This is a genomic window from Oceanimonas pelagia, from assembly GCF_030849025.1.
GTDB lineage: Bacteria > Pseudomonadota > Gammaproteobacteria > Enterobacterales > Aeromonadaceae > Oceanimonas > Oceanimonas pelagia.
Genome location: NZ_CP118224.1, coordinates 3,162,219 through 3,217,109, shown reverse-complemented (window position 1 = coordinate 3,217,109; position 54,891 = coordinate 3,162,219). Strand labels below are relative to the sequence as shown.

Annotated in this window: 56 protein-coding genes and 1 riboswitch (1 of these 57 cut by a window edge); of the genes, 30 read left to right on the top strand and 26 right to left on the bottom strand. The window is 62.8% G+C overall.

The genetic code is table 11. The features are described 5' to 3' along the window. From cysP to PU634_RS15390, 10 genes are all read right to left on the bottom strand, one after another. On the bottom strand, positions 1 to 257 hold the 5' portion of the coding sequence (gene cysP / locus PU634_RS15435; RefSeq protein ID WP_094202196.1) for a thiosulfate ABC transporter substrate-binding protein CysP. Its footprint begins 748 nt before the window's first position; 257 of the gene's 1,005 nt are visible here — the first part of the coding sequence; its start codon is at positions 255 to 257; the stop codon falls past the left edge of the window. 151 nt (positions 258 to 408) lie between these two features. Further along, the gene (locus PU634_RS15430) at positions 409 to 1,626 is read right to left on the bottom strand and encodes a benzoate/H(+) symporter BenE family transporter (protein WP_306761659.1); all 1,218 of its coding nucleotides are present in this window, start codon (positions 1,624 to 1,626) and stop codon (positions 409 to 411) included. A gap of 94 nt (positions 1,627 to 1,720) precedes the next feature. Beyond that, positions 1,721 to 3,055, bottom strand: coding sequence for an MFS transporter (locus tag PU634_RS15425; RefSeq protein WP_306761658.1), 1,335 nt, complete (start codon positions 3,053 to 3,055; stop codon positions 1,721 to 1,723). 101 nt (positions 3,056 to 3,156) lie between these two features. Next, complete coding sequence (benD, locus tag PU634_RS15420) at positions 3,157 to 3,936, bottom strand: benzoate diol dehydrogenase BenD (protein WP_306761657.1); 780 nt, start codon at positions 3,934 to 3,936, stop codon at positions 3,157 to 3,159. Further along, entirely contained in the window at positions 3,933 to 4,961 is a 1,029-nt protein-coding gene (gene benC, locus PU634_RS15415; protein ID WP_306761656.1) for a benzoate 1,2-dioxygenase electron transfer component BenC, read from the bottom strand. The genes benD and benC overlap by 4 nt, the downstream gene beginning before the upstream one ends. Positions 4,962 to 4,978: 17 nt before the next feature. After that, positions 4,979 to 5,470 carry a benzoate 1,2-dioxygenase small subunit gene (benB, locus tag PU634_RS15410; protein WP_306761654.1) on the bottom strand — a complete coding sequence of 164 codons (492 nt, stop codon included), beginning with the start codon at positions 5,468 to 5,470 and terminating at the stop codon, positions 4,979 to 4,981. Then, positions 5,467 to 6,843, bottom strand: coding sequence for a Rieske 2Fe-2S domain-containing protein (locus tag PU634_RS15405; RefSeq protein ID WP_306761652.1), 1,377 nt, complete (start codon positions 6,841 to 6,843; stop codon positions 5,467 to 5,469). The genes benB and PU634_RS15405 overlap by 4 nt, the downstream gene beginning before the upstream one ends. A gap of 75 nt (positions 6,844 to 6,918) precedes the next feature. After that, positions 6,919 to 7,857: a catechol 1,2-dioxygenase gene (catA, locus tag PU634_RS15400; protein WP_306761650.1), complete on the bottom strand. Its 939-nt coding sequence runs from the start codon at positions 7,855 to 7,857 to the stop codon at positions 6,919 to 6,921. Between the two features lie 56 nt (positions 7,858 to 7,913). Then, the gene (gene catC, locus PU634_RS15395; RefSeq protein WP_306761649.1) at positions 7,914 to 8,204 is read right to left on the bottom strand and encodes a muconolactone Delta-isomerase; all 291 of its coding nucleotides are present in this window, start codon (positions 8,202 to 8,204) and stop codon (positions 7,914 to 7,916) included. 13 nt (positions 8,205 to 8,217) lie between these two features. Beyond that, on the bottom strand, positions 8,218 to 9,357 hold the full coding sequence (locus tag PU634_RS15390) for a muconate/chloromuconate family cycloisomerase (protein ID WP_306761648.1): 1,140 nt from the start codon (positions 9,355 to 9,357) through the stop codon (positions 8,218 to 8,220). Positions 9,358 to 9,465: 108 nt separating this feature from the next. Between PU634_RS15390 and PU634_RS15385 the strand changes: the two genes are divergently transcribed. Further along, positions 9,466 to 10,368 carry a LysR family transcriptional regulator gene (locus PU634_RS15385; RefSeq protein WP_306761647.1) on the top strand — a complete coding sequence of 301 codons (903 nt, stop codon included), beginning with the start codon at positions 9,466 to 9,468 and terminating at the stop codon, positions 10,366 to 10,368. Between the two features lies 1 nt (position 10,369). Here the strand turns inward: PU634_RS15385 and PU634_RS15380 are convergent, their stop codons facing one another. After that, positions 10,370 to 11,155, bottom strand: a complete 786-nt coding sequence (locus PU634_RS15380) for an IclR family transcriptional regulator domain-containing protein (protein ID WP_306761645.1) — start codon at positions 11,153 to 11,155, stop codon at positions 10,370 to 10,372. A gap of 253 nt (positions 11,156 to 11,408) precedes the next feature. On the opposite strand from PU634_RS15380, the gene PU634_RS15375 reads away from it, so the two are divergent. The 4 genes from PU634_RS15375 to PU634_RS15360 are packed head-to-tail and all read left to right on the top strand — an operon-like array spanning position 11,409 to position 15,059. Next, positions 11,409 to 12,227, top strand: a complete 819-nt coding sequence (locus PU634_RS15375; RefSeq protein WP_306761643.1) for a CoA transferase subunit A — start codon at positions 11,409 to 11,411, stop codon at positions 12,225 to 12,227. After that, positions 12,227 to 13,021, top strand: a complete 795-nt coding sequence (locus PU634_RS15370; protein ID WP_306761641.1) for a CoA-transferase subunit beta — start codon at positions 12,227 to 12,229, stop codon at positions 13,019 to 13,021. The genes PU634_RS15375 and PU634_RS15370 overlap by 1 nt, the downstream gene beginning before the upstream one ends. Continuing rightward, on the top strand, positions 13,018 to 14,223 hold the full coding sequence (pcaF, locus tag PU634_RS15365; protein ID WP_306761640.1) for a 3-oxoadipyl-CoA thiolase: 1,206 nt from the start codon (positions 13,018 to 13,020) through the stop codon (positions 14,221 to 14,223). The genes PU634_RS15370 and pcaF overlap by 4 nt, the downstream gene beginning before the upstream one ends. 53 nt (positions 14,224 to 14,276) lie before the next feature. Next, the gene (locus PU634_RS15360; RefSeq protein ID WP_306761639.1) at positions 14,277 to 15,059 is read left to right on the top strand and encodes an alpha/beta fold hydrolase; all 783 of its coding nucleotides are present in this window, start codon (positions 14,277 to 14,279) and stop codon (positions 15,057 to 15,059) included. A gap of 66 nt (positions 15,060 to 15,125) precedes the next feature. Here the strand turns inward: PU634_RS15360 and PU634_RS15355 are convergent, their stop codons facing one another. Both PU634_RS15355 and PU634_RS15350 read right to left on the bottom strand, forming a co-directional pair. Further along, positions 15,126 to 17,102, bottom strand: a complete 1,977-nt coding sequence (locus PU634_RS15355) for an exoribonuclease II (RefSeq protein ID WP_306761638.1) — start codon at positions 17,100 to 17,102, stop codon at positions 15,126 to 15,128. A gap of 106 nt (positions 17,103 to 17,208) precedes the next feature. Further along, on the bottom strand, positions 17,209 to 18,120 hold the full coding sequence (locus tag PU634_RS15350) for an o-succinylbenzoic acid (OSB) synthetase (RefSeq protein ID WP_306761637.1): 912 nt from the start codon (positions 18,118 to 18,120) through the stop codon (positions 17,209 to 17,211). A 129-nt stretch (positions 18,121 to 18,249) separates the two neighbouring features. Between PU634_RS15350 and menA the strand changes: the two genes are divergently transcribed. From menA to PU634_RS15310, 8 genes are all read left to right on the top strand, one after another. Further along, positions 18,250 to 19,122 carry a 1,4-dihydroxy-2-naphthoate octaprenyltransferase gene (menA, locus tag PU634_RS15345; protein ID WP_306761636.1) on the top strand — a complete coding sequence of 291 codons (873 nt, stop codon included), beginning with the start codon at positions 18,250 to 18,252 and terminating at the stop codon, positions 19,120 to 19,122. A 463-nt stretch (positions 19,123 to 19,585) separates the two neighbouring features. Then, a riboswitch (TPP riboswitch) is annotated at positions 19,586 to 19,687 on the top strand. A gap of 74 nt (positions 19,688 to 19,761) precedes the next feature. Continuing rightward, positions 19,762 to 21,717, top strand: a complete 1,956-nt coding sequence (thiC, locus tag PU634_RS15340) for a phosphomethylpyrimidine synthase ThiC (protein ID WP_306761635.1) — start codon at positions 19,762 to 19,764, stop codon at positions 21,715 to 21,717. Next, positions 21,714 to 23,222 (top strand): thiamine phosphate synthase, encoded by a 1,509-nt coding sequence (gene thiE, locus PU634_RS15335; protein WP_306761634.1) that lies wholly within the window; start codon positions 21,714 to 21,716, stop codon positions 23,220 to 23,222. Before thiC ends, thiE (PU634_RS15335) begins: the two co-directional genes overlap by 4 nt. 2 nt (positions 23,223 to 23,224) lie before the next feature. After that, positions 23,225 to 23,977, top strand: a complete 753-nt coding sequence (locus PU634_RS15330) for a HesA/MoeB/ThiF family protein (protein WP_306761633.1) — start codon at positions 23,225 to 23,227, stop codon at positions 23,975 to 23,977. Positions 23,978 to 23,981: 4 nt separating this feature from the next. Next, positions 23,982 to 24,182, top strand: a complete 201-nt coding sequence (gene thiS / locus PU634_RS15325; RefSeq protein WP_306761632.1) for a sulfur carrier protein ThiS — start codon at positions 23,982 to 23,984, stop codon at positions 24,180 to 24,182. A 1-nt stretch (position 24,183) separates the two neighbouring features. Further along, complete coding sequence (locus PU634_RS15320; RefSeq protein ID WP_306761631.1) at positions 24,184 to 24,954, top strand: thiazole synthase; 771 nt, start codon at positions 24,184 to 24,186, stop codon at positions 24,952 to 24,954. Further along, positions 24,951 to 26,072 (top strand): 2-iminoacetate synthase ThiH, encoded by a 1,122-nt coding sequence (thiH, locus tag PU634_RS15315; protein WP_306761630.1) that lies wholly within the window; start codon positions 24,951 to 24,953, stop codon positions 26,070 to 26,072. Before PU634_RS15320 ends, thiH begins: the two co-directional genes overlap by 4 nt. A gap of 196 nt (positions 26,073 to 26,268) precedes the next feature. Further along, a complete protein-coding gene (locus PU634_RS15310) occupies positions 26,269 to 26,670 on the top strand; it encodes a TM2 domain-containing protein (protein WP_306761629.1) in 402 nt (133 codons plus the stop codon). A gap of 6 nt (positions 26,671 to 26,676) precedes the next feature. Here the strand turns inward: PU634_RS15310 and PU634_RS15305 are convergent, their stop codons facing one another. Continuing rightward, the gene (locus tag PU634_RS15305; RefSeq protein ID WP_306761628.1) at positions 26,677 to 27,243 is read right to left on the bottom strand and encodes a TetR/AcrR family transcriptional regulator; all 567 of its coding nucleotides are present in this window, start codon (positions 27,241 to 27,243) and stop codon (positions 26,677 to 26,679) included. Between the two features lie 105 nt (positions 27,244 to 27,348). On the opposite strand from PU634_RS15305, the gene PU634_RS15300 reads away from it, so the two are divergent. The 4 genes from PU634_RS15300 (at position 27,349) to PU634_RS15285 (ending at position 30,854) form a co-directional block, all read left to right on the top strand. Further along, a complete protein-coding gene (locus PU634_RS15300; protein WP_306761627.1) occupies positions 27,349 to 27,837 on the top strand; it encodes an HPP family protein in 489 nt (162 codons plus the stop codon). A gap of 77 nt (positions 27,838 to 27,914) precedes the next feature. Continuing rightward, entirely contained in the window at positions 27,915 to 28,724 is an 810-nt protein-coding gene (gene thiM, locus PU634_RS15295) for a hydroxyethylthiazole kinase (protein ID WP_306761626.1), read from the top strand. Beyond that, the gene (gene thiE, locus PU634_RS15290) at positions 28,721 to 29,335 is read left to right on the top strand and encodes a thiamine phosphate synthase (RefSeq protein ID WP_306761625.1); all 615 of its coding nucleotides are present in this window, start codon (positions 28,721 to 28,723) and stop codon (positions 29,333 to 29,335) included. Before thiM ends, thiE (PU634_RS15290) begins: the two co-directional genes overlap by 4 nt. Before the next feature lie 136 nt (positions 29,336 to 29,471). Beyond that, positions 29,472 to 30,854, top strand: a complete 1,383-nt coding sequence (locus PU634_RS15285; RefSeq protein WP_306761624.1) for a trimethylamine monooxygenase — start codon at positions 29,472 to 29,474, stop codon at positions 30,852 to 30,854. A 160-nt stretch (positions 30,855 to 31,014) separates the two neighbouring features. Here the strand turns inward: PU634_RS15285 and PU634_RS15280 are convergent, their stop codons facing one another. Genes PU634_RS15280 through PU634_RS15270 form a run of 3 tightly spaced genes read right to left on the bottom strand, consistent with a single transcriptional unit; the run spans position 31,015 to position 33,379 of the window. Further along, positions 31,015 to 31,935 carry a 5-oxoprolinase subunit C family protein gene (locus PU634_RS15280; protein WP_306761623.1) on the bottom strand — a complete coding sequence of 307 codons (921 nt, stop codon included), beginning with the start codon at positions 31,933 to 31,935 and terminating at the stop codon, positions 31,015 to 31,017. After that, complete coding sequence (pxpB, locus tag PU634_RS15275) at positions 31,932 to 32,636, bottom strand: 5-oxoprolinase subunit PxpB (protein WP_306761622.1); 705 nt, start codon at positions 32,634 to 32,636, stop codon at positions 31,932 to 31,934. The genes PU634_RS15280 and pxpB overlap by 4 nt, the downstream gene beginning before the upstream one ends. Further along, positions 32,633 to 33,379, bottom strand: coding sequence for a 5-oxoprolinase subunit PxpA (locus PU634_RS15270; RefSeq protein WP_306761621.1), 747 nt, complete (start codon positions 33,377 to 33,379; stop codon positions 32,633 to 32,635). Before PU634_RS15270 ends, pxpB begins: the two co-directional genes overlap by 4 nt. A gap of 330 nt (positions 33,380 to 33,709) precedes the next feature. Between PU634_RS15270 and PU634_RS15265 the strand changes: the two genes are divergently transcribed. Then, on the top strand, positions 33,710 to 35,242 hold the full coding sequence (locus tag PU634_RS15265; protein ID WP_306761620.1) for a TerC family protein: 1,533 nt from the start codon (positions 33,710 to 33,712) through the stop codon (positions 35,240 to 35,242). A gap of 350 nt (positions 35,243 to 35,592) precedes the next feature. Here PU634_RS15265 and PU634_RS15260 read toward each other — a convergent pair whose 3' ends face one another. Next, a complete protein-coding gene (locus tag PU634_RS15260) occupies positions 35,593 to 36,132 on the bottom strand; it encodes a glutathione peroxidase (RefSeq protein WP_306761619.1) in 540 nt (179 codons plus the stop codon). A gap of 167 nt (positions 36,133 to 36,299) precedes the next feature. Between PU634_RS15260 and PU634_RS15255 the strand changes: the two genes are divergently transcribed. Genes PU634_RS15255 through PU634_RS15240 form a run of 4 tightly spaced genes read left to right on the top strand, consistent with a single transcriptional unit; the run spans position 36,300 to position 40,961 of the window. Then, the gene (locus tag PU634_RS15255; protein WP_306761618.1) at positions 36,300 to 37,820 is read left to right on the top strand and encodes an ABC transporter substrate-binding protein; all 1,521 of its coding nucleotides are present in this window, start codon (positions 36,300 to 36,302) and stop codon (positions 37,818 to 37,820) included. Continuing rightward, positions 37,817 to 38,752, top strand: a complete 936-nt coding sequence (locus PU634_RS15250; protein ID WP_306761617.1) for an ABC transporter permease — start codon at positions 37,817 to 37,819, stop codon at positions 38,750 to 38,752. The genes PU634_RS15255 and PU634_RS15250 overlap by 4 nt, the downstream gene beginning before the upstream one ends. Continuing rightward, positions 38,749 to 39,585, top strand: coding sequence for an ABC transporter permease (locus PU634_RS15245; RefSeq protein WP_306761616.1), 837 nt, complete (start codon positions 38,749 to 38,751; stop codon positions 39,583 to 39,585). The genes PU634_RS15250 and PU634_RS15245 overlap by 4 nt, the downstream gene beginning before the upstream one ends. Beyond that, the gene (locus PU634_RS15240) at positions 39,582 to 40,961 is read left to right on the top strand and encodes an ABC transporter ATP-binding protein (protein WP_306761615.1); all 1,380 of its coding nucleotides are present in this window, start codon (positions 39,582 to 39,584) and stop codon (positions 40,959 to 40,961) included. The genes PU634_RS15245 and PU634_RS15240 overlap by 4 nt, the downstream gene beginning before the upstream one ends. A 1-nt stretch (position 40,962) precedes the next feature. On the opposite strand, the gene zntB is transcribed toward PU634_RS15240, so the two are convergent. After that, complete coding sequence (gene zntB / locus PU634_RS15235; protein WP_306761614.1) at positions 40,963 to 41,922, bottom strand: zinc transporter ZntB; 960 nt, start codon at positions 41,920 to 41,922, stop codon at positions 40,963 to 40,965. Between the two features lie 166 nt (positions 41,923 to 42,088). Between zntB and PU634_RS15230 the strand changes: the two genes are divergently transcribed. From PU634_RS15230 to PU634_RS15220, 3 genes are all read left to right on the top strand, one after another. Next, positions 42,089 to 42,619, top strand: a complete 531-nt coding sequence (locus PU634_RS15230; RefSeq protein WP_306761613.1) for a GNAT family N-acetyltransferase — start codon at positions 42,089 to 42,091, stop codon at positions 42,617 to 42,619. An 89-nt stretch (positions 42,620 to 42,708) separates the two neighbouring features. Then, a complete protein-coding gene (locus PU634_RS15225) occupies positions 42,709 to 43,362 on the top strand; it encodes a DUF2459 domain-containing protein (RefSeq protein WP_306761612.1) in 654 nt (217 codons plus the stop codon). 7 nt (positions 43,363 to 43,369) lie between these two features. Beyond that, positions 43,370 to 45,166 carry an ABCB family ABC transporter ATP-binding protein/permease gene (locus PU634_RS15220; protein ID WP_306761611.1) on the top strand — a complete coding sequence of 599 codons (1,797 nt, stop codon included), beginning with the start codon at positions 43,370 to 43,372 and terminating at the stop codon, positions 45,164 to 45,166. 1 nt (position 45,167) lies between these two features. Here the strand turns inward: PU634_RS15220 and acuI are convergent, their stop codons facing one another. Together acuI and acuR are read right to left on the bottom strand one after the other, a co-directional pair. Further along, positions 45,168 to 46,154, bottom strand: a complete 987-nt coding sequence (acuI, locus tag PU634_RS15215; protein WP_306761610.1) for an acrylyl-CoA reductase (NADPH) — start codon at positions 46,152 to 46,154, stop codon at positions 45,168 to 45,170. A 53-nt stretch (positions 46,155 to 46,207) separates the two neighbouring features. After that, a complete protein-coding gene (acuR, locus tag PU634_RS15210) occupies positions 46,208 to 46,837 on the bottom strand; it encodes an acrylate utilization transcriptional regulator AcuR (protein ID WP_306761609.1) in 630 nt (209 codons plus the stop codon). Between the two features lie 54 nt (positions 46,838 to 46,891). Between acuR and PU634_RS15205 the strand changes: the two genes are divergently transcribed. Together PU634_RS15205 and PU634_RS15200 are read left to right on the top strand one after the other, a co-directional pair. Further along, positions 46,892 to 47,176 (top strand): DUF1294 domain-containing protein, encoded by a 285-nt coding sequence (locus tag PU634_RS15205; protein ID WP_306761608.1) that lies wholly within the window; start codon positions 46,892 to 46,894, stop codon positions 47,174 to 47,176. A 39-nt stretch (positions 47,177 to 47,215) separates the two neighbouring features. Further along, positions 47,216 to 47,845 (top strand): DUF3047 domain-containing protein, encoded by a 630-nt coding sequence (locus tag PU634_RS15200; protein WP_306761607.1) that lies wholly within the window; start codon positions 47,216 to 47,218, stop codon positions 47,843 to 47,845. 6 nt (positions 47,846 to 47,851) lie between these two features. Here PU634_RS15200 and PU634_RS15195 read toward each other — a convergent pair whose 3' ends face one another. Both PU634_RS15195 and PU634_RS15190 read right to left on the bottom strand, forming a co-directional pair. Further along, positions 47,852 to 49,069 carry a BCCT family transporter gene (locus tag PU634_RS15195; RefSeq protein ID WP_306761606.1) on the bottom strand — a complete coding sequence of 406 codons (1,218 nt, stop codon included), beginning with the start codon at positions 49,067 to 49,069 and terminating at the stop codon, positions 47,852 to 47,854. A 464-nt stretch (positions 49,070 to 49,533) separates the two neighbouring features. Continuing rightward, on the bottom strand, positions 49,534 to 49,950 hold the full coding sequence (locus tag PU634_RS15190) for a universal stress protein (protein ID WP_306761605.1): 417 nt from the start codon (positions 49,948 to 49,950) through the stop codon (positions 49,534 to 49,536). 217 nt (positions 49,951 to 50,167) lie between these two features. On the opposite strand from PU634_RS15190, the gene PU634_RS15185 reads away from it, so the two are divergent. After that, positions 50,168 to 50,626: a c-type cytochrome gene (locus PU634_RS15185; protein ID WP_306761604.1), complete on the top strand. Its 459-nt coding sequence runs from the start codon at positions 50,168 to 50,170 to the stop codon at positions 50,624 to 50,626. Positions 50,627 to 50,682: 56 nt separating this feature from the next. On the opposite strand, the gene PU634_RS15180 is transcribed toward PU634_RS15185, so the two are convergent. The 3 genes from PU634_RS15180 to PU634_RS15170 form a co-directional block, all read right to left on the bottom strand. Continuing rightward, positions 50,683 to 51,357, bottom strand: coding sequence for a cytochrome b/b6 domain-containing protein (locus tag PU634_RS15180; RefSeq protein WP_306761603.1), 675 nt, complete (start codon positions 51,355 to 51,357; stop codon positions 50,683 to 50,685). Between the two features lie 128 nt (positions 51,358 to 51,485). After that, a complete protein-coding gene (locus tag PU634_RS15175) occupies positions 51,486 to 52,175 on the bottom strand; it encodes a hypothetical protein (protein WP_306761602.1) in 690 nt (229 codons plus the stop codon). Positions 52,176 to 52,243: 68 nt separating this feature from the next. Continuing rightward, positions 52,244 to 52,564: a DUF3634 family protein gene (locus PU634_RS15170; RefSeq protein ID WP_306761601.1), complete on the bottom strand. Its 321-nt coding sequence runs from the start codon at positions 52,562 to 52,564 to the stop codon at positions 52,244 to 52,246. 67 nt (positions 52,565 to 52,631) lie between these two features. Here PU634_RS15170 and PU634_RS15165 point away from each other — a divergent pair, with 67 nt between their 5' ends. After that, positions 52,632 to 53,747, top strand: a complete 1,116-nt coding sequence (locus PU634_RS15165; protein WP_306761600.1) for an endonuclease/exonuclease/phosphatase family protein — start codon at positions 52,632 to 52,634, stop codon at positions 53,745 to 53,747. 420 nt (positions 53,748 to 54,167) lie between these two features. Next, entirely contained in the window at positions 54,168 to 54,890 is a 723-nt protein-coding gene (locus PU634_RS15160; RefSeq protein ID WP_306761599.1) for an IclR family transcriptional regulator, read from the top strand. Position 54,891 lies beyond the last annotated feature (1 nt).

Genomic DNA, 54,891 nt, shown 5'->3' with positions numbered 1-54,891 from the left:
TGGTTGTAGGTCACCACGTCGGCGCGCAGGCCCTGCAGAATGGCCTGAGCCTGGCGGGACGAGCCGGCGTGGGACTGCTTGATCTCCAGGGTCTCGCCGGTTTGTTCCTGCCAGTGCTTCACGAACACCGGGTTGATGTCGGCAAACAGCTCGCGGGCGATGTCATAGCTGCTGTTCAGCAGTTCCTTGGCCTGCAGCGGCAGGGTGGCACTCAGGCCGGCGGCAAACAACACGGAGGCCAGAAGGGATTTGCGCATGATTCAACTCCGAACGAAGAATAAGGTCTGCGTCGAGTCTAATATGCTCAATGAATATTTAAACCATCTTTAATAGTTACTTTTGGAATATATAAGCAAGGGCGGATATAAGTCATCACCAGGCCTGCTCGGCAGGCCGGTGACCCCAAGGTTACTCTTGCTTCGGCGAGGGGGGCGCCTCAGGGTGCAGCCGGCCGGCAGACAGGGACGGCGACGCCAGCACCAGCTGTGCCACACAGCCGGCCACCACTCCCCACAGCGCCGACGACAAGCCGAACAATGACAGCCCGGAGGCGGTGACCACAAAGCTCAACAGGGCCGCTTCCCGCTCTCCGGGGGTGTCCAGTGCGATGACCAGGTTGCCGCCAATGGCACCGAGCAGGGCCAGTCCCGCCAGCACCGCCACAAAGGCCGCCGGCAGCGAGGTAAACAGGCTAACGATGGTGCCGGCAAACAGGCCGCCTACCAGATAGAAGAGCCCGTTGAATACCCCGGCCACATAGCGCCGGTGCGGGTTTTCATGGGCGTCTTCGCCGGTGCAGATGGCGGCGGTAATGGCCGCCACCACAATGCTGACGCCGCCAAACAGCGCCATGGGCAGGGACGCCAGTCCGGTGACGGCCAGTATTGGCCGGGCACTGACCCTGAAACCGGTGGCATGCAGTATGGCCATGCCCGGCAAATACTGACCGGACAGGCTGACCAGCACCAGCGGCAGGGCCAGGCTCAGGGTAGTGGTCAGTGACCATTCCGGGGTAATGAATTGCGGCGTGGTCAGTGACCACCGAAGGCCGGCCAGACTGGCGCCTTCCAGTACCACCGCCAGCCCCATGCCCACCAGCAGCAACAGGATCAGGGTATAGCGGGGGCAGCAGCGGCGGCCCAGCAGGTAGGTGAGCACCATGCCGGTGGCCAGGGCCGGCGCCGTTTCCACGGCCACAAAGGCATTGGTGCCGAACTGAAACAAAATGCCGGCCATCATGCCGGCGGCCACCCCCCGGGGAATGGCCCGCATCAGGCGATCAAAGCTGCCCGACAGGCCAATGATCAGGGTAATGGCGGCGGCGGTCAGGTAGGCGCCCACCGCCTCACCCAGGGTCAGCCCGGGAAACATCGGCACCAGCAGTGCGATGCCAGGCACTGACCAGGCGGTGACCACGGGCACCTTGAGCCAGAAGGACAGCACCATGCCCGATACCGCGGCGCCGATGGAAATGGCCCATACCCAGGAGGTCATCATCTCCTGAGAGATGCCGGCGCTGGCGCCGGCCTGAAACACGATGGCCAGCGGGCCGGCGTAAGAAACCATCACCGCCAGAAAGCCGGCGGCCACCGCCGGCAGTGAAAGATCGCGCAGAAAAGCCTTCATGCCCGGCTCCTTGGAAAAATAAAACAGGATAGCCCCGGCATTCAGCCGGGGCTATCCATCATCGCGGCAATATTATGCATAATCGCGACAATGTTCAGCCGTTGGTAGCGGCTTCGGCGGCGGGTTGCCCGGCCGGCTGGCTTCGGCCTACCAGGGCGATGGCCAGGGTGGCGATGGCGCCGGGAATGGCCAGCGCCAGAAAGTTCATCTGGTGCGGCAGCGCCAGGGCCAGCAGGGTGCCGCCCAGCATGGGGCCGACGATGGCGCCATTGCGGCCCACGCCCGAGGCCCAGCCCAGGGCGGTGGAACGAATGTCGGCCGGGTAAAACTGGGCCACATAGGCATACAGCAAAATCTGCGAGCCGATGGTGGTGGCGCCGGCCACGGCCATCAGGCTGTACAGCAACCACATGGGGTGGGGATAACCGAGCAGCACCAGAGAGGCGGACGCCAGCATAAAGAAGCTGACCAGCACCGAGCGCAGCGAGAAGCGGTCTGCCAGCCAGCCGCCGCCCACGGCACCGACAATGGCGCCGATGTTGAGCACCATCAGGAACATCAGGCTGGAGCCCAGCTCGTAGCCGGCGGCCGACATCAGCTTGGGTAACCAGGAGCCGAGGGCATAGACCATCAGCAGGCAGCAGAAGAAGGCGGTCCAGAACATCAGGGTGCTGAGAGCACGGCCGCCGCGCAGCAGTTCCAGCACCGGTGCCTTCTGCACATTGGCCGGCGGCACCACCAGAGTGTCATGACGCTCAATACGCTGGTCGGGGGCTACCTTACGCAACAACTCCCGGGCTTCCCGCTGGCGGTTTTGTGCCATCAGATAGGCCACCGACTCGGGCAGGTATTTGATCATCAGCGGCAGCAGCAGCAGGGGCACTATGGCCAGGTAGAACATGATCTCCCAGCCGAAGTTGGGCACTATCCAGATGCCGAGACCGGCCGACATCATGCCGCCCACGGCATAGCCGCTGAACATCAGCGCCACCAGGGTGCTGCGGCTGCGTTTGGGGGAATATTCACTCATCAGCGAGACCACATTGGGCATGACGCCGCCGATGCCGAGGCCGGCGATAAAGCGCAGCAGGCCGAACTGCCAGGGGCTGGTGGCCAGACCGTTGATGACGGTGGTGAGGCTGAACAGCACCACGCAGATAAGAATGGTTTTCTTGCGTCCGAGCCGGTCCGACAGCATGCCAAAACCCATGGCGCCAAACATCATGCCAAACAGCGCGCTGCTGCCCAGCAAACCGGCCACATAAGGGTTGAGTTGCCACTGATCCATCAGCAGTGGCAGCACCACGCCGTAGATCACCAGGTCGTAACCGTCGAAAATAATAATGAGGGAACACCAGAACAGGACTTTCCAGTGAAAGGGGGTAAAGCTGGCGTTGTCTATGGTCTGGTTTACATCTATCTGTCTCATCGCATATTACTCCGTAAGCTGTCCATAAGTCAGGAGTTGGAGAAAACGTCTCCGGTCGAGTAAAAAAGGCCGCCCCTCCTTCGGGCGGCCCTTATTGCCTGTCAGCCCAGATCGCCCCCCGCCACGGGAAGCACGGTGCCGGTGATGTAGCTGGCCTCGTCGGACGCCAGGAACAGAATGGCCGCCGCCTGTTCGTCCAGGGTGCCGTAACGGTGCATCAGGCTGGTGTTCCTGGTCTGATCCACCAGGGTCTGGTACCACTGCTGTTCCCGTTCCCCCTGGGCCTCGCTGTTGCGCGGGGTCAGCCGGGGCGGGGCCTCGGTGCCGCCCGGCGCGGTGGCATTAACGCGAATTCCATGGCCGGCATATTCAAAGGCCAGGTTGGCGGTCATGGCGTTCACTCCGCCCTTGGCGGCGCCGTAGGGCACCCGCATCAGGCCGCGGGTGGCCACCGACGACACGTTGACGATGACGCCGCCGCGCTGCTCCACCATGCCGGGCAGCACGGCCCGGCAACACCACAGGGTGGGGAACAGCGAGCGCTGAATTTCCTTCTGGATCTGCTCCGGGGTGTAGTGCTCGTAGGGCTGGGCCCAGATGGTGCCGCCCACGTTGTTCACCAGAATATCGATGCGGCCAAAGCGCGCCCGGGCCTGAGCCATCAGGGTTTCCGCCCCTTCCCAGGTTTCCAGATCTGCCTGCACCGCCAGGGCCTGGGTGCCTCGCTGCTGCAGCTCGGCCGCCAGCTCGTGCACATAATCCGCCAGATCCGCCAGCACCAGGCGAGCGCCTTCCGCCGCCGCGCGCTCGGCCACCCGCCGGCCAATGCCCTGGGCGGCGCCGGTGATCACCATCACCTTGTCGGTAAAGCGGGCACTCATGCGACCGGCTCCCCAACCCCGGTCACGCTGGGGCTGAACTTCTCGTAATGGAATGAATGCGGTTCAATGCCCTGGTCGCGGAAGTAACCCAGCACCGCATCCACCATGGGGGGCGGGCCGCACAGATACACGTCCACTTCGCCGTGGCCGATGGGGGCGTCTTCCATGTGGTTGGTTACATAGCCTTTGTGCGGGTGCGCGCTGTCGGGATTGGCCACCACGGTTTTGAAGGTGAAGTTGTCGATGTCGGCGGCAAACTGCTGCAAGGCCTCGACCCCGACCAGGTCATCGTCGTTGGTCACGCCGTAAAGCAGGTGCACCGGCTGATCGCAGCCCTTCACCCGAAGCTCTTCCAGCATGGCCAGGAAGGGGGCCAGGCCGGTGCCACCGGCCAGCATCAGTACCGGCAGTGCCAGCGGGCGCAGATAGAACACGCCCAGGGGGCCGTTCAGGCTGAGGCGGTCACCGGTCTTGGCCTGACCCACCAGCCAGGAGCTCATCAGGCCGCCCGGTACGTTGCGGATCAAAAAGCTCAGCTCCCGGCTGCCCGGCAGTGAGCTGAAGGAGTAGGCGCGTACTTCCTCGGTGCCCGGTACGCCGATGTTGACGTACTGGCCGGGCAAAAAGGCGATGTCCTGATCTGCGGTCACCTTCAGCTCGATGGCGGTGGGCGAGATCAGGTTGACCTCGGCCAGGGTGCCGCCGATCTCGGCGGTGCCGGTTTTGCACAGGGTGGACGCGGCCGGAATCTCCACCACGCAGTCGCTGACGGGAATCATCTGGCAGGTCAGAATTTTGCCGTCGGCCACTTCCTCGTCGGTCAGAGCCTCGTCGATGTATTCGTCGCCGAGCTCAAAGTCGCCCTGATGGCAGCTGCCCTTGCAGGTGCCGCACACGCCGTCGGAGCAGTCCATGGGCAGGTTGATCTGGTTGCGATAGGCCGCATCCAGCACGGTTTCGCCGTCGTTGCAGGTGATGAAACGGGTAACGCCGTCTTCAAAGTTGAGGGCAATGTTGTAACTCATAATGCTTTCCCCACCTGTTACAGGTGATAGATATCAATCACCTGATTGATGTAGTCGTTGTTCAGAATCACCTTTTTCTCGGTGATCACCGGCTGCTCGCCGCTGGTGTCCAGGGTGTAGAAGGAGGTGCCGAAATAGGTCTCCGTCTTGTGGTAGCGGTGGCTGTGAGTCTGCCAGTTAAAGCGCAGCTTCACGGTGTGGCCCTGCTGCTCCAGGATTTCCAGGTTGCTGGTCAGGTGCGTGGTGCGCGGCTCGGGCAGGGAGCTGGCGCCGGAACGCTCGGTCTTGATGCGGTACACGCGATCTTCCAGGCCTTCCCGGTTGGGGTAGTAGATCAGCGAGATCTCGGTCTGGGGATCCTCGGTCAGCTTGTCCTCATCGTCCCAGGCGGGCATCCAGTACACCGCCTCGGGGTGGTAGCAGGCCAGCCACTCGTCCCACTGGCGATCGTCAAGCAGGCGGGCTTCGCGAAACACAAAGGCCTGGATCTGTTCAAAGCTCATGCTCATGCGCAAGTCTCCTGTTCCTGAATGGAAATCAGCCGGGCGCGTTCGGTCTGAACCGCCTGCAGCATTTCTTTGACCCAGTGCTGGTGGTGGGTGACATACAGGCCCTCGTCTTCCGGCCTGGCGCCGCTCAGAATGGGCTGAAGGCCAATGCGCTCGGCGCCCGCATCCGGGCCCTCGATCCAGTGGGCGGCGCCCCGGCTCATGTCGTTCCATTTCAGGCCGCTGGCCTGGTAGCCGTTCTGGCAGGCGCGGAATTCTTCCAGATCGTCCGGGGTGCCCATGCCGCTGACGTTGAAGAAGTCTTCATACTGGCGCAGGCGCTTGGCGCGATCCGCCGCCGGCTCGTTCTTCGGCGCCCAGCAGTAGATGGTGATTTCGGTCTTGTTAACGGAAATCGGGCGCAGTACCCGGATCTGGGTGGAGAACTGATCCATCAGATACACGTTGGGGTACAGGCACAGGTTCTTGGTGGTGTTGACGATGGCGTCGGCCCGGGCTTCGCCCAGCTCGTTCTGCAGCCGCTCCAGGTGGTTGAACACCGGACGCACCTGAGGATTGGTGAGCCGGGTCCACAGCATCATGTGGCCGTTGTCAAAGGAGTAGAAGCCGCCTTCGTTGGACCAGCTCTTGGCGTCCACCGCCTCGGTGCCGCCCTTGTCGTAGTTGCGCTGGCCCATGGTGGACAGGTAGTTCCAGTGCACCGTGCCCACGTGGTAGCCGTCGGCGCCGTTTTCGGCGGTCAGCTTCCAGTTGCCTTCATAGGTGTAGGTGGAGCTGCCGCGCAGAATTTCGATGCCGTCCTGCGCCTGATCGACCATGTTGTCGATGATCTTGGTGGTTTCCCCCAGATACTCCTGCAGCGGCTGCACGTCGGCGCTCAGGCTGCCAAACAGAAAGCCGCGATAGGACTCGAACTTCGGCAGTTGCTTCAGATCGTGAGAGCCGTCGGTGCTGAAGCTCTCGGGGTAGCCGCCTTTTTTCTGATCCCGGGCCTTGAGCAGTTTGCCGTCGTTCTTGAAGGTCCAGCCGTGAAAGGGGCAGGTGAACGAGGCCTTGTTGCCGCGCTTCTTGCGGCACAGGGTGGCGCCCCGGTGGGAGCAGGTGTTCAGCAGCGCGCGCAGCTCGCCGTCCTTGGTGCGGGTGATCACCACCGGCTGGCGGCCCACCGTGGTGGTGTAGTAATCACCGGGGTTTTCCACCTGGCTTTCGTGGGCCAGGTAGACCCAGTTGCCTTCAAAGATGTGCTTCATTTCCAGGTCAAACAGTTCCTGGTCGGTGAAGATGCCCCGGTCGCAGCGGTAGTGGCCGGTTTGCGGATCGGCTTCCACCGCGCCACGGATTTTTTGTTCGAGTCGGTCGAGTTGGCGAGTCATGTTTCTCACTCCATGTGATGTTACTGCCCGGCCCGCCTGAAGCGGGCCGGCCGGCTGCAGGCAGCCGTGTCAGGTTCAGGCGATGTCGTCTTCCAGGGCGCGCTTGCGCTCGTGGCGCTGCTGGTGCTCGGGTTTGTCGGATGCCACCAGCTGAATATTGAACTCCACCTTGGTGAACGGCCGGTTCAGGCCGTACTGCTCGGCGGCGGCGCTGTCTTCGATGCGCACGGCGTCGCACACCAGCTCTTCGCGGGTGGCGAAGGCGAAGTCGTCGTAGGTGTATTCGTCACCGGCCAGGTTGATCTGGGTGGTCAGGTGCTTGTAGCCCGGCTGCGACACAAAGAAGTGAATGTGGGCCGGGCGGCGGCCGTGGCGGCCCAGCTGGTTCAGCAGCGCCTGGGTTGAACCCTCGGGCGGGCAGCCGTAACCGGACGGAATGATGCTTTGCGCGGTGTAGCGGCCGTTGGCATCGGTGCGAATGCTGCGGCGCAGGTTGTATTCGCTCTGGGACTTGTCGAAGTAGGAGTAGCCGCCCTTGAGGTCGGCGTGCCAGATCTCCACCAGGGTGTCGGGCAGGGGCTGGCCGTCCTGGTCGGTGACCACGCCGGTCAGGATCATGGTCTCGCCGTCCTGAGTGCCGTCGTCCATGCGGGCGAAGCCCTCGGACTCCGGGGCACCGGCCACGTACAGCGGGCCTTCAATGGTGCGCGGGGTGCCGCCGGCCAGGCCGGCCTGCTCGTCGGCGGCATCCATGCGAATGTCCAGGTACTTGTCCATGCCCAGGCCGGGGGCGAGCAGGGCGGCTTCGCCGTTCTTGCCCAGGTCGTTGATGTAGTACACGGCGTTCCAGAACTCTTCCGGGGTGATGTCCAGATCCTCAATGATCTGAAACACATCGTGCATCACGCGGTGCACTATGGTCTTGACCCGCTCGTTGCCACCGGCCTGGTTCAGGCCGGCGACTTTTTCCAGCAGCTCTTTTACCTCGGGGGTATGCATGGTTTTGACTGACATTGCCTTGGCTCCTTGCATCTTTTTTATGATTTGGTCGTAGGGGTGACGAACGTCGGTTAACGGTCATCCGAATGAATGGAGGACGGGTGCCGGCACAGGGGCGCCACCTGAATGTCCATGTAGGGAAACAGCGGCAGGTTGCTGATCAGCTCCTGCAGCTCGGCGTTGTCGGCCACATCAAAAATGCTGACGTTGGCGTAGCTGCCGGCCACCCGCCACAGGTGGCGCCATTTGCCCCGGGTCTGCAGCTCCTGGGCATAGGCCTTCTCCCGGGCCTTTATCTCGGCGGCCACCTCGGCCGGCATGTCGTGGGGCAGATTGACCTTCATTTCGACTTTAAACAGCATGGTTTTCTTCCTGTTACGCGTGGGGGGCGAGTGATGACTTGCGGCGGTATTCCGCCAGCTTGTCTTCGTTGAGGGTGACGCCCAGGCCTGGCCCGGCGGGCAGGGTCACGCCGTTGTTATGGAAGTTCAGCGGCGTTTCCACGATGTCGTCCTTCAGCAGCAACGGGCCAAACATTTCGGTGCCCCAGTGCAGGGTGTCCAGGGTGGACCAGGCGTGCAGGGCGGCGACGGTGCCGATGGTGCCTTCCAGCAGGGTGCCGCCATAGAGGCCGATGCCGGCGGCGCTGGCCACATTGGCCACCTTCAGCGCCTGCAGCGGGCCGCCGGCCTTGGCGATCTTGAGCGCCACCGCGCCGGCAAAGCCGGCCGAGGCCAGGGTGAACATGTCGGTGGCGTCGGCCACGGCTTCATCCGCCAGAATGGGCAGGTGAAACTGCTGCGACAGCCGCACCAGGGCGGCGTGCTCCTTCATGGGGGTGGGCTGCTCGACCAGATCGATGCCGGCGGCCTGCAGCTCGGCCATGCCCCGGGCGGCGGTGCTTTCATCCCAGGCCTGATTCACATCCACCCGCACGCTGGCGCTGTCGCCCACGGCGGCCTTGATGGCGGCCACATGGCGCACGTCGTCCATCAGCGCGCGGCTGCCGATTTTGAGTTTGAAGTCGCAGTGGCGCTGGTCGGCGAGCAGGCGCCTGGCCTCGTCGATATCGGTTTGAGTGTCGCCGCTGGCCAGGGTCCAGAGCACCGGAATGTGCTGGTGCACGGCGCCGCCCAGCAGCTGGTGCAGGGGCTGGTTGAGGCGCTTGCCCATGAGATCGAGCAGGGCGGTCTCGATGGCGGACTTGGCCAGGTTGTTGCCGCGGGTGGCCCGGTTGAGCCTTACCCTGAGGGTATTGATGGCCTCGGCGGGCTGGTTCAGCAGCAGGGGCGAGAAGTAGGTGTCGATGGTCAGCTTGACGCTTTCGGGGCTTTCCGGGCCGTAGGCCAGGCCGCCGATGGTGGTGGCTTCGCCCAGGCCTTCCAGGCCATCGCTGTCCTTGATGCGCACGATCACCATGGTCTGAACGCCCATGGTGGCCATGGAAAGCTTGTGCGGCCGTATGGTCGGAATGTCGACCAGGATTGCCTCGATGGACTGAATGATTGCTGCCATGTAACCTCTTTCGCCTCAAGTGATAACACTGTGTTGCGACGAGGTTACAATTCTGCAGCAATACCCACCAATATTGATTAAGTCACAACCAATACCCTGGAGGTATGGATGGAGCTGAGGCACCTGCGTTATTTTATTGCCGTGGCCGAAGAGCTGAACCTGACCCGGGCGGCGGAGCGGCTGTTTATCGCCCAGCCGCCCCTGACCCGGCAGATCAAGCAGCTGGAAGAGGAGCTGGGGGTGCAGCTGTTTATTCGCAAGCCCCGGGGGCTGGAGCTGACCCAGGGAGGACTGTATTTTCTGCAGCAGGCCCGCACCATCATGGAGCGGCTGGAGGCCAGCATTGAAGGCACCCGGCAAATTGCCCAGCTGCGCAAAACCGTGTTTGCCATCGGCTTTGTGCCGTCGGTGTTTTACGGCCAGCTGCCGCTGATGGTGCGCCGGCTGAGGCGCAACAAGAATCTGGAAATTGTGCTGCACGAGCTCAAGACCCAGGATCAGATCGAGGCGCTCAAGAGCGGCAAAATCGACATCGGTTTTGGCCGGGTACGCATTGACGATGCCGACGTGGAGCAGGAGGTACTGTTCAACGAGCCGCTGATCGCCGCCCTGCCGTCTTCCCACCCTCTGACCCGCGAGTCGCCCACCATGGCGGAGCTGGCGGAGGTGCCCATGGTCACCTTTCCCGCCGGCTCCGGCCCCAGTTTTGCCGACGTGGCCCTGGGGCTGTTTCACCGCCGCGGCCTGAAACTCAATGTGATTCAGCAGGTTAACGATCTGCAGACGGCACTGTCGCTGGTGGCCTCGGAGATGGGCTTTGCCCTGGTGCCGGAGCAGGTGCACAAGCTCAAGCGGGAAGGGGTGGAGTTTGTGCCGGTGCGGGACGAACAGCTCAGCATTCCGGTGATCGCCTCACGCCGCCGGGGCGAGAACCCCAATGCGGCGATGCGGCTGGTCAACACCATACTGGCGGAGCTGGTGGAAAACCGGCTGAGCGGACGTTACCCCTGAGTCAGCCCGCCAGGGCGTCCTGGATCAGCCGGGCCTTTTCCAGCAGCAACGGCAGAAAGCGCCCGGTGAGGGTATCCATGTCGACCCGGGCGGCGTTGGTGCTGATGTTGATGGCGCCAAGCAGCCGGCCCTGTTGATCAAACGCCGGCACCGCCAGCGAGCGCAGGCCCGAGTCCAGCTCCTGATCCACAATGGCGTAGCCCTGCCGGCGCACTCGCTCCAGGGCCCGGCGCAGGGCCTGTTTGTCGGTAATGCTGTGGGTCGTGTGCGCACGCAGCTGCACGGTTTCCAGGTAATGGCTCAGCTGCTCTTCAGGCAACTGGGCCAGCAACACCCGCCCCATGGAGGTGTAGGCCGCGGGCAACCGGGTGCCCACCGACAGCCGTATGGCCATCAGCCGGTGTTCGGCGGCGGAGCGGGCAATGTAGACGACCTCGTCGCCGTCGAGCACCGCGAGTGAGGTGGACTCACCAATTTCCCGTGTGATCTCTTCCAGATAATGCTGAATCACCACCCGGTGCGGGTTGGCGGCCAGAAAGGCGTTGCCCAGTTGCAGCACCCTGGGGGTCAGTGCAAAGTGGCGCTGCTGTTTGTCGAGATAACCCAGAGCGTGCAGGGTCAGCAAAAAACGCCGGGCCTTGGCCCTGTCCATGCCGGTACGGGCCGCCACTTCACTCAGGGTCATGCGCCCATGGTGCTGGTCAAAGGCCTGCAGTACCTCCAGGCCGCTGGCCAGGGCGGCGACGAAATCCCGGTCTTGCGGGCTGAGCCGGTCTTCGGTGGTCATGATGTCCTTCCTGTAACGAGATGAAACGGCATTTATGGTAGCAAAAAGTTCGCATAACGAACCTGTGTTTTGTAAATGCTCTCTTTGAGATCTCGATCACAAAAAATAAATTCTTATTTTTCAGTTGTTTAATTCGATCGCCCAACTTTTTCCTGCAAACGGGGTTTGCCACTCCCATAAAACCGGAGTAAACATGTTCGCAATGCAAACCAAGGTTCGTATTGCGAACATATCCACCAGGGAGGCGATACTCATGGCCCAATTCATGAGCCTGCACGACGCGGTTGCCCGTTATCTCCAGGACGGCGCTACCGTCGCCATGGAGGGTTTTACCCACCTGATCCCCTTTGCCGCGGGACACGAAATCATTCGTCAGGAAAAGCGTGGTCTGACGCTGATCCGCATGACCCCCGATATTCTCTACGATCAGCTGATCGGCGCCGGTTGCGCCGAAAAACTGATCTTCTCCTGGGGCGGTAACCCCGGCGTGGGCTCGCTGCACCGTCTGCGCGACGCCGTGGAGCGGGGCTTCCCCCGCAAGCTGGAAATCTTCGAGCACAGCCATGCGGCCATGGCCTGTGCCTATGAAGCGGGCGCGGCCGGTCTGCCCCTGGCGGTGCTGCGCGGTTACATCGGCAGCGACTTGCCCAAGGTGAACTCCCAGATCCGCTTTATCGAATGTCCCTTTACCGGCGAACGGCTGGCGGCGGTGCCGGCGGTACGTCCGGATGTGAGCATCGTTCACGCCCAGCGCGCCGACCGCAAAGGCAACGTGCTGGTATCCGGCATCGTGGGTGTGCAGAAGGAAGCGGTGCTGGCGGCCAGGCACAGCATCGTCACCGTGGAAGAGATCGTCGACGATCTGCAGGCCGATGCCAACGCCTGCGTGATCCCGGGCTGGGCCATTACCGCCATTGCCGAGGTAAAAGGTGGTGCCGCGCCGTCCTACGCCCACGGCTATTACCCGAGAAACAACAGCTTCTACAAGGAGTGGGACGCGATCTCCCGTGATCGTGACACCTTCAACGACTGGCTGCAGCAGAACGTTTACAACGCAGGAGGGCAGGCATAATGACGCTCCAATACACCTCTTCAGAAATGATGACGGTCACCGCCGCTCGCGCCCTGAGCAACGGCATGACCTGTTTTGTGGGCATCGGCCTGCCCAGCGAGGCCGCCAACCTGGCCCGCCTGACCCACGCCCCCGACGTGACCCTGATCTACGAATCCGGCACCCTGCAGACCAAACCCGACATTCTGCCGCTGTCCATCGGTGACGGTGAGCTGTGCGAGCAGGCGCTGACGACGGTGGCCGTGCCCGAGATGTTCCGCTACTGGTTGCAGGGCGGCCACATCGACGTGGGCTTTCTTGGTACCGCTCAGATCGACAAGTACGCCAACCTGAATACCACCCTGATTGGTGATTACCAGTCGCCCAAGGTTCGCCTGCCCGGCGGCGGCGGCGCCCCCGAGATCGCCTCCAACGCCAGGGAAGTATTCATCACCCTGAAGCATTCTCCTCGCGCCTTTGTGGAAGCGGTCGACTTCATCACCACCCTGGGCTACGGTCGCGACGGCAAGGGCCGGGACGGTGTGCCCAATATTGGCCGTGGCCCGACCAAGGTCATCACCGATCTGTGCGTGATGGCTCCCGATGCCGAGACCAGGGAACTGACCGTGGTTTCCCTGCACCCGGGCGTGACTCAAGAGCAGGTACGTGAGGCCACCGGCTGGCCGGTACGCTTTGCCGACGAGCTGGCGCTGACTCCCGAGCCGAGCGCCGAGGAGCTGGCCATTCTGCGTGACCTCAAGGCCCGCACTGCCGAGCACCACGCCAAGCCGATCTCCCAGGAGGCCGCCCAATGAAGCCGGTTTATCTGTGTCATCCCCGCCGTACCGCCATTGGCCGCTTTGGCGGCACCCTGGCGGCGGTGCGTCCCGACGACCTGGCTGCCCGCGTATTTGAAGCCGTGCTGGCCCAGGCGCCGGATCTGGACCCGGCCGCCATCGATGAAGTCATCATGGGCTGTGCCAACCAGGCCGGTGAAGACAACCGCAACGTGGCGCGCATGTCCTCCCTGCTGGCCGGTCTGCCGGTAAGCGTACCCGGCACCACCATCAACCGCCTGTGCGGCTCCGGTATGGATGCAGTTGGCACCGCCGTGCGCGCCGTCAAGGCCGGCGAGATGGATCTGGTGCTGGCCGGTGGCGTGGAATCCATGTCCCGCGCCCCCTATGTGATGGGCAAGGCCGACACCGCCTTCAGCCGCAACCAGGGCATTGAAGACACCACCATCGGCTGGCGCTTTATCAACCCGCTGATGAAGGCCCAGTACGGCGTGGACTCCATGCCGGAAACCGCCGAGAACGTGGCCGAGCAGTTCAACATCTCCCGGGAAGATCAGGACGCCTTTGCCGCCCGCTCCCAGGAGAAGGCCGCCGAGTCCCAGCGCAACGGCCGCTTTGCCGAAGAAATCGTGCCGGTAGAAATTCCCCGCCGCAAGCAGGAGCCGCTGATCTTCGCCGACGACGAGCACCTGCGTCCGGGCACCACGGTTGAGAAGCTGGCCAGGCTGCCGACCCCGTTCCGCGAAGGTGGCAGCGTGACCGCCGGTAACGCCTCCGGCGTGAACGATGGCGCCGCCGCCATGCTGATCGCCAGCGAAGACGCCGTACAGCGTCATGGCCTCAAGCCCATGGCCAAGGTGCTGGGCATGGCCACCGCCGGCGTGGAGCCTCGCATCATGGGCGCCGGCCCGATCCCGGCAGTGCAGAAGCTGCTGGCTCAGCACAACCTGACCATGGACGACATCGACCTGTTCGAGTTCAACGAAGCCTTTGCCGCCCAGGCCCTGGCCTGTATGCGCGAGCTGGGTCTGAAGGACGACGACGCCCGGGTTAACCCCAACGGCGGCGCCATCGCCCTGGGTCACCCGCTGGGTATGTCCGGCGCCCGTCTGCTGCAGACCGCCGCCCATGAACTGCACCGCCAGAACAAGCGTCTGGCCCTGTGCACCATGTGCGTGGGCGTGGGTCAGGGTATCGCTACCCTGATTGAGCGGGTATAACTGATGATGAACGCCGGCCGATGCCGGCGTTCCCTTAACGATTCGGAGGCCGAATGTCTTTTCTCAACATTAATGGCCGCACCGTAGGCTACCGCCTGCTGGGCGACGCTTCCCTGCCGCTGGTGGTGCTGGCGCACCCCCTGGGCATGAGCCAGGCGGTGTGGGATGACCTGCTGCCGGCGCTGCTGCCCCGTTACCGGGTGCTGAGCTGGGACCTGCCCGGTCACGGCAGCAGCGCCGCCTGGAGCGGTGAGCGCATTACCCCCGCCGATCTGGCGGCGGAAGCCCTGGCCCTGGCCGACGTGGCGGGTGCCGAACGCTTTCACTTCGTCGGCACCTCCATCGGTGGCGTGATCGGCCAGCAGTTGCTGTGCGCCCATGCCGACCGTCTGCTGTCGGCCACCCTCACCAATACCGGCGCGGTGATCGGCACCCGTGAGGCCTGGCAAAACCGCGCCAAGGCGGTACGGGAACTGGGCCTGACCACCATGGCGGTGGACATAGTGCCGCGCTGGTTTGGCCCGGCTGCCCTGGCGGCCCAGCCCGCACTGCTGGCTGGTTGGAACACCATCATGGGCCGGGGTGACGCCAACAGTTACGCCCTGCTGTGTGAAATGCTGGGGGAGGCCAACTTCAGCGAACAATTGCAGGATCACAACGTGCCCCTGTTGCTGGTGGGCGGCCGCGAGGACGTGGCCACCCCGCCCGAATTGCTGGAGCACCTGGCCTGCTGCGCCGAGGCCGGCGAGCCGGTGATCCTGGATAAGGTAGGTCATGTGCCCTCGGTGGAAGCGCCGGCGCGATTTGCCGAAGTGCTGCTGCAGCATCTCGGCTGACAGCTGAAAGGCACCAATAAAAAGAAAGGCCTGCAATCGCAGGCCTTTTCAGTGTCAGGGTTCAGCTCAGGAAGCGGGTTTTTCCTGCTTCTCCGGTACCAGCGGAATGGCCGGCTTGGCGATGAGTGAGCGGGTGTCTTCAATGGCTTCGGTGAGGATCACCTGAATGTGCTGGCCCAGTTCGTATACCGGCTGCTTGTCGAGGTAGACGCGGCCGTCATCCCAGCTGCACTCCAGCCGATCCCGGTTGGGCAGGATCAGGGAAGAAGGCATGAATACCACGGCGCCGTTTTCCTGCAGGCGCAGTTTCACGCCGCCACGGCCAATGTCGATGATCTCGGCATCAAATACATGGCCGTTGGCCACTGCCGGCTGCAGGTAGCGCACATACAGCCAGTCGGCGATGTCGCGCTCGGCACGGCGGTGCATGCGGCGCTGCTCCGACAGGTGCACCGCCAGCTCGGCGTTGGGGGCGTGGGCGTCATGGGCCTTTTCGGCCAGAATGGCCTTGATCAGGCGGTGGTTGATGATGTCGCCGTATTTACGAATGGGCGAGGTCCAGGTGGCGTAGGCGTCCAGGCCCAGGCCGTAGTGCTCACCCGGGGTTACGCTCATGGCGGCGAAGGACTGGAAGCGGCGCACCCGGTTGTCCAGGTAGCTGGTATCGCGGGAGTCCAGCCAGCGGCGCAGCTCGCAGAAGCCTTCCAGGGTGGTGAGCCTGTCCGGATCCACCGGGGCTTCATGCTCCTTCAGCAGCTCCTGCAGCTGGGCCAGTTTTTCTTCGTCAAAGCCGGCGTGCACGTTGAACACACCGGTGCCACAGTGTTTGGTCAGCCAGTTGCCGCAGGCCAGGTTGGCGGCGATCATGCATTCTTCCACCATCTGGTTGGCAATGCGGCGGTGATCGGCGTGAATGGCCACCACGTTGCTGGCCTCGTCCAGTTCAAAGCGGTAGTCGGGCCTGTCCTTGAACACGATGGCGTGCTCGCTGCGCCAGGCGCTGCGTACCCGGGTGAGGGCGGTCAGCTCGCGCAACTGCTCGGCAATGATTTCGCTCTCGGGCTGCCAGTCGCCGGTGCCTTCCACCCAGTCGGACACCTTGTTGTAGGCCAGGCGGGCGTGGGAGCGAATGCGGGCGGCAAAAAATTCGGCGTCGTCGGCCACCTTGCCGTCGGCGTCAATGTGAATGCGGGCGCACAGGGCGTGGCGCTCTTCCCCTTCCTTCAGGGAGCACAGCTCGTCGGCCAGGGTGCGGGGCAGCATGGGAATGTTGCGGCCCGGCAGATATACGGTAAAGGCGCGCTCGGCGGCGATCTTGTCCAGCTCGCTGTCGTGGGCCACATAGGCGGTGGGATCGGCAATGGCCACGGTCAGCTCCCAGCCGTTATCCCGCTTTTTCACGCTGAGGGCGTCGTCCATGTCCTGGGTGGACTCGCTGTCGATGGTGAAAAAGGGCACCTCGGTCAGGTTCTGGCGGGGCAGGGTGTCTTCCAGCGGTTCCCACTGCTCCCGGTCCTGGGGGGCCTGCTTGGCCAGGCTGTTGCGGGCCAGCACCACCCACCAGGGGGCGATGGGATCGTCCACGCCGGCGATCAGCTCCACCACTTCGGCGAAAAAGCCGTTGTCTTTCAGGGCGTGGCGCTTGAGATCGGCCAGTACCCAGTCGCCTTCCTTCAGGTCCTTGTCGTTCATCCCCTTGACGGTGCGGGCCTTGATGGCGTCTTTCATCAGCGGGTGATCGGGAACGATATTGAGCCGGTCACGGAACCACTTCACCCGGGCCACAAAGCGGGTCAGGCCGGGCTCCAGCAGGGTCTCGGGCTCCACCAGCTCCTTGTCGTTCTCGGTGCGCAGCACGGCGGTGATGCGATCGCCGTGCATGACCTTTTTCATGTGCGGGGGTGGAATGAAATAGCTTTCCTTGTCGCTGACTTCGAGAAAGCCGAAGCCCTTGGAGGTGCCTTTGACCATGCCTTCCTTGGTGGGAAGGGTGTCGCGGATTTGTTGCTTGAGCTGGGCCAGCAGGGGGTTGTCTTGAAACATGAGTTGGGAACCTGTCGAAATATCGGCCTGACTATACGGATTTACCCCTGCATTGCCAAGAACACCTTGGCTTTTGCACCAACTTGGTGCGTTTTTTGTGGCGATTTTACAGACAGTCCGGACCGTACACCAGAGTAAGGTTTGGGGTTTCCGGCTGGCCGCCGGCGTTCACGCCGCTGTGCAGCAGAAAGCGCAGGCCGTCGAGCTGGGCCGGGCTGTTGGGTGTCAGCTCGCCCGCCAGTTGCGCAATGTGCCGGTGGCCCAGGCCGCTTTCCAGATTGCCCGCCAGCATCACGTCCAGGCCCTGCGCCTCGGCCGTGGCGGCCAGCCGCCGGCACTGCGCCGGTTCGCCCAGCAGGGACGGGCGCAGCACCAGGGCGCGCAGCCCTTCGAACATCGCCGGCACATCACCGCCACAGCGGTCGGCACTGAGCGCCACCGGCCAGCCGTGCCGTTGGGCCAATGCCTGCGTGTCGGCTGGGCTGGTGCCGGGATCCAGCAGCCAGTCAATGGCCCGGTTGCCCGTATGCCGCCACAGTTCCGTCAGTTGTGCCTCACTCAGGCGGCCGCCGGCGTCCAGCACCAGCCGCAGATCGGGCACCAGCAGGGACAGCTCCCGCACCAGGCCGGCATCAAACTGCACATCACCGGTCAGGGTCAGCCAGGCCCGGGTGGGGTGCACCCGGCGGCAACGCCAGGCGCGAATAATGGCCTCACGCTCGCCTTCCAGCAGCGGCAGGCCGGGGGCGGGGGACGCGGTGAGCGGCGCCAGCGCGCAGCCCAGACCAAAGCGAATCCAGGGCTGCGTGGCGTTGTGTTCAAGGCCCTGCTCCAGCCGCTGGCAGGTGGCCAGCAGTGCGGTTCCGGTGGTGGCGATGTCGGTGGTCACCGGCGGCGCCACCTCGCCCCAGTGGCCGTCAATATTCACATAAAAGCCATGGCGGCGGCGCACGGCAATGCCGTCGATCTGCTTTTCCTTGGTCAGCGGCAGGGCGTAGCGATAAACCGAAATGGGCATGGGCGTGGCTTCCGAATAATTACTTTTATATAAAGGTAACATGCCGGCCATGGGAGTGACAGCGGTGTTAATTGCGGGGGCAGAATGGGTATCATAAGGATCTGATTTTAAGCGGGACCCCTTCATTTTATGCCCCTGAACACCTGGCTGCTGGCCATTCGGCCCAAAACCCTGCCGTTGGCGGTGGCTTCCATCCTGTTGGGGGGCGCCTCGGCCGGCGCGGTGCAACCCGGCGTGCTGGCGCTGGCCCTGCTCACGGCGCTGCTGCTGCAAATTGTATCGAACCTGGCCAACGACTATGGCGACGGCCTGCGCGGCACCGACGGGCCCGGGCGCACCGGCCCGGTGCGGGTGCTGGCCGCGGGGCATGTAACTCCGGCGCAATTGCGCTGCGCCCTGGTGCAGGTGGTGCTGCTGGCGCTGGCGAGCGGACTGGCGTTGCTGACATGGGCTCTGGGTAACGATATTGCCGCCTGGCTCGGTTTTTTACTGCTGGGCGCGCTGTCGGTGCTGGCGGCACTGGGTTACACCCTGGGCCGGCGGCCCTATGGTTACCTGGGGCTGGGGGATGCGGCGGTATTTGTGTTCTTCGGACCGGTGGCGGTGCTCGGCACGGGCTGGCTGATGCGGCCCGAGCTCACCGCCACCGGCGGCTGGGCGGCGCTGGTGGCCGGGCTGCTGGCCATGGCGGTACTCAACATCAACAACATTCGTGACCTGAAAGGCGATGCTCAAGCCGGCAAACGCACCCTGGCCCTGCGGCTGGGGTTGTACCGGGCGCGGGCCTGGCAGGGGGCGGTGCTGGCACTGGCGTTGCTGGCCGCCGAGCGGCTGATGACCGGTTGGGGATATCTGGCCCTGGCGGGCCTGTGGCCATTGGCGCAAGGGTTCCGGCTGGTGCTCACGCAGCAGGGCGAGGCACTGAACCGGGCGCTGGCGCTGACCGCCAAAGGTACCCTGGTTTTGACCGCCGGGCTGGCGCTGGGACTGGTGGCGGGGTGAGCCTGCGGGGCCTCGGCCAAAGCGCACTGCTTCTCCGGCACGCCGTAAACCCTCCATGGGGGCTCCGTTGCGCCATCCATGGCGCAACGGGCACGGCGAAGCGGACACCCTTTGTCCTCCCTGGAATGTATGGAGCTAACTGACAGCAAGCAGACAGCACCGATGTTGCTCGAAGTAGCAGTGGGGATTACCGGAGCCGACCGTCACATGCCATGGCCGAAAATTGCTCCTGCATTCTCGGCATTTCCGCCATCCCTGGCGGTCAGATGCATGTGCCGAGCGCCCCGTGGATGGGCTTGAAGCGTGTCGGCGGAGTGTAACCGCACTGATACTTCGTATTGCGGGGTGGCAGGTCATTTACCATCAGCCACTTATGCAAAAAAGTAACGGCCTGCTGCCTTTTCGGCAGTGAACTGGCCTGAGAACGGCTTTGATTTTGTGAACTCGGTCTGGTTATACTGCGACCATCTTGTCGGAGTGCCCTATGGGCTGAGACCGCGAAATGCGGGATCCGTTGAACCTGATCAGGCTAATACCTGCGAAGGGAAGCAAGTTAAGAGCGGCACCGGACCTACGCCGGCTCTTTCCTCAACACTCCCGACAAGCATTTCACCAAATGGACGCAAAAGTGAGATCGCTATGTCAAAAAAAGTAAACCGTCGTGAAGTTCGCAGCCAGGCCCAGGAATACATTCACAACCTGAAGGGCGAACCCTTTCCGAATTCTTCCCGCATTTACCTTGAAGGTTCGCGCCCGGACATAAAAGTGGCCATGCGTGAAATTGCCCTGGCCGACAGCTTCAAGGGCGGCAGCGAAGACAACCCCATTTTCGAAGCCAACGAGCCGGTACCGGTATACGATACCTCGGGCCCTTACGGCGATCCCGAGTCCGACATCGATGTGCGCCGTGGTCTGCCCCAGCTGCGCAAGCAGTGGATCCTGGAGCGGGGAGACACCGAGGAGCTGGAAAGCGCCACCTCCCATTTCACCCAGCAGCGCATGGCCGACGACGGCCTGGATCACCTGCGCTTCGAGCACCTGCCCAAGCCGCGCAAGGCCAAGGTTGGCCAGTGCGTGACCCAGATGCACTATGCCCGCAAAGGCATCATCACCCCCGAAATGGAATACATCGCCATTCGCGAAAACATGGGCCGCGAGCGGGTGCGCGACGAGCTGCTGCGAAAACAGCACCCGGGTGAGAGCTTTGGCGCCAACCTGCCGGAAAACATCACCCCCGAATTCGTGCGCAAGGAAGTGGCCGAAGGCCGCGCCATCATTCCCGCCAACATCAACCACCCGGAAGCCGAGCCCATGATCATCGGCCGCAACTTCCTGGTGAAGATCAACGCCAACATCGGCAACTCGGCGGTGACCTCCTCCATCGAGGAAGAAGTGGAGAAACTGGTGTGGTCCACCCGCTGGGGCGCCGACACCGTGATGGACCTGTCCACCGGCCGCTACATTCACGAAACCCGCGAGTGGATCCTGCGCAACAGCCCGGTGCCCATCGGTACCGTGCCCATCTATCAGGCGCTGGAAAAGGTGAACGGCGTGGCCGAAGACCTGACCTGGGAAGTGTTCCGCGACACCCTGATCGAGCAGGCCGAGCAGGGCGTGGACTACTTCACCATTCACGCCGGCGTGCTGCTGCGTTATGTGCCCATGACCGCCAAGCGGGTGACCGGCATCGTGTCTCGCGGCGGCTCCATCATGGCCAAGTGGTGCCTGACCCACCACAAGGAAAGCTTCCTGTACGAGAACTTCCGCGAAATTTGCGAAATCTGTGCCGCCTATGATGTGTCCCTGTCGCTGGGTGACGGCATGCGTCCGGGCTCCATCGCCGACGCCAACGACGAGGCCCAGTTCGCCGAGCTGCACACCCTGGGTGAGCTGACCAAGATCGCCTGGGAATACGACGTGCAGGTGATCATCGAAGGTCCGGGTCACATTCCCATGCACATGATCAAGCGCAACATGGAAGAGCAGCTGGAGCACTGCCATGAAGCGCCCTTCTACACCCTTGGGCCGCTGACCACCGACATCGCCCCGGGTTACGACCACTTTACCTCCGGCATCGGCGCGGCGCTGATCGGCTGGTACGGCTGCGCCATGCTCTGTTACGTTACCCCCAAGGAGCACCTGGGTCTGCCCAACAAGGAAGACGTGAAACAGGGCCTGATCACCTACAAGATCGCCGCCCATGCCGCCGACCTGGCCAAGGGCCATCCGGGTGCCCAGATCCGCGACAACGCCATGTCCAAGGCGCGTTTCGAGTTCCGCTGGAACGACCAGTTCAACCTGGCGCTGGATCCGGAAACCGCCCGGGAATATCACGACGAAACCCTGCCCCAGGAGTCGGGCAAGGTGGCGCACTTCTGCTCCATGTGCGGACCCAAGTTCTGCTCCATGAAGATCACTCAGGACGTGCGTGACTACGCCGCCAGCCTGGAAAACAACATAGCAGTGCAGCTGGTGGGCATGGATGGCCAGCCCGAGCTGGTGCAGGCCGGCATGGCGAAAATGTCGGAAGAATTCAAGAAACGCGGCGGTGAGCTCTATCACCAGGCCGACAAACTGGAGCAAGAATCTCTATGACCAAACCCATTGTCTGGACCATTGCCGGTTCCGACTCGGGCGGCGGGGCTGGCATTCAGGCCGACCTGCACACCATACAGGCACTGGGCGGCCACGGCTGCTCAGTCATCTCCGCCATTACCGCCCAGAACTCGGTGTCGGTATCCATGGTGGAGCCGGTGCTGATGCAGGCCTTTACCAGCCAGCTGGTATCCCTGTCCACCGACATGCAGGCCGCCGCCATCAAGGTGGGCCTGCTACCGGGCGGACTGCGCGCCGAGGTGCTGGCGCGCTACCTCAAGGAATACCGCCGCCAGTGGCAGCCCTGGGTGGTGCTGGACCCGGTGGCCATTGCCAGCACCGGCCAGTCCATGGCCGAGCCCAACCTGCTGCCGGCCATCAAGACCCACCTGCTGCCGGAAGTGGACTTGATCACTCCCAACGCCGTGGAGCTGGAAGCATTGTCGGGCATTGCGCCCGACTCGCCTCAGGCCCTGCGTGCCGGCGCCGCCGCCCTGCGGGAAATGGGCGCGGGTGCCGTGCTGGTGAAGGGGGGTCATCTGGGCTGGACCGGCGACCAGGCCATCGACTTCTACAGCGATGGCGAGCGGGAGATCTGGCTGGCCAGCCCGCGGCTGGAAACCCGCCATGGTCATGGCACCGGTTGCACCCTGTCGTCGGCCATCGCCACCGCCGTGGCGCTGGACTACCCGATTGAAGACGCCCTGGTGCTGGCCAAGGCCTATGTCAATCAGGGCCTCAAGGGTGCCGAGGCCATTGGTGCCGGTGCCGGCCCGGTGGCCCATCTGGGCTGGCCCACCAGGCTGGACGACTTCCCCGCCGTGGTGATGCCCGGCAGCAAACTGGCCGAACAGCTGGGCATTGAGGGGCCGCATCCCGAGGGCGCCTTTGCCGCCATGGACACCAACAAGCTGGGGCTGTATCCGGTGGTCACGACCGTGGCCTGGCTGGAGCGCTTGCTGAAGCAGGGCGTGCGCACCCTGCAGCTGCGCATCAAGGACAAGACCGATGCCGAAGTGGAAGCCGATATCAAGGCTGCCGTCGAGCTGGGCCGGCGTTACAACGCCCGGCTGTTTATCAACGACTACTGGCGGCTGGCCATTGAGCACGGCGCCTACGGTGTGCACCTGGGCCAGGAAGACATCGAAGTGGCGGATCTGGAGGCCATTCGCGCCGCCGGCCTCAAGCTGGGGCTCTCCACCCACGGCTATTACGAAATGCTGCGGGCCCGGGAGCTGAAACCTTCCTACCTGGCACTGGGGCATATTTTTCCCACCAAAACCAAGGATATGCCGTCCCGCCCCCAGGGCCTGGAGCGGCTGCACCGCTATGTGGCGCTGATGCAGGACGAGTTCCCGCTGGTGGCCATTGGCGGCATCAGCAAGGACCGGGTACCTTTGGTGGCACAAACCGGTGTGGGCAGCATCGCCCTGGTCACCGCCATTACCGAGGCGGCAGACCCGGATGCAGCCACCCGGGAACTGCTGCACATGGTGGAGGGCTAAATATGCTCAGCGATAGCGAATTCATGCGATACAGCCGGCATCTGCTGCTGGAAGAGGTGGGAGAGGAAGGTCAGCTCAAGCTGAAAAATGCCTCCGTGCTCATCGTCGGCCTAGGCGGGCTGGGCTCGCCGGCGTCCCAGTATCTGGCAGCGGCCGGGGTCGGCACCCTGTGGCTGGCCGACTTCGATCAGATCGAGGTCAGCAACCTGCAGCGCCAGACCCTGTATGACGTCGACAGCCTGAAAATGGCCAAGGCCGAAGTGGCCCGGGAAAAGCTGCAAAAGCTGAACCCGGAAGTCGAGCTGGTGGCGGTCAATCAGAAGATGGACGAGCACAGCCTGGCCGGCTTTGTGGCCGAGGCGGATCTGGTGCTGGACTGCACCGACAACATGACGGTGCGCCAGGCCCTGAACGCCACCTGCTACGCCCAGGGCAAGCCCCTGCTGGTGGGCGCGGCCATTCGCTTTGAAGGCCAGCTGCTGGCGCTGGATCCGTCCCGCGACCATGGATGCTATCGCTGCCTGTATGGCCCGGAAATGGAAGAACGGCTGACCTGCAGCAACGCCGGTGTGATTGGCCCGGTAGTGGGCACCATCGGTCTGCTGCAGGCGCTGGAAGCCATCAAATTTCTAACCGGCACCGGCACCGTGCCCTGGGGTGAGCTCAAGCTGTTTGACGCCAAGGCCCACCGCTGGCACGGCCTGAAGGTGCCGAAGGATCCGGCCTGTCCGGTATGTGGACCCAAGGGGAGCTAAAACTATGCACATTATTCTCAACGACGAACAACATCCCCTGACCGAGGGAACCACCCTGGCGCAACTGCTGGCCGAGCTGGAGCAGGACAAGCCCGGGGTGGCGGTGGCGCTCAACCGCGAAGTGGTGGCGCGCAGCCAGTGGGCCGAGCGCCGGCTCGAACCCAACGACAACATTACCCTGTTCCACGCCATTGCCGGAGGCTGACATGAGTCTGACCATTGCCGATAAAACCTTTGAATCCCGCCTGTTCACCGGCACCGGCAAGTTTGCCAACGGCAGACTGATGCAGGACGCCCTGGCCGCCTCCGGTTCCCAGCTGGTGACCATGGCGCTGAAGCGGGTGGATCTGAAAAACCACAGCGACGACATTCTGCCGCCGCTGTTGGAGCTGGGGGTGAACCTGCTGCCCAATACCTCCGGCGCCAAGGATGCCGACGAAGCCCTGTTTGCCGCCCGGCTGGCCCGGGAAGCCCTGGGCACCCACTGGCTCAAGCTGGAAATTCACCCGGATCCCAAGTACCTGCTGCCCGACCCTATTGAAACCCTCAGGGCCGCCGAGCGGCTGGTGAAGGAAGGTTTTATCGTGCTGCCCTACTGCGGTGCCGATCCGGTGCTGTGCAAGCGGCTGGAAGAGGTGGGCTGTGCTGCTGTGATGCCCCTGGGTGCACCCATCGGCTCCAACAAGGGCCTGGTGACCCATGATTTTCTGGAAATCATCATTGAGCAGAGCACGGTGCCGGTGGTGGTGGATGCCGGCATCGGAGCTCCCAGCCACGCCGCCTACGCCATGGAGCTGGGCGCCGATGCCGTGCTGGTGAACACCGCCATTGCCGTGGCCGGCGATCCCGTGGCTATGGGTGATGCCTTCCGCCGGGCAGTGATCGCCGGGCGCATGGGCTATGAAGCCGGTCTCGCCGGACAAAGCCAGCAGGCCCAGGCATCCAGCCCGCTGACTGCCTTCCTGGAGACCTTATGAGCTTCTTCGATGTCTGGTCATCCATGGACTGGGATGACATCAAAATGACCATCTACAGCAAGCGCGCCGCCGATGTGGAGCGGGCGCTGGCCAGGCCAAAGCGGGATCTGAACGACTTTATGGCGCTTATCTCGCCGGCGGCCGAGCCCTATCTCGAGCAGATGGCCCAGCAGTCCTACCGGCTGACCCGGCAGCGCTTCGGCAATACCGTGGGTTTTTATATTCCCCTGTATCTGTCCAACCTGTGCGCCAACGACTGCACCTATTGCGGCTTTTCCATGAGCAACCGGCTCAAGCGCAAGACCCTGAACGCCGAAGAGATCGAGCAGGAATGCCTGGCGATCAAGGCCATGGGTTTCGACACCGTGCTGCTGGTCACCGGCGAGCACGAGGGCAAGGTGGGGCTCGACTACTTCAAGCAAATGCTGCCCATCGTAAAGCGCCACTTCAGCTATGTGATGATGGAAGTGCAGCCGCTGTCTCAGCAAGAATACGCCGAGCTGCGCCAGTACGGCCTCGACAGCGTCATGGTGTATCAGGAAACCTACCAGCACCTGACCTACGACGAGCACCATATTCGCGGCAAGAAAAAGGACTTCCGCTGGCGGCTGGAAACCCCGGATCGGCTGGGCAAGGCCGGCATCGACAAGATTGGCCTGGGCGCCCTGTTCGGGCTGGAAGACTGGCGCACCGACAGTTTTTACACTGCGGCGCACCTGCGCTACCTGCAGAAGCACTACTGGAAGACCCGTTATTCGGTGTCGTTCCCGCGGCTGAGGCCCTGTACCGGTGGCCTGCAGCCCAAGTCGATCATGACCGACCGCCAGCTGGTGCAGCTGATCTGTGCCTACCGCCTGCTCGACGGCGAGCTGGAGCTGAGCCTGTCCACCCGGGAAGCCCGGGAGTTCCGCGATAAGGTGATCCCGCTCGGCATCACCAGTATCAGCGCCGGCTCCAAAACCCAGCCCGGCGGCTATGTGGAGAACGTCAAGGAAGAGCTGGAGCAGTTCGAAATCGACGACGACCGCAGCCCCGCCGAGGTGGCCAGGGCCATTGCCGCCACCGGCCTGCAGCCGGTGTGGAAAGACTGGGACAACAGCTACTCTGCAAGCCGCTGAAGCTTGAAGCCGCTCGATAGAGGCTGCAGGTACCATGCTGTGCCTGCAGCCTTTTTGTTTTACTTACCTCTTAAAGCTGATCGCTTACAGCTCCCGCAGGGTCACGACGAACCGGGTCGCCGCTGTGGCCACAGGAATGGCAGTTGCTCACGGCAACGACTAGAATGGTCGTTTTTCATTCCCGTCCCGAGGCAGCATGAATAACACGCACAGCAAGGTGATTGGCTATATATTGTGGATCTTCGGGTTCATGGGCGCCCACCGTTTCTATTATGGTCGTCCCGTCAGTGGCACCATCTACTTCTTTACTCTTGGGCTGTTCTTTATCGGCTGGATTGTGGATCTGTTTCTTATTCCGTCTTTGGATCGGGCTGCCGATGAGCGTTACGCCACCGGCCCCAAGGACTACAGCATCAGCTGGATACTGATGACCTTCCTCGGCTTCTTCGGTTTGCACCGGCTCTATCTGGGCAAGTGGGTTACCGCCATTATCTGGTTCCTGACCGGCGGCCTGTTCCTGATTGGCTATCTCTACGACTACTGCACCCTTAACGCCCAGATCGACGAGGTTAACCGCCGCTCCCGGCGCTTTGGCTGAGCCAGCCTAGCCTACCAAGCTCAGGGCAAGCGCTCTGGCCTGAAGGGCGGCCTGTTTGTCGCCCAGCACCTGCGCCTGCACAATGGCGCCCTCCTTCAGCAGGCTCAGGGTGCAGGCAAGCTGTGCGGCGGCCGTCTCCTTCAAGCCCGCCTTCATTAAACAGGATGTCAGCATTCCCGTGACCGCCGCCTTGTGTTGCGCACACTGCCGGTGCAGTTCATGCTCTGGGTCGCCATATTCGGCGCAGGTATTGATAAAAAAACAGCCGTGGAACGGGGCCAGCCTGCTTTCACGGTCGTTGATCCAGTCATCCAGTGCCGAGAACAGCGCCTCTATCACGCCCTTCGGGCCGGGGCCACTTTGTTCCAGCCGCTCTTGCAGCCACTCCAGAAATACCCTATCCCGATGAGCGATCACCGCCGCCACCAGCGCTTCCTTGCCGGAAAAATGGTGATACAGGGTTTTTTTGGCCACCCCCGACTCCTGCAGTATCTGATTGATGCCCACGGCATGAATGCCCTGGCGGTAGAACAGATCAAAGGCGGTGGTCACCAGCTGTTGGCGTTTATCCATAAGGTTCTCCTGTTGCTGGAGTCATATTGACAGGGGGAGACCAGTCTGTCTACATTGGTTGTGCATAGACAGATCGGTCTACCTTCTGCATAAGGGACAGTCAAAATGAGAAACAGTGAGAATGGTCTGGCACGGTTTATGGAGCGTTATTCGGCGCTGGTGGCGGGGGTGGGGGCCATGTTGTGCATTACCACTCTGGCCGGGCTGGAGGGGTTACACGCGTCAGGGTTGTGGCTGATGGCACCGTTTGGTGCAACCATGGTGATTTTGTTTGGCCTGCCCGACAGTCCGCTGGCCCAGCCCCGGAACATTTTTTTTGGCCACCTGCTCACCACCCTGGTGGGGCTGATTGTGCTGAACAGCCTCGGCGTAGAGCCCTGGTCACTGGGGCTGGCGGTGGGACTGGCGGTCAGCCTGATGCTGCTGACCCACACCACCCATCCGCCGGCCGGGGCCAATCCGCTGATCGTGATGCTGAGCGGTCAGGACTGGAGCTTTCTGTGGTCGCCGGTGGCGCTGGGGGCCGTCATTATCATCCTGGGTGGCCTGGCCTTTCATCGTGCCACCGGCCGGCGTTATCCCGCGCGCTGGTAACCGCGGGGCAACGTTCATGTTTTACGTGCTATCCGGTAGCATCGGGTTCATCAACATGAACCAGTGCAAGGAGCACCATGAACACTAAACAGATCATTACCGCACTCAAGGCGGTGCGGGTGCAAAAGCCGCTGGTGCTGAACATCACCAATTTTGTGGTGATGAACAACAGCGCCAATGGCCTGCTGGCGCTGGGGGCGTCACCGATCATGGCTCACTCCCGGGACGAGCTGGCGGAGCTGGTACCGCTGGTGGGGGCTGTGGTCATCAATATCGGCACCCTCGACAGCCGCTGGATTGAGCGCATGGTCATGGCGGTAGATCTGGCCAACCGGCACGGCAAGCCGGTGGTGCTGGATCCGGTGGGCTGTGGGGCCAGCAGCCTGCGCACTCACACCTCGCGCCGGCTGGCGAGTCAGGCAGAGCGGCTGATTATTCGTGCCAATGCCTCCGAGATCATTGCCCTGGCCGGCGAGCAGGCCGGCGTTCAGGCACAGGGGCGGGGTGTGGATGCGCTCGACGGCACCGAGGCGGCGCTGGCAGCGGGGCATTACCTGGCCGGCCATTACGGGGCCAGTGTGGTGATCTCCGGTGAAACCGACATCATTATTCATGAAAGTAGCGAAATTCGCCTGCACAATGGCCACCCCATGATGCCCTTCGTTACCGGCACGGGTTGCACCCTGTCGGCGCTTACCGGCGCCTTTGCCGCCGTGGGCGAGGGGTCGGGAGTGGCCGCCACGGCGGTGATGGGGGTAGCCGGTGAGGTGGCCGCAGAGAACTCTCCCGGCCCCGGCAGTCTGCAGCTGAACCTGCTCGATGCCCTTTACCGGCTGGATGCTGATACCCTGGACCGCCGCCTGAAAATAAAGGTGAACACCCCATGAACCCCTATCGTTTATATCTGGTGACCGACGACCGCCAGCCCATTGGAACCCTGCAAACAGTGGTCGCCGAAGCGGTCGCCGGTGGCGTGACCCTGGTGCAGGTACGGGAAAAACACGGCGACGTGCGCGCCTTTATTGAACGGGCCGAGGCGGTGCAGGAGGTACTTAAAGGCACCGGTGTGCCGCTGATCATCAACGACCGGGTGGATGTGGCGCTGGCGGTGAACGCCGACGGAGTGCACCTGGGCCAGTCCGACATGCCCGCCGCCCATGCCCGCCGCCTGTTGGGCCCGGAGCGGCTGCTGGGACTGTCGGTGGAAACCGAACAACAACTGTTCGAGTCCGAATTATTGCCGGTGGACTACCTGGGTCTGAGTGCGATTTTTGCCACCCCCACCAAAACCGATCTGAACAGGCACTGGGGTATCGACGGCCTGCGGCAGGCGCTGAAGTACAGTTCTCGGCCCATTGTTGCCATTGGCGGCATTCATGCCGGCAATCTGCCCGAAGTAGCGCAAACCGGTGTGCACGGCGTGGCCCTGGTATCGGCCATTTGCCGTGCGCCCTGTCCGCGTTCGGCGGCTCAGGCACTCGGCCGGTTGATGGGGTGATTACATCACCGCAACCAATTAGCAGGCTATTGTTTCGTGTTTTTGTGTACTTTTGGCGTACTTTTACGCAAGTGACTGTAAATTAGAGGCTGACTCCTTTAGTATGGCAAGGTTTTTGCAGTAGAAGGAGTTAATTGTGAGCAAGCAAAAAATCGCGATTTTGGGCGCCGGTCCCAGTGGTCTGGCACAGTTGAGAGCGTTTGAAGCAGCTCGCAAGGCAGGCGTTCAGGATCTGCCGGAAATCGTTTGTTTTGAAAAGCAAAGTGACATCGGTGGCATGTGGAATTACACATGGCGCACGGGTTTAGATAAAAATGGCGAGCCAGTTCATGGCAGCATGTATCGGTATTTGTGGTCCAACGGCCCGAAAGAGTGTCTGGAATTTGCCGACTACTCCTTTGACGAGCATTTCGGCCGGGCCATTCCTTCCTATCCGCCGCGTGCCGTGCTGAAAGACTACATCATGGGTCGTATCGACAAGCAGGCCATTTCTAACTACATCCGTTTTGAATGCCCGGTGCGCTGGGTAAGCCATGACGACGCCACCGGCAAGTTCACCGTCACCGTGATGAACCACAAGACCGGCCTGCAGGAAAGCGACGAGTTTGACTATGTGGTGGTGGCCACCGGTCATTTCTCTACCCCCAACATGCCCTACTTTGAAGGGGTGGAGCAGTTCCCGGGCCGGGTACTGCATGCCCATGACTTCCGCGACGCGCTGGAATTCAAGGACAAAAACGTGCTGCTGGTGGGCGCCAGCTATTCCGCGGAAGACATCGGCTCCCAGTGCTACAAGTACGGCGCCAAATCGGTGACCATCAGCTATCGCAGCAGCCCGCTGGGCTTTGACTGGCCCGAGGGCATGGAAGAGCGGCCGCTGCTGGCCCACTTCGACGGTAACACCGGCTATTTTGCCGACGGCTCCAGCAAGGCGTTCGACGCCATCATCATGTGCACCGGCTATCTGTTCCACTTCCCGTTCCTGCCGGATGCACTGCGGCTCAAGACTCACAACTGCCTGTATCCGGACAACCTGTACAAGGGCATTTTCTTCCAGAACAACCCGAAGATGATTTATCTGGGCATGCAGGATCAGTATTTCACCTTCAACATGTTCGACGCCCAGGCCTGGTATGCCCGCGATGTGATCCTCGGCAAGATTGCCCTGCCGGATGCGGATGAGCGCCGGCAAGACATGGATCGCTGGCTGCAACGCCACGAGCAGCTGGGTGGCTGCTGCGACGCCATCGACTTCCAGGCCAGCTACATTCGCGATCTGCTCGGGCCCACCGATTATCCCGAATTCAAGGTGGAAGAGCAGGCGGCGTTGCTGAAGGAATGGCAGCAGGACAAACAGGCCGGCATCATGAGCTTCCGCGAGAAGTGTTACCGCTCCACCGTAACCGGTACCATGGCCACCCGCCTGCCGGCCAGCTGGCTGGAGATCAAGGATGACTCGCTGGAAAGCTTTATGTCCCTCGACTTTATCGAGAACAAAAGCTTCGACAAGGTTGATTGATACCGCCGCAGCTAATATGTAGCTGCCGCTTTAGCCGGCAGAGCCTGTGAATGCATCACTGTCTGCTATTTCGCGCCAACTAAAGTGGCGCCTGCAGCTTGCCGGCGTGACCGGTATTGAGAATAGAAAGCCCGCTTTATCAAGCGGGCTTTTTGGTTGCTTAGAACTGCGCTCTGAACTTCCGGTACTCCCGCTGCGCCTCACTGGCGGTGGTGGTGAGCAGCCGCAGTGCCTGGCCCGGGCGGCACTGGGCCAGCTGAGCGCAGGACAGGGGCGAGAGGGTACCGAGGCGCGGATAACCGCCAATGGTCTGGCGGTCGTTCAGCAGCACGATGGGCTGGCCGTCCGGGGGCACCTGTACTGCGCCCAGGGTGAGGCCTTCCGAGACAAGCGTTTCCATGTTGCACTGCAACAAGGATCCTTTCAGCCGGATCCCCATGCGATCCGATTGAGGATCCACGGTCCACGGGCGGCTCAGCGCCTCGATCAGGCTGTGATCCTCGAAATGACGGAACTGGGCGCCGGGGATCAGTGCCAGCACCGGATCGTCCTGGTAACCCCGCCTTTCCCTCTCGGGCAGGGAACGGTTTGAGCCAGCATTCTGCGTGGCCCTGTCAAACCTCAGCTCGTCACCGGCCGCCAGCGGGCTGCCGTCGCCCTTGTGGCCGCCCAGGCCATCCCGCACCACGCAGGCGGTGCTGTCCAGCACGGGCTCGGCCTGAAAACCGCCGGCCACCGCCAGATAGGCGCGAACCCCGCTGCGGGCCATGCCCAGGGCAAGGGTCTCACCGGGTTCCAGGGTAAACGATTGCCAGTGGGGCAGGGGCCGGCCATTCACCCGCGCCTGCATATCGGCACCACAGAGCGCCAGCCGGCAGGGCTGCTGTGCGGTAAGTGTGAGCCCCCCAAGGGTGATTTCCAGCGCGGTGGCGCCCCAGCCATTGCCCACCAGCCAGTTGGCCCAGGCCCAGGCGTGCAGGTCTGCCGGTCCGCCCTGGGCCACCCCCAGATGGCGCACACCAAAACGGCCGGCATCCTGCAGGGTGCTGAGGGGGCCGGGCTTTTCAATCAGCAGACTCATGGCGCCTCCATGGGGCTGGTATCGCCCCCCAGCCGTTCAAATTCGGCCTTGCTCACCGGCTCAAAGCGCACGCGATCGCCCACCCGCAGCAGGCTCAGGTTTTGGCTGGCGGGGTCAAACAGCCTGGCCGGAGTACGCCCCAGCAGGTTCCAGCCGCCGGGGGTGGTGCGGGGGTAGGCGGCGGTCTGGCGGCCGGCCAGGGCCACGCTGCCGGCAGGCACTGTTGAGCGCGGGCTTGCCAGCCGGGGCGTTTCAAGTTGCTCGGGCAGGGTGCCCATAAAGGCAAACCCGGGGGCAAACCCCAGGGCAAACACCCGGTAGGTGTGGCCGCTGTGCAGTTCAATGATTTGCTGTGTGCTCAGGCCGGTATGCTGTGCCAGCCGGGCCAGATCCGGCCCCACGCTGGGGTGATACCACACCGGCAGGGTTTTCACTTCGTGCTGAGTGTTGTCTTCCAGCGGCTCCAGCTTTGCCAGCAATTGTTGCAGCAAGCGACCGGCCTCGGCGTGATCCAGGGTGAGCGGGTCAAACTGCACCAGCAGTGTGGTGTAGGAGGGCACCAGCTCCACCAGCTGCTTGCCAAAGGCCTGCTCACAGGCCTGCACCAGGGCGGCAATCCAGTTCATGCTGGCTTCGTCGATATCGTCGAACAGCCGCACCAGCCAGGCATCGAAGCCGGCGTTTTCCAGCCTGGGGTTCATGCCGGGCCATCCAGCATGCGGCGAATGGCGGCCACGGCGGCAATGGACTCGGGATTGTCGCCGTGCACACATAGGGTGTGGGCGGCCAACACCAGCGGGCTGCCGTCGATGGCGGTGAGCGGCTCACCAGCGGCAATGCGCCGGGCCTGCTCGACAATGACTTCGGGAGCATGATGTACGGCGCCGGGCTGGCTGCGGGGCACCAGAAAGCCGGCGGCGTCGTAGGCGCGATCGGCAAAGGCCTCAAACCACAGGGTCACGCCATGCTGGTCGGCCAGTTCCTGCGCCGGCTGCGGATTGACGGTGGCCATCAGCATCAGCGGCAGGCTGGCATCAAAAGCGGCCACGGCGCGCATAATGGCCGCCAGGGTGGCCTGGTTTTTCATCATGTCGTTATAGAGGGCGCCGTGGGGCTTAACGTAGTGCACCCGCGTGCCTTCGGCCCGGCATATGGCATGCAGTGCGCCCAGCTGGTAGAGCACCATGTTTTCCACTTCGGCGGGCGAGCAGGCCAGGGAGCGGCGGCCAAAGCCCACCAGATCCGGGTAGGCGGGGTGCGCTCCCACTTTTACCCCGTGAGACGCCGCCAGTGCCACGGTGCGGCGCATGGTGTCGGGGTCGGCGGCGTGAAAGCCGCAGGCCACGTTGGCCAGGTCCACAAAGGGCATGACCGCCTCGTCCTGCCCCATGGTCCAGGGGCCGAAGCTTTCTCCCATGTCGGCGTTCAGCAGTAATTTGGCCATGATGTTTCGTTCCCTGAATAATGAATAAGTCCCATTTTACTGCGCCGGCGACACCTGTGCATGAAAGACTATTGCCAGCGGATGGTTTCCGATTATGATATGCGCTCATTTTAACCAAGAGGTCCGGCCAAACGCCGGTGTACGATATGGACTGCTCGCGAAGTTGCTTGCAACACGCTGTTAATCATTCATTTTCCTGCCTTTCCCCGCTTTTTCCGGCGTCCGCCGTTTTGTTCCGACCCGCTCGCTGCCGTGGCTATACTCACGTTGCCGGCCTGGCGCGCGTTGTTCGCTGATCCGCTAAACCACATTCTCTCAACGAGGTAAAACATGGAATTCCTGATGGATCCGTCTGTGTGGGCGGGTTTGCTGACACTGGTTATTCTTGAAATCGTACTGGGTATCGACAACCTGGTGTTTATCGCCATTCTGGTGAAAAAACTGCCGCCTCATCAGCGCGACCGGGCGCGGGTAATTGGCCTGACCCTGGCGCTGGTCATGCGGCTGGGTCTGCTGAGCGTGGTGTCCTGGCTGGTGACGCTCACCACACCGCTGGTGACCCTGGGTGAGTTCAGCTTCTCGGGCCGGGATCTCATTCTTATGGCCGGTGGTCTGTTCCTGCTGTTCAAGGCCACTTCAGAGCTGCACGAGCGGCTGGAAGGCAAAATGCACGAGGAGGAGACCAGCAACGTCTATGCCGGCTTCGGCGTGGTGATTGCCCAGATCCTGGTGCTGGATGCGGTGTTCTCGCTCGACTCCATTATTACCGCCGTGGGCATGGTGGACAGTCTGGCGGTGATGATGATCGCCGTAGTGGCGGCCATGGTGGTGATGCTGGCGGCCTCCAAGTCACTCACCGACTTTGTGAACGCGCACCCCACGGTCGTGGTGCTGTGTCTGAGCTTCCTGCTGATGATCGGTTTCAGCCTGGTGGCGGAAGGCTTTGGCTTCCATATTCCCAAGGGCTATCTGTATGCGGCCATTGGCTTCTCTATTCTGATCGAGTTCTTTAACCAGCTGGCCCAGCGCAACAAGGTGCGACAGGAGGCTCACCGGCCCCTGCGTGAGCGCACCACAGACGCTATTTTCCGGCTGATGGGCGGCAAGGAAAAAACCGAAGACGAGTCTGAGGAAACGCCCAAGCAAACCGAGCAGCAGGGCTTTGTGGAAGAAGAGCGCAACATGATCAGCGGCGTGCTGTCGCTGGCCGAGCGCTCCATTCGCACCGTGATGACGCCCCGCTCCGACATTGTGTGGCTGGATGTGAACGACACCCGGGAAGAGCAGGTGGCGGAGCTGATGGCCTCGTCTCACAGCCAGTTTCCGGTGTGTGACGGCGAGCTCGACAACCTGCTGGGCGTGGTGCGCGCCAAGGATCTGATGGCCGGTCTGAAGGCGGGCAAAACCCTGGCCGAGCTGGCCGAAGGCGGCGCGCCCATTATTGTGCCCGACAGCATCAGCGTGATCCGTCTGCTTAACGTGCTGCGTGACGCCCGCGGCAACATGGTGCTGGTGAACGACGAGTTCGGCACCGTGCAGGGTCTGGTAACGCCTCACGACCTGCTGGAAGCCATTGTGGGTGAGTTTCTGGATGAAGACGAAGATCCGGAAGTGATCACCGAAGACAACGGCTGGTTGGTAAAGGGCAGCACTGATCTGCACTATCTGGAGCAGGTGCTGGCGCGCAAGGGACTGGTGGATCCGGACGACGAATACGCCACCTTGGCGGGCATGCTGCTGGCGCTGGCCGGCCAGCTGCCGGAAGCCGGCGCGGTGTTTGAGCACGAGGATCTGCGCTTTGAAGTGACCGAAGTGGAAGACTTCCGCATCGCCCAGGTGCGCATTACGCCACTGGCCGCCTGAGCCGGCGGTTAATCAGCAAGGGAGCACGATGTGCTCCCTTTTTTCGTCTGCACGTTCCGCAACGAGTCGGAATAATGACCAGCTCCGCTGACACGCCGTGAATCCTTCCATGGAGGCTCCGCCGCGCCATCCATGGCGCAGAGGGTCAGCGGAACTGTGCCATCATCCCTCCTTTCTTGGCCCCGAGCCGTCTGCCCTTGTACTAGACAGCTCAGAGGTTGAACGAAGCAGCAGCAGGGATTGCCGTAGCCGACCGTCACATGCCATGGACGGCATGTGCCGAGCGTCCCATGGATGGGCTCGAAGCGTGTCGGCGTAGGTAACCCTGTCGCTGCTTCGCATGATGCACCTTACAAAACCTGCTCTATCGCCGCCTTCAGCCGCTTACTCTCGGGCCCAGTAATGCTGGAAAACACCTCGGTGACCCGGCCTTCCCGATCAATTACAAACTTGTAAAAGTTCCAGCGGGGCTGCTTGCCGGTCTGGCGAGTGATCTCCTTGAAAATGGGGTGGGCATCGTCGCCTTTTACGCTCACCGGTGCCGCCATGTCAAAGGTCACGCCGTAATTCACAAAGCACATTTCCGCTGCTTCGGCCTCGCTTTTGGCTTCCTGCTTGAAGTCGTTGGAGGGAAAGCCCACCACCTTTAATCCCTGATCCTTGTATTGCTGATACAGGGCTTCCAGCCCCTCAAACTGGCCGGTAAAGCCGCAGTGACTGGCGGTGTTTACCACCAGCAGCGGCTGGCCGGTGAACTGGCGCATATCCAGGGTGGTGTCGGAGTGCAGCCGGGGCAGCTGGTGCTCATACAGAGCGGCGGTGTTTGGCTCCGTGGCGGAGGCTGTCTGACACAGCAGCAGGCCGCACAGACCACAGAAGAATTTCTTCATTTGAATCTCTCCTTGAAAGAGGGTCAGCTACAAGCATGGCTCATGGGTTTGGTCACAGAGACCCTGCTCACTAAAAAATGCTTGCATTGAAGAGGGAGGATGAAGGATATTTGTGATGTTATATTATAACAATATCAACCATTCATTCTTCTGTTCAGGTAGCCCCCATGTTGCAACCCCGTTCGATCCTGCTCGGTGCCGGCCTGCTGGCCGTTACCGCTGTTTCTCATGCCACCGAAGGCGTGCTCGACATCGTCGCGCCCTGGGAGATTGGCAGCACAGACCCCGCCAAGGCCGGTTATGTTTACACTCGGCTGCAGATCAGCGAGACCCTGGTAGAGGTCGACGATCGGGGCCAGCCCGAGGCCGGCCTGGCCGAAAGCTGGACGCTGTCTGAAGACCGGCTGACCTGGCGCTTTCGCCTGCGCCCGGGCGTGCAGTTTCACGACGGCAGCCCGCTGACCGCCGAGGTGGCCGTGCAGGCGTTGAACCTGGCCCTGGCCAAACCGGGCATGCTGAGTCAGGCGCCGGTGGCGGCCATTGCCGCCGAAGGCAACGAGGTGGTGGTGCGGCTGCGCAGTCCCTTTGCGCCGCTGCCGGCCCTGCTGGCGCACAGCTCGGTGCAGATACTGGCGCCGGCGTCCTACAACGAGGCGGGCGAAGCCACCCAGGTCATTGGCACCGGCCCCTACCGCATTGAACAGCTGCAAATGCCGCAAAAGCTGACCGCCGGAGTCTTTCAGGATTACTGGGGTGAAGCCCCGGCCATTGAACGGCTCAGCTACCTGGCCGCCGGCCGGGGCGAAACCCGGGCACTGATGGCCGAAAGCGGCGATGCCGATGTCGTGTTTACCCTGGATCCGGCAAGCCGAGCCCGGCTGCAGCGCAATGCCAAACTCGCCGTGCAGGCCGTGGCCATTCCCCGCACCGTGACCCTGAAGGTAAACGCCGGGCATCCCTTTTTGGCCGAGCCCGAGGCGCGCCGGGCCCTGAGTCTGGCGCTGGAGCGCACCGGCATGGCGGTGGCCCTGCTGCGCACCCCCGAGGCCGGTGCCGGCCAGCTGTTTCCGCCGTCCATGACCGACTGGCACCTGAGCCAGGTGAGCGGTGCCGAGCGGGATCTGCAACAGGCCAAGGCCCTGCTTGCCGGGCTGGGCTGGCAGGCGAACGACAAGGGCATGCTCAGCCGCAACGGCACGCCCTTTAAACTGACCCTGACCACCTTCTCCGACCGGCCCGAGCTGCCCCTGCTGGCCACCGCCATTCAGGATCAGTGGCGGGAGCTGGGGGTGGAGCTGGCGGTGAACGTGGCCAACTCCAGTGAAATACCCGCCGGTCACCGGGACGGTACCCTGGAGCTGGGGCTGATGGCCCGCAACTTTGCCCTGGTGCCCGATCCTCTGGGCACCCTGCTGCAGGACTTTGGACCGAACGGCGGCGACTGGGGCGCGATGAACTGGCACTCCGAGCGCCTGGGCGAGATTTTGCAGCAACTGCTGACCGCCACCCAGGACCAGGATACCGCCGCATTGCGCCGTGAAGCCGCCACCATTTTGCATGAGCAGCTGCCGGTGATTCCCGTGGCCTGGTATCAGCAGACCGCCGCCGTATCCAGGCAGGTTGAGGGCTTCAGCATGGATCCCTTTGAGCGCAGCTATCGCGTGAGCGACATGAGGTGGGCCCAGTGATACCGGTATTAAGCTATCGGCTGATGCAGGCGGTGCTGGTGGCGCTGATGGTGGGCGTGCTGACCTTTGTGCTCACCCAGGCGCTGCCCGGCGACATGGCCTTTCGCATTGCCGCCGGCCGTTATGGTTATGACCATGTAAATGCCGCCGCCGCCGCCGCGGTGCAGGCCGAGCTGGGACTGGGCCTGCCCGCCTGGCAGGCCCTGGGCCAGTGGCTGTGGGATCTGCTGCGGCTCGACCTGGGCAACTCCCTGGTGAGCGGCGACCCTGTCATTGAGGAATTGCGTCACCAGCTGGGCCACTCCTTCACCCTGGCCGTGGCCGCGGTGGGCCTGTCGCTGTTGCTGGGGCCGCCCCTTGGCCTGCTCGCCGGGCTCAGGCCCGGCGGCCGGCTGGACCGGCTGACCCTGGTGCTGGCCACCGTGCTGCGGGCCCTGCCTCAGTTTGTGATCGGCATTTTGCTGGTGATGTTGCTGGCGGTGCAGCTGGGCTGGCTGCCCGCCGCCGGCCATGGCACCGCCGCCCACACCCTGCTGCCGGCGCTGACCCTGGCCCTGGGGCTGGCGGCGGTGGCCTGCCGAGTGAGCCGCAACGCCATGCAGGGCGTGGCCGACTCCGCCTATTACGCCTTTGGCCGCACCAAGGGGCTGAGCGAGGGCCGAGTGTTTATGCGCCATGGCCTGCGTAATGTGGCGGTGCCGGTGCTGGCCCATCAGGCCATGCAACTGGTGTATCTGATCGAAGGCGTGGTGGTGGTGGAAACCCTGTTTGCCTGGCCCGGCATCGGCCATGCCCTGGTGCACGCCATCGTGGCGCGGGACGTGCCCATGATCCAGGGCACCGCCCTGGTGCTGGGGCTGATGTTCGTACTGCTGAACGCCCTGGTGGACCTGTTGTGCCACCGTATCGATCCGAGAAGGAGAGAAGTATGAGCCAGGTGACTGACCTTGCCGCCCCGGCGGCCCAAGCCGGCGGTCGCCGGTGGCTGAACACCCGTCAGCGCTGGGGTGCCGGCCTGTTGCTGGCCCTGGCCCTGTTTGGCTTTGTGTTGCCGCTGGTGATGGATCTGGATCCGGTAAAGCAGAATTACAGTCGCATTTTGGCCGCGCCGGGAGCAGCCGAACCGTTTGGCACCGATCACCTGGGCCGCAGCATGCTGGCGCGTATGAGCTCGGCGGTGCAGTTGTCTTTGGGCCTGTCGCTGCTGGGCGTGGTGACCGCCGCCGTGCCCGGCGTGCTGCTGGGCGTGCTTGCCGGCTGGCGCGGCGGCTGGGTAGACCGGGCGCTGGGCGTGCTGGCCGACACCCTGCTGGCCCTGCCCGGGCTGTTGCTGGTGCTGCTGCTGGTGGCCCTGGCGCCGGGCAATTTCTGGACCCTGTATGTGGGCATTGCCCTGGTGCTGTGGATTGAATATTTTCGCGTGGTGCGCCTGACCACCCGTACCCTGATGGCGTCGCCGCAAATCGAGGCCTCGCGCCTGCTGGGCTTTGGCCCCGGCTATATAGTGCGCCGTCACCTGTGGCCGGCGCTGGCGCCCGTGGTGCTGACCCTGGGTGCCTTTGGCGCCGCCACTGCCATTCTGGCCATTGCCGCCCTGGGTTTTGTCAGCGTCGGGCTGCGCCCGCCCACCGCCGAGCTGGGCCTGATGATGACCGAGCTGTTGCCCTATTACCACGAGGCCCCCTGGATACTGCTGCAACCCATAGCGGCGGTGTTTCTGCTGGTGCTGGCCCTTAACCTGCTGGCGGGAGGCCGCAAACCATGACCGAATTGCTGAAAGCACAGCAACTGGCGGTGCCCGGCATAGTGCGGCCGCTGTCGTTTACCCTTACCGCCGGACGGCCGCTGACCCTGCTGGGGGAAACCGGCTCCGGCAAAAGCCTGATTGCCCAGGCCATTATGGGCAACCTGCCGGCGGCGCTGCGGGTGGAAGGCCGGCTCTGGCTGCGGGGCGAAGAGCTCAGCGGCCGGCCCGCCGCCGAGCGGCGCAAACTGTGGGGCCGCCGGCTCACCATGCTACCCCAGGAGCCCTGGCTGGCGCTGGACCCCACCATGAAGGCGGTGGATCAGGTGGCCGAGGGCTATCGCTACCTGGCGGACCGGGACTGGCCTGAAGCCCGGCGGCTGGCCAAAGAGGATCTGACCCGGCTTGGCCTGGATCATGCCCTTGATCGGCTGCCGGGCCAGCTCTCGGGGGGCATGATGCAGCGGCTGGCCTTTGCCGCCGCCAGCACCGGCGGCGCCGATATCGTGATTGCCGACGAGCCCACCAAGGGCCTGGACGCCGGCAGCCGGGATCAAGTGACCGGGCTGCTCAGGCAGGTGGCCGAGGCGGGGGGTGGCTTGCTCACCATTACCCACGACATTGCCGTGGCCCGCCAGCTCGGCGGCGAGGTGATGATAGTGCGCAATGGCGAGGTGCTGGAATCCGGCCCGGCGAAAGAGGTGCTGAAGGCGCCGGTGAGCGACTATGGCCGGGCCCTGCTGGCGGCGGAGCCCGACGCCTGGCCGGCCCTGGCGCCGGCCGGCGCCGGTGAGCGCGTGCTTAAAGTGGAAGGGCTGGCCAAGTCCCGGGGCGGCCGCCGCCTGTTCAGTGATGTTTCCTTTGAGCTGAACGCCGGCGAGATCATGGGGGTGGTGGGCCCGAGCGGCTGCGGCAAGAGCACCCTGGGCAGCATTTGCCTTGGGTTGCTGGAGCCGGACGCCGGCACGGTATGGCGCGATGCCAGCCTGCCTCGCACTCGCTACCAGAAGCTGTATCAGGATCCGCCCGCCGCCTTTGCCCCGGAATGCCGCCTGGGCCAGGGCCTGCAGGATCTGGTGAAACTGCACCGCAAGGACTGGGCCGAAGTGGAGCGGCTGCTGCCCCGCCAGGGGCTGTCTCTGAATCTGCTGGATCGCCTGCCCCGCGAAGTGTCGGGGGGCGAGCTGCAGCGGCTGGCAATCCTGCGCATTCTGCTGCTGGAGCCGGTGCTGCTGTTTGCCGACGAGCCCACCTCGCGGCTGGATCTGGTGACCCAGCAGCACACCATCAAATTGCTGACCGATCTGGCCCGGGAACGGGGCTGTGCCCTGCTGCTGGTGAGCCACGAGGCGGCGCTGGTGAACAAGGTGGCGGACCGGGTGTTGACCCTGGGCTGACTTACCACCAGCGATTGCGGTGCAGCCAGAACCCCAGGCCGCCGCCCAGGGCCAGCAGGCTCAGGCAGAAAATCCAGAAGGCGGCGGGGTTGTCGGCCCCCGGCATGCCCGCCAGGTTGATGCCGAACAGGCCGGTAAGAAAGCTGGCGGGCAGAAACAGCAGCGCCATAATCGACATCTGATAGGCGCGCTGGTTAGTGGCTTCGGCCATCAGGTTATTGACCTCGTCCGCCAGCACGGCGGTGCGCGCCACGCCGGCGTCGAGATCGTCCAGCCAGCGGCGCAGCCGGTCGGCAATGTCGAGCAGGCGGCGGCGATCGTCGTCATTGAGCCAGCCGATTTTCTCGCTGGCCAGCCTCGCCACCAGATCCCGCTGGGGGGAAAGGTAGCGGCGTACCAGAATCAATTGTTTACGAATACGGCCCAGCTGGCCCTGGGCCGGACTTTCCTGCTCCAGAATGCGCTCTTCCAGTTCCAGAATTTGATCGTGCAGGCTTTCCACAAACTCGCCGGCCCGGTCGGTGAGGGCGTCGCACATCTCCACCAGCCAGTCCCCCTGCGTGACCGGGCCTTCGCTGTCGGCGAGCTGCTCGTACACGTCCCGCTCCGACAGCAGGGGCCGGTGCCGGCTGCTGATAATCAGCTGGGGCGTAATGTAAATGCGCAGCGCCACCATCTCTTCCGGGCTGTCGCCCTGGTTGTGGTTGATGCCCCGCAGGGTCAGCAGCAGGTTGTCGCCCTGGCGCACCAGCTTGGGCCGGCTGCTCTGGCCCAGCAGGGTGTCCCGGGCGCTGTCGTGGATCAGCGGCGTGGTGTGCAGCCAGCCGGCGCTCTCGGGCTGCTCATAGTCCAGATGCAGCCACACCGGCGCCGCCGCCGGCTCACCTTCGGCCAGCGGCTGCAGCCCGTTCTCACCCCCAAGCTGCAGGCGATAAATGCACTGTTGCGGTAGCTGTTCCATCGGCCTTTCCTTCACATAGATGAAAGCACCAGCTTATAGCAAGGAGGTGTCGGGTTCATGCGAAACCTTGCGTTTTATGTACAAATGTCTTTACCTTGCATTGTGTTATAAAACCTTACCAAACAGATGTTTACATAGTTTTTTTTGAGAAAAGGAGTGAGTGGGAATGGAAAGCTGCAGGCTCAAAATACTAGCTCCGTCTATGGATCATGCTTCGTTAATGTTGGAGGCCATTCGTGAAAGCAAGGTCGAGCTGAGCCAGTTCCTGGATTGGGTCCCCTTTGCATTGACTGAAGAAGAGTCCTTAAAAAATACAGAGCGGGCCATTACTAACTTTGAGAAATTCGAAGACGAACTGCGGTTTTCACTTGTCGAGAAGGTGTCTGGCTGCTTTTTAGGTACAGTTGGGCTGATTATTCGTGACAAGGAAATCCCTTTCTTTGAGATTGGTTACTGGATAAGAAGCTCACATGCCGGCTCTGGCTATGTAACAGAAGCGGTAAAAGTGATCGAGAAGTACGCATTTGATGAACTTGGTGCCAGGAGAGTTGAGATAAAAATGGCCGTGGGTAACCACAAGAGTCGCGCAGTGGCAGAACGTTGTGGTTATGAACTTGAAGGTATTTTTCGCAATGATCGCAAGCTGCCAGACGGTCAAGTCAGCAGCACCATGGTGTATGCCAAAACCAAACCATGACAAATACTGGCTGTAGGCCCAAGTGGTAATGGGTTGGCTTTTTCAGGCCTGCAATACTCAAGAAACATCCCATCACTTCAAAGGCCACCATGCTCTTTCGTCTTGTACTGCTGTTTTCCTTGCTCTGCACCGGTTGTGGTGCGGCGAGTGAGTGGCGGCCGGCGGGGGAGCAAGGGCAAGCACTTTATCTGGTGGATCACGGCCGGCATGTGGGGCTGGTGCTGCCGGCGGCTGAGCTGCAGCGGCATTTGCCGGAATTGAAAGCAGCCTTTTCTGCCGCCCGTTTTATCGAGGTGGGCTGGGGCGACCGGGCCTTTTATCAGCATGAGCAAGGGGGGGCCGGGCTGGCGCTCAGGGCCCTGCTCTGGCCCACGGATACCGTGCTGCACCTGGTGCCGTTGTCGCAGTCACCGGCGGTGGCGTTTGCCGGGCTGCCGGTGCTGGAACTGGGCGTACCCCCCGCCAGCATGGAGCGGCTGCTGGGCGAGGTGGCGGCGTCCTTTGCCCGCAACGAGGCGGGCAATTTAAGGGACGTGGGCGCGGGGCGCTATGGCGGCGGCCGTTTTTATGCCTCGGTGGAGTCGTACCATTTGCTGCACACCTGCAACACCTGGGTGGCCCGGCGGCTGGTGGCGGCGGGGCTGCCCCTGCGCCCGGCGCTGGCGTTTACCGCCGGGGCACTGATGCGTCAGGCCCGTTCCGCCAAAGGGGAGTATGCTCAGGGGTATTCTTCACACAACTGACTGACCCATGCGCCGAGGCTCGTACCACCCGGATATGGATGACGCCACCATCAATATTCGCACCCTGAAAACGCTTGTTCCTTACCTGCTGGCCTACAAGGGCCGCATTGGCCTGGCGCTGTTGTGCCTGGTGGCGGCCAAGCTGGCCAGCGTGGGCCTGCCCTTTATTCTCAAATACATCGTCGATGGTATGGACTCCGCCGTCAGCACGGTAGTGGCGCTGCCCCTGGGGCTGCTGCTGGCCTATGGCACGGTACGCTTTGCCAATGTGCTGTTTGGCGAAATTCGCGATGCCCTGTTTGGCCGGGTTACCGAGCGGGCCATGCGCCGCATTGGCCTGAGTGTGTTCAACCACCTGCACCGGCTGGAGCTCGACTTTCACCTCAACCGCAGCACCGGCGGCCTGTCCCGCGACATAGAGCGGGGTGTGACCGGGGTGGGCTTTTTGCTGCGCTTTATGGTGTTCAATATCGTGCCTACCCTGCTGGAGATCGGCCTGGTCACGGCACTGCTGCTGATCAACTACTCGGTGTGGTTTGCGCTCATTACCCTGGGCGCCGTGGTGGTGTACGTGGCCTGGTCGGTGGTGGCCACCGACTGGCGCACCGGCTTTGTGCGCGCCGCCAACAAGGCCGACTCGCAGACCCACAGCCGGGCGGTAGACAGCCTGCTCAACTTTGAAACGGTGAAATACTTCAACAACGAGCAGTACGAGGCGGGCCGCTACGACCAGGATCTGGCGGAGTGGGAGCGGGCCCGGCGCAACAACCGGCTCAGCCTGTTTGCCCTGAACGGCGGCCAGGCGCTGATCATTGCCGTGGCCATGACCGCCATGATGATACTGGCGGGCCAGCAGGTGGTAGCGGGCACCATGACGTTGGGCGACTTTGTGCTGATCAACGCCTTTATGATGCAGCTGTTTCTGCCGCTGAATTTTCTCGGTTTTGTGTACCGGGAGATGAAGGGCTCGCTGGCCAACATTGAGCGCATGTTTGCGCTGCTGCGCCGCCGGCCGCAAATCAACGATGTGGAGCATGCGCCCGAGCTTAAGGTCTGCCGGGGCGAAATCGAGTTTCGTAACGTCAGCTTTGGCTATCGCCCCGACCGGCAGATTCTGCACGATCTGAGCTTTACCCTCAGGCCCCGGCAAAAGCTGGCGGTGGTGGGGGCCAGCGGCTCGGGCAAGTCCACCCTGGTGAAGCTGCTGTTTCGGTTTTACGAGGTGGGCGAGGGCGCCATTCTGATCGACGGTCAGGACATACGCAGCGTGAGCCAGGCCTCGCTGCGCCGGGCCATCGGCATAGTGCCGCAGGATACCGTGCTGTTTAACGCCTCCATTTACGACAACATCCGTTATGGCCGTATCGACGCCGGCGAGCAGGAGGTGAAAGAGGCCATTCGCCTGGCGCACCTGAGCGACTTTATTGCCAGCCTGCCCGAAGGCAGCGCCACCCTGGTGGGAGAGCGGGGTCTCAAACTCAGCGGCGGCGAAAAGCAGCGGGTGGCCATTGCCCGCACCATTCTGAAACGCCCGCCGATACTGGTGTTTGACGAGGCCACCTCGTCCCTGGACAGCCGCTCCGAACGCAGCATATTGCAGGCCATTCGCGAGGTATCCCGGGGCCAGAGCAGCCTGGTGATCGCTCACCGGCTGTCCACCATAGTGGACGCCGATCATATTCTGGTGATGCAGGACGGCCGCATTGCCGAGCAGGGCAATCACGCGCAGTTGCTGGCCAAAGCCGGGCTTTATGCCCAGCTCTGGTGGTTGCAACAACAGCAGCGGCGGCAGGCGGACGAGTGAATCAGCGGTTCACGTCCACCACCAGCCGGCCACGCACCCGGCCGGCCAGCAACGCATGCGCGGCGTCAATGGCTTCGCTCAGGCCAATTTCCCGGGTGTTTTGCTCCAGCAGGCCGGTGTCCAGCTCATCGGCCAGCCGGGCCCAGGCCTGCTCCCGCTCGCCCTGGGGCCGGGTCACGCTGTTAATGCCCAGCAGGGTCACGCCGCGCAGAATAAAGGGCGCCACGGTGGCCGGAAAGTCCATGCCCTGGGCCAGGCCACAGGCGGCCACCAGGCCGTCTTCCCGGGTCTGGGCGCAGGCATTGGCCAGGGTGTGACTGCCCACCGAGTCCACCACGGCGGCCCAGCGGGCCCTGGCCAGAGGTTTGCCGGGGGCGGAGAGTGCGTCTCTGGGCATGACCTCGGCGGCGCCCAGGGCGGTGAGGTAGTCCTTTTCTTCCATGCGGCCGGTGGAGGCCACTACCCGATAACCCCGTTGCGCCAGCAGCATAATGGCCAGGCTGCCCACGCCACCGCTGGCACCGGTGACCAGCACCTCGCCCTGCTCCGGGGTCAGGCCGTGGCGTTCCAGCGCCATCAGGCACAGCATGGCGGTGTAGCCGGCGGTGCCAATGGCCATGGCCTGACGGCCGCTGAGATTTTCCGGCAGCCGGGTCATCCAGCCCGCCTGCATCCGGGCCCGCTGGGCCAGCCCCCCCCAGTGCTGCTCGCCCACGCCCCAGCCGTTCACCAGCACCCGGTCACCGGGGCGCCACCGGTCACTCTTGCTGTGCTCCACCACACCGGCCAGGTCCACCCCCGGCACCATGGGGAAGCGGCGCACTATGGGGCCCTTGCCGGTTATGGCCAGGGCGTCCTTGTAGTTTAGGGTGCTCCACTCCACCCGTACTTCTACCTCGCCCTCGGGCAGATCGGCGGGTGCAAGCTGCGTGAGCGATGCCTGAGTGGTTTTATCATCAGTCTGATTGAGCAGAATGGCGTTGAACATGGTGTGGCTCCTTTATTTAGACCAGTCGTCTATAAATGGGTGTCAAAAAAGCCTCAGCGTGGCAGCCGGGCCAGAAACTCCTTGCCGAACAACGCCATGGGGGCATTGCTTTGTACTATGCGGGCCCGCTGCACGGCCCCTTCCCAGCCAATCCAGAACAGTTCGGCCAGCTGGTTGCAGTCGGCACCGGCGGCAATGTCACCCCGCTCGGCGGCCAGTTGCAGGCAGGTTGCCAGCCGTTGTTCCCAGTCTTGCAGTATGGTCTGCAACTGCTCGCGGTAACTGGCGGGCAGTATGGTCACTTCCTGGCACAGGTTGCCCACCAGGCAGCCGCGTTGATACTGGTGGCGGGCCATGCCGGCCATGGCATCCTGCATAAAATGCTCAATGCGCTGCAGGGGCGGAGTGGTCTCATCCAGCAGCCAGCGATCCAGCTTGGCGGCGAAATAGCCGGCGTAGCGCTCCATGATCGCCCGGCCAAAGGCTTCCTTGCTGTCGAAATAGTGGTAAAAGGAGCCCTTGGGCACGCCCACCCGTTTGAGCACGCCGTCGATGCCGGTGGCCACAAAGCCCTGCTCGGTCAATATCTCCACGCCGCAACGAATGAGGGCGTCGCGGGTGTCGGGGTTAGCGCGGGGCTGGCGCGGTGGCCGGCCCCGCCGTTTGGGTGTGAAAGCGTTCATGGCAATTAATTTAGACTGAGTGTCTATAAAATACAATGCACACAGGAGAAATACATGATTCGGGTCTACGCCGGGCTGGCGTTGTGGTATGGGTTGCTCAGCCTGATCACCTTTGGGGTTTACTGGTGGGACAAGCGCGCCGCCCGCCTGGGGCAGTGGCGAGTGCGCGAGCGCACCCTGCACGGGCTGGCGCTGCTGGGGGGTTGGCCCGGCGCCTGGCTGGCGCGGCACTGGCTGCGGCACAAGTCGCGCAAGCCGTCGTTTCAGGCGGTGTTCTGGCTGACGGTACTGCTTAATCTGCTGCTGCCGGTGGCGCTGTGGTGGGCGCGCTGGGAGTAATACCTATACTGGCAGAAGATCCTTTTTGCGGAAATCGCCATGCGCTCTCGTCTTTTTGCCATGCTGTTGCTCTTGCTGGTGGCGATACCGGCGCAGGCGCTGACCTTTGCCCCGGCCGATATGCTGGGCTGGCAACAAAAGCGCTTTGCGGGCCGCACCCATTACCGGCTGGTGCCCGACCCCGAGCTGGGGCGGCAGGTGCTGCGGGCCGAGAGCCGGGGGGCGGCCTCGGGGCTGTTTTACGAAGGGCGCATCGATCTGCAGGCCACCCCCTGGCTCAGCTGGCAATGGCGGGTGGAGCGGTTTGCGGGCACCGCCCGCGAGCAGACCAAGGCCGGCGACGACTTTGCGCTGCGGGTCTATGTGGTGGTGCGCGACGGCTGGACCCGGCTCAGCAGCCGGGCCATCAGTTATGTGTGGACCCGGGAGCTGCCGGCGGGGCGGCACTGGCCCAATCCCTTTGCCGGCAACCAGGCCATGATGCTGGCGCTGCAGCAGGGGCCCAATCCGGGCTGGGTGCGGGAAAAACGCAACCTCAGGGAGGATTTGCGCCGGTTGTTCGGCAAGGATTTTCGCTACCTTGAAGGCGTGGCCGTCATGACCGACGCCGACAACGGTGGCGGCACCGCTGTCGGCTATTATGGCGATCTGGTCTTCAGCCGGGAATAACGGCGCTCAGTTCACCCACTCCAGTTTGCGGTAATCCATGCGGTTGCTGGTAGGGGAATCCTCTATCGCCAGCACCTCGGCGCGCTTATACAGCAGCATATAGCCGGCACAGGCAAAGAACAGCCCGATCACCAGCGCGCCCACCCACTGGATCTCCAGAAAGTCGAGCCGGAACAGCAGGGTCAGCGCGGCCAGCACCACCAGGTTGCCGGCGAAATAACGCACCTTGCCCAGCCGGGACACCGACAGGCCGAGGTTGTCGGTATAAAGCCGTATCAGCGAGTCGAGCGAGTTGATCACCATGGAGATGCCCACCACCACCATGGCCCAGTTAAAGAAACCGGCGGTGCTCAGCTCGTTGATGTGGAAGTAATAGAGCACGCTGAACCAGGTGCCGATGGCCAGAGACGGAAAGATCAGCATGGCCGCCAGCAGTTGCCAGGTGCGCAGGCCACCCACAAACCGGGCGGTAAACTGGCCGATCATGATGCTCCAGGAGAACCACCAGTACAGATAGAACTCGTGGTAGTCATTGATGGGCAGCACAAAGCGGTGCAGGTTGCCGAAATAGTCCCCCAGCAGGGCAAAGGTGCCGGCGAATTCGGCCAGGGCATTGCCGGTGCCGATAAAGGCGCTGCCCCCCATGACGGCAATCAGGGCGATGAACAGCCAGCTGGTGCCCAGGCTGAGGATTTTCACGTAACGCAGGCTGGTGCTGGAATACACGGCGGCGGCGATTACCAGCAGTACGATCAGGTAGAAGCTGCCCACCACACGGCTGCCGTCGCCCACGTCCGGCATGTACCAGGGCAGGTTGCTCAGCAGCAAAAAGGCGGTAAAGGCGCAGGTGCCGATGATCACCATGTTGTTGATGAACTTGACCGGCGCCAGCTCAAAAAAGCCTGTCCGCGGCTCGATCACACAGAAATAGAAGCAGGTCAGAAAGTAGAAGCCCCAGATCAGAAAGCCCCAGAAGCCGAACTCGATGGCCAGCGGGTTGCTGAAGCCATACTCCGGACTGGCGGCCAGATCGGCGTAGCCGGCGAACTCGGTGAGCGGGAACATGATCAGGCCCACGTCCAGGCCGGAGGTAAAGAGAATGGCGATAAAGGTGAAGGTGCGTACCGGGGTGACGCCGATGCAGCGAATGTTGCCCCAGCGGTAAAGGATCAGGGCGATGGCGGCGAAGGTAAGCAGGATCCCTGCAGACAGCAATGTGGTCATTGTTGCTCGCCCCCGATTATTTCCTTATTTATCAAAGACACTGTGTTTTCTCCTGTTGTTGGTACACAAAAGAAGCGTCCATCTGCGCAGTAAGGCGCAGATCAGGTCTTAACTATCGCCCGGTCGGCGGCGGATGCTGCGATTGCGATAGGTAAAAACTGAATGGTCGCTCTGGCCGGGCTGAAACACTCCTTTACGCGGGCGGCACGGGGTCTGCCCGGTTGCCGCCGTTGTATCGTGTGGCGTGTTGCACCGGTGCGTACAATTCATTAATTGAACGTTCAATTAATTGTGAGTAGCCTAAAGGTTAGGGGTGTAATGATCAACCTTTGAGGGTGGTAAATGTGAACCTGTGAATCAGGGTGGAGTATAACTGATTGTTTACTGGTGCATTGTTCCTGGCGGTGCGTTCGGTGAACCCACATTATTTGATTAGTGTCGTTATGTTTTTTTGGTGGTGCGCCTCAGCGCACCACCAGCACAGAGACTTCGGCATGACTGGCCACGTAGCCGGCGTTGGAGGCAAACAGGTGCTCGGCCAGGCCGGGCACGTGCGAGGCCATGACCACCAGATCGGCGCCACTGGCTTTCACCGCCTTGAGTAGGGTCCGGTCGAGATCCACCGCCGGATCCGGGCTGATGCAGGCCCGGCTGCTCACCTCGCGCAGCCGGTGTCTGGCCGCCTGCTCGCTGGCAAAGCGCTTCAGCTTTTGTTCAAACTCCTGCGGATTGTGTGCCACCTCGCCGGGGGCGCTGGACGACACGCCCACATAACACACGGGAATATCATACAGCCGGGCCAGATCGGCACCCGTGTTCAGGGCTTTTTCAAGCCGGTCGGCGTGAGCCAGGTCGACGGGAATCATGATGTGCTGATACATGCAGGGCTCCTTGTTGCGGTGAGTGTCAAGGTCTCTTCACAGTATTGCAGAGGCTGAATGTGGTGGGATCATTTGTGAGGCGGATCCTGTTAGCGGAATGTTGCAAACCGGCTTTAACGGGATTGCGCTAGATTCCGGTGAATGAGTGATATACCGTTGATTGCCAATTGAAAATGGAGCCTTTTGAGCACTTCTCTTACTTACCAGGAGCAAAGCAATGTTGAAAACAGCACTGATCATGAGCGCCGGCCTGTTTGCCGCCTCCGTTTCTGCCCAGGCCAACCTGTTCAAGCCCGAAGACGCGGTGAAATATCGCCAGTCCCTGTATCAGGTGATGGCCGCCCAGGCAGGGGTGATTGGTGGCATGGCCAAGGGCGACATCGACTTTGACGCCGCCGCCCTGCACCAGCGCGCCATTAACATGAGCAACGCCGCCAGCCTGCTGGGCGAAACCTATTTCCCCGAAACCCGGGGTGTGGCAGCCAGCAACATGCTGGACAAGGGCTGGGAAGACCGGGAAGGTATGCAGGCCAAGGGCAAGGACTTTGGCGAAGCCCTGAAGAATCTGGTGCAGGTGTCCGGTGAAGAAGGCTTTGATCAGGCCCAGGCGCGCCAGGCGGCCGGTGCCCTGTTCAAAACCTGCAAGGGCTGCCACGACGAATATCGCAAGGACTAAGGCGCTGCCCTCTGGCCAATAAAAAACGCCGGGGCTTGCCCCGGCGTTTTTTTTATTTACAACTGAAATAATGCCGTCACCGTGCCCCAGGCGACGCCGGCGGTCAGCGCAAAGCGCACCCAGGGAAAGCGGTGCGCTTGTTGCAGGTGATCCGCGACCCGCCCGGCGGGGGCCTGCTTGCGACCGGTGATCATGGGGCCCACCAGGTTTTCTCCCCGCAGCCGGTAAAGCAGCACGGCACACACATGCAGCCCCACCAGCACCAGCAGGCCCCAGTAAAACCAGCGCTTGTGCCAGCGGGTCATCTGCTCGGCGGTGTCACCGCTCACATAGTCGTAAAGCGGGCCGGTATAGAAGATGTCGTCGGTGGCAAAGAGCCCGGTGCCGCCCTGCAGCAGCAGGCCGCCCAGCAGCACCAGCACCATGACGCCGCCCAGGGGGTTATGGCTGAGGTAGACGGGTTTTTGCGGGCGCAGGCTGGCGCGCACATAGGCCAGCACATGGCGCGGGTGATAGAGAAAGTGGTTAAAGCGGGCGTAGGGGGTGCCCACAAAGCCCCAGATCACCCGGTAGAGCAGCAGCCCCAGCAGCAGCTGGGCAAACAGCATGTGTTTGTCCATGTCTTCACCGGCGTAATACCACAGCAGGCCCAGCAGCGCCGGCAGGCTCCAGTGAAACAGGCGTACCGACCAGTCCCAGACGTGAACCGGGGAAGAAGGGGATGTGCTCATAGCAAGGGGTCTCCGCGTGCCCAGCCACCCGGCAGCGGGCGGCTTGGTATGGCCATGTAATGCAGCGAGGGTGCCAAAATAAAACATCCCGGTAAAGACCGGGATGTTCAATGGCGGCTGGGGCACTGTTACTGCGCTTGCTCGGACTGCCTGGCACGGATTTCGTTCAGGGCCTGCTCCAGCCCCTGGCGATATTGATTGCGGGTGAGGGCGTCGATTTCCTGCCACTTCTCCCGAGGGGCAAAGTCGACCTGGGTTTCGGTGACCACGTCCTGGCCCTGCAGGGCAATCCAGCGCGGATCGTAGTTGCGGGTTTGCTCGCTGTCCCACTTCAGCACCTGGTTGACAATGGCCTTGAGCCGCTCCGGGTTACCCAGGGAGTGGGGGCCGATGCGAACGCCAAAACGCTGATTCAGCCGGCTGACGGCGGCGTGGGTGGTTTCGTCGCCCGACTTGTTGGCGTCGCTGCGGGCGCGCAGCTGGGCGGCGTAATACCAGAAGGTGCCCTGATCCTGATAGTCGTTGTCGAACATGATGGCCGACATCAGATACAGCACCGGCGGCGCATAGTCGTTGGGGCGCTGCAAAATGGTGTTGATGGTGTCGGCCTTGCCGCCGGTGATGTCGTCCATTGCCTGCTGCGAGCGGCTGACGTCGATCTGGGCAAACTCGCCCTTGGGGGTAACGGGGCCCTGTTCCTGAGCGCCGTTCCGGGTGCTTTGGCTTGGAGTGTCGGCCTTGGCATCGGCGCCGGCGTCGGGTTTGCCGGCACAGGCGGCCAGCAGGGCGCAGAGCAGCAGCGGGCTGAGTTTTTTCATGGTGTGGTCTCTTGAAAATGTAATATAACCAGCAAAGCGGGAAACGCCGGGCAAGTCAAGAGTGAGACTCATTTTGGTCTTTTGTGGGTGACCGAGCGCGGCTGTTTCTGCCACAGCAGGCGAATATCCTGGCGGTAGGAGGCGGGAATGCTGCGGGAGCACATCAGCACCACCTCGTTGCCCCGGCGAAAGCCGCGAATGGTGCCTCTCAGGGTACGGGCGTCGTGCACCATTTGCCGGCAGTGCTGCAGCAGATCGGGAGGAGGGGTGCCGCGTTTCACCCTGAGCTGTTCACCCTGAATGGTGATGCAGAAGCTTTCCTGACGCCGGCGCAGCAGATAGAGCAGCGCAAACAGCAAGGCGGAGGTTGCGGCCAGTGTGCCAAACATGGTTTTCTTCCCTGAAAACATTGAATGCAAAATGATGACATTTTGAACGCCAAAGGCAATCACTTCCGTGCAAAAAATACGAATCGCCAGCTTTAATGTGGCGCTGGATCGCAGTGCGCCCGGCGCCCTGGCCGCCGAAATTGGGGGGCAGGGCAGCCCGCAACTGCGCCATGTGGCCGCCATGGTGCGGCGTGTGCGGCCCGACATTGTTCTGCTGAACGAATTCGACCATACCGGAGATGCCGGCGACAGCCGTCATCTCTCGGCCTTTGCCGAGCATTATCTGGCGGCGGGCGAGCACGGTATTGACTACCCCTACCGCTATCTGGCGCCGGTCAACACCGGGCTGACCGGGCCGCTGGCGCTCGACGGCGGCCCGGTGCCGGTGTTGCCGCAAGACGGGCTGGGCTTTGGCGCCTTTCACGGCCAGTACGGCTTTGCCATCTTGTCACGGTTTCCGCTGGATACCGGCAGCGTGCGCACATTTCGTCGGTTTTTATGGCAAAGCATGCCCGGCGCCCGCCTGCCTCGGCTCGATGGTGAGCCTTACTACGGTCCCGAGGTGCTGGCGTTTTTGCCGCTGTCGTCGAAAAACCATGTTGATGTGCCGGTGCGCCTGCCCGGCGGCCGGGTGCTGCATCTGCTCGCCAGCCATCCGGCGCCGCCCATCGATGAGGGCCCGGAGCGGCGCAACAGCTGCCGCAATCACGACGAACTGCGGCTCTGGCACGATTACATTCGCCCGGGGAAGGGGGACTATCTGGTGGACGATGATGGCGCACGGGGCGGGCTCGAGGCCGGTGCCGATTTTGTGATCCTGGGCGATCTGAACGCGGATCCAGTGGACGGCAACGGCTTTCGCTCCCGGACCCGCGCCCTGCTGGCAGATCCATTGCTGCATCAGGCGGTCAGCCGGGGGCGGCTGCGGCCGGCATCGGCGGGTGCCCGCCGGTTGCGAACCTTCGAACCGCGCCGGGGCCACCCGGGTTACTGGACCCATGTCAACGGTCTGCGGCTGGATTATGTGCTGCCCGGGGCCGGGCTCAGGGCGCTGGCCAGCGGCGTGCACTGGCCCACGCCGGAGCAGGACGAGGCCGGCTGGTTCTGGCGCGGCCAGGGCCGCCCGGCGCGGCGCGCCCTGGGGTCGGATCACCGCTTGGTGTGGGTGGACATCGCCTTGTGATGTGAGAGTCTTCACGCTTTCACGGTGCTGAAAATCAATAACGGGAGCAATATCAAACATTGGGGATGAAAGGCTGGGAAACGACCATTTTTAACGATTAAATGCTTCGCGAGACCCTAGATTGCTTTCGAAGTTTCAGTCGTCCGGGATGGTGACCCGGAGATTTCGCTGAATTTCTTCATATCGGGGCAGGCCGTTTGGCCTGCCCCTTTTTTCGTTCGTTTTTCACGCTTCCTCCTGCCCGTTACCGCGCCGTTCCGGCCGTCGTGTTCATGGGCTCCCGTCACTCTGCGCCAATACGTCTCTCTTTTCACATTGGTGGAATAAGCGCATTTAAATTGCCATTATTTCTCACATTCTGAGAATTAAGTTTTACACCGGTCGCTTTCTGAGCGAAGGTCGCGGCCCCAGGAGGACGTTATGGCTGAAAAAACACCATCCCAGGACAAGGTTTTTGCACTGCTGTCGGCACTGGCCGTGGCCCCGGAGCCGCTTACCGCCCGGGCCCTGGCCGAGCACACCGGGCTGCCGCTGTCGAGCACCTATCGTTACCTGGGTACCCTGGCGCGCTGGTCGCTGGTGCAGGAGCGCCACAGCGGCCATTACGCCCCCGGCCCCATGGCGGTGCAGCTGGCGGCGGGCTTTGAGCAGCACAACAGCGTGCTCACCTGGGCCCGCCCTCTGCTCAGCGAGCTGGCGGTGCGCACCGGGGAAAGTGCCGCCCTGATGATGCTGTCGGGCCGCCGCGCCCTGTGCGTGGAAATGATCGACAGCCCCCAGGCCCTGCGCTGCTGCTATCAGAAGGGCCATTCCCAGCCGCTGCTGCGGGGGGCCAGCGCCAAGGCGCTGCTGGCCTTTGCCGATGAGACCTTGCGCGAGGCGGTGCTGGCCGACCTGGCCCCCGCCGACCAGGCAACGCTGCGGGCCGAGCTGGCCCGCGTGAGTGAGCAGGGTTACGCAGTGTCGGAAGGGGAGATAGACCAGAATATCTGGGGGGTGAGCGTGCCGGTGCTGAGCAGCCGGGAGCACCTGCTGGGCGGCATCAGCCTGATGGCGCCGGCCGAGCGGGTGGGCACCGCCGCCGGCCAGTGGATTCGCTGGACCTGTGACGCCGCCCAGCGCCTGGGCGCCATGAGTTACTGAA

Coding starts and splice junctions, on each gene's coding strand:
- PU634_RS15430 (WP_306761659.1), bottom strand. CDS start 1,626: ATGAAGGCTTTTCTGCGCGATCTTTCACTGCCGGCGGTGGCCGCCGGC.
- PU634_RS15225 (WP_306761612.1), top strand. CDS start 42,709: ATGCTCTTTCGTCTTGTACTGCTGTTTTCCTTGCTCTGCACCGGTTGT.
- PU634_RS15330 (WP_306761633.1), top strand. CDS start 23,225: ATGCTCAGCGATAGCGAATTCATGCGATACAGCCGGCATCTGCTGCTG.
- PU634_RS15280 (WP_306761623.1), bottom strand. CDS start 31,935: ATGAGTCTGCTGATTGAAAAGCCCGGCCCCCTCAGCACCCTGCAGGAT.
- PU634_RS15380 (WP_306761645.1), bottom strand. CDS start 11,155: ATGACCACCGAAGACCGGCTCAGCCCGCAAGACCGGGATTTCGTCGCC.
- PU634_RS15425 (WP_306761658.1), bottom strand. CDS start 3,055: ATGAGACAGATAGATGTAAACCAGACCATAGACAACGCCAGCTTTACC.
- PU634_RS15180 (WP_306761603.1), bottom strand. CDS start 51,357: ATGAGCACATCCCCTTCTTCCCCGGTTCACGTCTGGGACTGGTCGGTA.
- PU634_RS15200 (WP_306761607.1), top strand. CDS start 47,216: ATGCGCTCTCGTCTTTTTGCCATGCTGTTGCTCTTGCTGGTGGCGATA.
- PU634_RS15230 (WP_306761613.1), top strand. CDS start 42,089: ATGGAAAGCTGCAGGCTCAAAATACTAGCTCCGTCTATGGATCATGCT.
- benB (WP_306761654.1), bottom strand. CDS start 5,470: ATGAGCATGAGCTTTGAACAGATCCAGGCCTTTGTGTTTCGCGAAGCC.
- thiS (WP_306761632.1), top strand. CDS start 23,982: ATGCACATTATTCTCAACGACGAACAACATCCCCTGACCGAGGGAACC.
- PU634_RS15310 (WP_306761629.1), top strand. CDS start 26,269: ATGAATAACACGCACAGCAAGGTGATTGGCTATATATTGTGGATCTTC.
- PU634_RS15185 (WP_306761604.1), top strand. CDS start 50,168: ATGTTGAAAACAGCACTGATCATGAGCGCCGGCCTGTTTGCCGCCTCC.
- PU634_RS15195 (WP_306761606.1), bottom strand. CDS start 49,069: ATGACCACATTGCTGTCTGCAGGGATCCTGCTTACCTTCGCCGCCATC.
- acuI (WP_306761610.1), bottom strand. CDS start 46,154: ATGTTCAACGCCATTCTGCTCAATCAGACTGATGATAAAACCACTCAG.
- benC (WP_306761656.1), bottom strand. CDS start 4,961: ATGAGTTACAACATTGCCCTCAACTTTGAAGACGGCGTTACCCGTTTC.
- PU634_RS15375 (WP_306761643.1), top strand. CDS start 11,409: ATGGCCCAATTCATGAGCCTGCACGACGCGGTTGCCCGTTATCTCCAG.
- PU634_RS15205 (WP_306761608.1), top strand. CDS start 46,892: ATGATTCGGGTCTACGCCGGGCTGGCGTTGTGGTATGGGTTGCTCAGC.
- PU634_RS15305 (WP_306761628.1), bottom strand. CDS start 27,243: ATGGATAAACGCCAACAGCTGGTGACCACCGCCTTTGATCTGTTCTAC.
- zntB (WP_306761614.1), bottom strand. CDS start 41,922: ATGGAACAGCTACCGCAACAGTGCATTTATCGCCTGCAGCTTGGGGGT.
- PU634_RS15385 (WP_306761647.1), top strand. CDS start 9,466: ATGGAGCTGAGGCACCTGCGTTATTTTATTGCCGTGGCCGAAGAGCTG.
- PU634_RS15355 (WP_306761638.1), bottom strand. CDS start 17,102: ATGTTTCAAGACAACCCCCTGCTGGCCCAGCTCAAGCAACAAATCCGC.
- acuR (WP_306761609.1), bottom strand. CDS start 46,837: ATGAACGCTTTCACACCCAAACGGCGGGGCCGGCCACCGCGCCAGCCC.
- benD (WP_306761657.1), bottom strand. CDS start 3,936: ATGAGTGCCCGCTTTACCGACAAGGTGATGGTGATCACCGGCGCCGCC.
- catA (WP_306761650.1), bottom strand. CDS start 7,857: ATGTCAGTCAAAACCATGCATACCCCCGAGGTAAAAGAGCTGCTGGAA.
- PU634_RS15350 (WP_306761637.1), bottom strand. CDS start 18,120: ATGCCCATTTCGGTTTATCGCTACGCCCTGCCGCTGACCAAGGAAAAG.
- PU634_RS15265 (WP_306761620.1), top strand. CDS start 33,710: ATGGAATTCCTGATGGATCCGTCTGTGTGGGCGGGTTTGCTGACACTG.
- pxpB (WP_306761622.1), bottom strand. CDS start 32,636: ATGAACCCCAGGCTGGAAAACGCCGGCTTCGATGCCTGGCTGGTGCGG.
- thiC (WP_306761635.1), top strand. CDS start 19,762: ATGTCAAAAAAAGTAAACCGTCGTGAAGTTCGCAGCCAGGCCCAGGAA.
- PU634_RS15190 (WP_306761605.1), bottom strand. CDS start 49,950: ATGTATCAGCACATCATGATTCCCGTCGACCTGGCTCACGCCGACCGG.
- PU634_RS15405 (WP_306761652.1), bottom strand. CDS start 6,843: ATGACTCGCCAACTCGACCGACTCGAACAAAAAATCCGTGGCGCGGTG.
- menA (WP_306761636.1), top strand. CDS start 18,250: ATGCCCCTGAACACCTGGCTGCTGGCCATTCGGCCCAAAACCCTGCCG.
- PU634_RS15270 (WP_306761621.1), bottom strand. CDS start 33,379: ATGGCCAAATTACTGCTGAACGCCGACATGGGAGAAAGCTTCGGCCCC.
- PU634_RS15220 (WP_306761611.1), top strand. CDS start 43,370: ATGCGCCGAGGCTCGTACCACCCGGATATGGATGACGCCACCATCAAT.
- catC (WP_306761649.1), bottom strand. CDS start 8,204: ATGCTGTTTAAAGTCGAAATGAAGGTCAATCTGCCCCACGACATGCCG.
- PU634_RS15300 (WP_306761627.1), top strand. CDS start 27,349: ATGAGAAACAGTGAGAATGGTCTGGCACGGTTTATGGAGCGTTATTCG.
- PU634_RS15390 (WP_306761648.1), bottom strand. CDS start 9,357: ATGGCAGCAATCATTCAGTCCATCGAGGCAATCCTGGTCGACATTCCG.
- PU634_RS15370 (WP_306761641.1), top strand. CDS start 12,227: ATGACGCTCCAATACACCTCTTCAGAAATGATGACGGTCACCGCCGCT.
- PU634_RS15240 (WP_306761615.1), top strand. CDS start 39,582: ATGACCGAATTGCTGAAAGCACAGCAACTGGCGGTGCCCGGCATAGTG.
- PU634_RS15245 (WP_306761616.1), top strand. CDS start 38,749: ATGAGCCAGGTGACTGACCTTGCCGCCCCGGCGGCCCAAGCCGGCGGT.
- PU634_RS15360 (WP_306761639.1), top strand. CDS start 14,277: ATGTCTTTTCTCAACATTAATGGCCGCACCGTAGGCTACCGCCTGCTG.
- PU634_RS15160 (WP_306761599.1), top strand. CDS start 54,168: ATGGCTGAAAAAACACCATCCCAGGACAAGGTTTTTGCACTGCTGTCG.
- PU634_RS15255 (WP_306761618.1), top strand. CDS start 36,300: ATGTTGCAACCCCGTTCGATCCTGCTCGGTGCCGGCCTGCTGGCCGTT.
- PU634_RS15320 (WP_306761631.1), top strand. CDS start 24,184: ATGAGTCTGACCATTGCCGATAAAACCTTTGAATCCCGCCTGTTCACC.
- PU634_RS15260 (WP_306761619.1), bottom strand. CDS start 36,132: ATGAAGAAATTCTTCTGTGGTCTGTGCGGCCTGCTGCTGTGTCAGACA.
- PU634_RS15175 (WP_306761602.1), bottom strand. CDS start 52,175: ATGAAAAAACTCAGCCCGCTGCTGCTCTGCGCCCTGCTGGCCGCCTGT.
- PU634_RS15170 (WP_306761601.1), bottom strand. CDS start 52,564: ATGTTTGGCACACTGGCCGCAACCTCCGCCTTGCTGTTTGCGCTGCTC.
- thiE (WP_306761625.1), top strand. CDS start 28,721: ATGAACCCCTATCGTTTATATCTGGTGACCGACGACCGCCAGCCCATT.
- thiE (WP_306761634.1), top strand. CDS start 21,714: ATGACCAAACCCATTGTCTGGACCATTGCCGGTTCCGACTCGGGCGGC.
- thiH (WP_306761630.1), top strand. CDS start 24,951: ATGAGCTTCTTCGATGTCTGGTCATCCATGGACTGGGATGACATCAAA.
- pcaF (WP_306761640.1), top strand. CDS start 13,018: ATGAAGCCGGTTTATCTGTGTCATCCCCGCCGTACCGCCATTGGCCGC.
- thiM (WP_306761626.1), top strand. CDS start 27,915: ATGAACACTAAACAGATCATTACCGCACTCAAGGCGGTGCGGGTGCAA.